The sequence below is a fragment of the Actinoplanes utahensis genome (genome assembly GCF_016862455.1).
Taxonomy (GTDB): domain Bacteria; phylum Actinomycetota; class Actinomycetes; order Mycobacteriales; family Micromonosporaceae; genus Actinoplanes; species Actinoplanes utahensis.
On record NZ_BOMZ01000048.1, the window covers coordinates 110310 to 161443 of the forward strand.

The following is a 51134-nucleotide window of genomic DNA, read 5'->3' on the forward strand; positions in this document are numbered from 1 at the left end:
CATCGGGCGCGCGCGGCGCTCACTTGCTCAGGACCTCGCTCTCGGCACGGTCCTGCGCCTCGGTGATGGCCGCGTCGATCGGTTTGCTGCCGGACATGATCGCGGTGTGCAGATCCTTGAGGACGTTCTGCAGCGGCGCGGTGTACTCCGACACCGGGTTCTCCGGCTTGGTGTCGTGCTTGGTGTACGCCAGCCGGGACACCTCGTCGTTCGGCGCGCCCTCGAGGGCGAGGATGGTGTCGACGGCGGACGCGTTGTCGGCCGGGGTGACCCCGATCCCGGCGAGGGCTTTCGCGGCGTCCGGGCCGGCCGCGTACGCCAGGAAGTCCTTGGCCGCCGCGATCTTCCGCTCGCTGCTCTTCGGGTTGATGCCGAACCCGGTCGGGTCGGCGAAGGTGACCGGGGTGGCCGACGTGGTCAGCTGCGGCGCCGGCGCGATGCCCCACGCGAAGCTGTCCGCGTCACCCTTGGCCTGCTGGCTGAGCAGCGTCGCGATGTACCAGGTGCCCATCGGCATCATCGCCGCCTGCTGTTTGCCGAACTGCGCCTGGTAGGTGAGGCTGTTCGTGGTCGCGTCGCCGAAGCTGACCTGCGCCCCGGCCGTCTGCAGGCCGAGCGCGGTCTCGTAATACGGTTTGAGGTACCCGAAGTTCCCGCTCGGCAGCTCGGCCCCGGCGGTCTGCGCGAGCGCGAAACCCTGCGCGGTCGACTGCCAGGTGTGCTGGTAGGTCCCCAGCGCCTTCGACCCGCTCGCCTTCAGCTTGGTGGTCAGCTCCTTGGCGGCGGCCGAGTACCGCTCCCACGTCCACGTGCCGTCCGGGTGCTCGACCCCGGCCTTGTCGAACAGCGCCTTGTTGTAGAACAGCACCCACGAGTCCGACCGGTACGGGATCGCCCACGTCTTGCCGTCCACCTGGTACGGGGCCAGCCCACCGACGGATGACCCGAGCTTGGCGGCCACGTCGGACACGTCGGCGAGCTGCTTGCCGTGCTGGTAGGTGTAGAAGTTCTTCAGGTTCTTCTGCACGTAGACGTCCGGCGCCTTGCCGGCGGCCAGGTCCGCGGTCATCTGCGTGTCGTAGTTGTTGGCGTCGTACTCCTTGAGCTCGATCGTGATGTCCGGGTGCGTGCCGCGGAAACCGTCGGCGAGCGTCTTGAACTCCGGCGTCGTCGCCAGACTCCACCCGGCCAGGGTGAGCGTGATCGGGCCGGAGTCCTCGGCGTCGCCGCCGCTGCCGCAACCGGTCACGGCGAGCAGGAACGCCGTGACAGCGGCGAGGGAGCGCTTCATTTCTACTCCTCTATGTCGATGCGGGTGTGTGTGCGAACCGCGTCCGGCCAGACCGCCCGGACCTGCCCACCGCGGATGTCGACGTGACACCGCGGTGGAATCTCGGAGGTGGTGAGTTCGGTGAGCACGGCAATCCACCCGTCGCCGATCGGGAAATCCAGCCAGGGCACCCGGACCGGACCGCCGAGCGGGCCCGCGTCGTCGTGCTCGCTGACGCCCGGGGTGCCGTCGCCGACGACCGGGATCAGCGCGGACACCAGCGTTCCGGTGACCGGCCAGCCGCCGATCCGGAGCCGGACCGCCTCCGCGGCGGCGTCCGCGACCCGGACCAGGCGGATCTCCCACGGGCCGCGGACCAGCGAGAACACGGTGATCCGCCCGGCCGGGCGAAGCTTTCCGGGGCGTCCCTGGCCGTGGTCGCGGGCGGGCGGGCCTGGTTCCAGCCAGTGCGCTTCGGTGATCGACCCGCCGACCCCGACACCCTCCTGCAGGTGTACGCCCAGCGCGCGCATGCCGGTGCGATGGGATCGGCGCCCGGCCGGGTCGACGAGGACCACCGACTGGTCGAGCGGGTCGGTCCAGCCGCTCTCGTCGAGGACGGGCGCGGTGGCCGTCGAGTAGCCGAGCCGGGCGTAGAGCGGCGAGTCCGCACCGGGCACGCCCTCCGTACCGTGGTCGGTGCCGTGGTTGATCACCCGGACGATGCCGTCAGCGCGGGTGCCGGAGATCAGCCAGCCCGGGGCGCGGACGGCGCGGAGCACGTCACCGGTCTCCACCGGCAGCGGCTCGGCGGGCGCCGCCCACACCGGATGATCAGCCGGGAGGGCCACGCCGAGCAGGCCCTTGCTCGCCCAGTACGGCGAACCGGGACCGGAGTAGGACTGGGCCAGCCGCGGCCACGGGCCGTGCCAGCCGAGCGTGAGCAGGTCGTCCCGCAGGGGGAAGTGGCCGACGATCCGGGCGGCGGCCTGCCGGAGCCGGCCGGGCGGATGCGACGGGACGTCGGCGAGGACACCGGCCCAGAACGGGGCCGCGGCGGCGAACCGGTAGATCAGGCTGCGGCCCTGGACCAGCGGGGACCCGTCGCCACCGGTGAGCGCGAGCGCGTCGAACAGGAACCGGTCGAGCGCCTCCCGGTCGGCGGGGCGCAGCGGCGGGGCGCCGGACATCCGCGACCACAGCACCGGGTAGAGGTGCAGGGCCCAGCCGGTGTAGTGGTCGTAGGCACGCGACGAGCCGTCGGACAGCCAGCCGTCGGCCCGCCGGAACGTGTCGTGGGTGGCCAGGTCCGCCGCCATCTCGGTGGTGGAGAAGGGGCCGCCGACCGAACGCAGGAACGTCTGCACGACCAGGCGGAACCAGACCCAGTTGATCCGCGGGTAGGTGTCGTCGCCGACGGCGGGGGACAGGTAGTCGACGACGTGCTCCCGCACGACGGGGTCCAGGCGGTCCCAGATCCAGGGGCGGGTCATGTCGAGGATCAGGGCGATCGAGGCCGCCTCCACTTTGGCTTGCGGGTGCTCGGTGAGGCGTACCCATCGCTCGGGGGAACCCGGATCGGTGCCCGCCGCAAGCCCCGCCGCATAGCGTTCCGCCAGGCTTTCCAGGTCTCTGCCCTGGTCACCGGCGAGCCGGAAGCCGGCCAGCAGGAAGGTCCGGGCGAAGCCCTCCAGGCCGTCGACCGCCCGGCCGTGGCCGCCCTCGGTGCCGGGCAGCGTGATCAGCGCGTGGCTGGGGGAGGCGTGCCGGTGGGCGGCGGCGAGCAGCCGGTCGGCGTAGGCGGTCCAGTCGGCGCGGCGGGAGAGGGCAGGGGAGGACGGCTGCACGTCACGCTCCGAAGTTGATCGGACGGGTACCGTGATCGGTTTCCGGGAAGTTAAACGCTCACAATCGAGCATGTCAATGCGTCGATCGCTCAGAGAGCGCCAAAACCGCTCGCTCAGCAACGCTGACCAGCCATTCTGATTGCCAGGCCCGGCCGTTGCGGGCCCTCGAAGCTTGTTGCAGGATGGCTAAAGTGATCTGATGCGATCGGGATCGATCACTGAGAAGGGGCATCGGTGAGTAGTTCTGACAAGCGGGGGCCGTTACAGGTCGCCCGCCGGGCACGCCTGCTCGAACAGCTGCAACGCGACGGGGTGCTGCGCGTCTCCGACCTGACCGACGCGCTCGGCGCCTCCACCGTCACCATTCGCCGCGACATCGCCCAACTCGCCTCCGAGGGCCTGGTCCGGCGGGTGCACGGCGGCGTCGCACTGCCCGACGGCGGCAGCGAACGCGACGACCCGGACACCAGCACGATCGGGATGCTGGTGCCGTCCCTCGACTACTACTGGCCACATGTGGCACGCGGCGCCGAGGAGGCCGCCCGCGAACTGGACCTGCGGATCGTGCTGCGCGGCTCGTCGTACGAGACCGAGGACGACCGGCCACAACTGGCCCGCCTCGTGGACCAGGGCGTCGACGCGCTGATCGCCGCGCCCCGGATGGACGTGCCGACCGCGCAGCGCACCATCGAATGGCTGGCCGGGCTCGGCATCCCCGTCGTACTGCTGGAACGCACCGCCACCGCCGGACCGCACCACGCCCACCTGGAATCCGTGGTCACCGACCATGCGCAGGGCGCCGGAATGGCCGTACGGCATCTGACCGGTCTCGGTCACACCAGGGTCGGCGTGGTCCTGGCCTCCGCCAGCCCGACCCGCCCGCACGTGCGCCGCGGCTGGCTGGAGGCCGCCACCGAGCTCGGCCTCGACGTCAGCGACACCGTCGACACGACAGTTCCCGACGCCAGGTCCCCCGACTGCCGTACCGCCGTCGACAAGGCCCTCGACCGCGCCCTGGCCACCGGGACGACAGCCCTGCTGGTGCACGCCGACGCGGAGGCGATCACGCTGGTGCAACGCTGCGAGGAACGGCGGATCGCGGTCCCCGGCGACCTGTCGGTGATCGCCTACGACGACGAGGTGGCCGGCCTGTTCAGCCCGGCCCTCACCGCGGTCCGGCCACCCCGCCGCTCGATCGGCCGCGCCGCCGTCCGCCTCACCGCCGACCGCCTCGCCGACCCCCGGCGCCCCACCCACCGGCTGGTGATAAGCCCGTCACTGCGCATCCGCGACTCGGTCGCCCGGCCTCGCTGAGGGCACGGCGACGCTGACATTCGAGAAGCCCTGACCCGATCCTGAGGTAGAGAGACAAACGCTCAGCGCGCAACGCCCGTCACTGCCCCGGGAGGAGCCGGTAGGTCGAGACATGCGAGGGCGACTCGGCGATCCCGGTGCCACGGGTGTCGTAGCGTCGCGCGGCGTCGTCATCCCAGATCTGGTCCAGTCGCATGGGGCAACCATCACTTCTCCGCCTTCCATCATCCAGTGAATTACCGCCGGCCGCCTCGCGAGGCGTGCCACGAGACGGCTGCGGAGGTCGTACGGCAGAGAAAAGCCTCGCTGCCGGAAGGGATGGTTCCGGCAGCGAGGCGGGCGGGGGTCGGTTATCGGAGGGCGGGTTCGGCGGGTTCCGAGTGGGTGGCGTGGTGGGCGCCGGGGTGGGCGCGTTCCAGGGCGGCGCCCTCGACGTCCACGTCCGGAAGGATGCGGTCCAGCCAGCGGGGGATCCACCAGGCGGAGCGGCCCAGCAGGTGCATGACCGCCGGGATGAGCAGCATGCGGACCAGGAACGCGTCGACCAGGACGCCGAACGCCAGGCCGAAGCCGAGCGACCGGATCATGGCGGTGTTGGAGAAGATGAAGCCGCCGAACACCGAGATCATGATGATCGCGGCGGCGGTGACGACCGTGCGGCCGGCGTGCACGCCGTGCCGGACGGCGATCCGGGCGGGGGCGCCGTGGGCGTACGCCTCACGCATGCCGGACACCAGGAACAGCTGATAGTCCATGGCCAGGCCGAACAGGATGCCGATCAGGATGGTCGGCAGGAAGCTCAGCACCGGGCCGGGGTCGTGGATGCCGAAGACCGCGCCGAGCCAGCCCCACTGGAAGATCGCGGTGACGCCGCCGAACGTGGCGAACAGCGACAGGATGAAGCCGAGCGTGGCGGTGACCGGGACCAGGATGGACCGGAACACCAGGATCATGATGATCAGCGAGATGCCGATGACGACGCCCAGGTAGAGCGGCAGGGCGTTGGCGAGCTTCTCCGAGATGTCGATGTTGCCGCTGGCGCTGCCGGCCACGCCGAGTTCGATGTCGCCGCCGAGCGGGGAGAGGCCGCGCAGGTCGTGGACCAGTTGTTCGGTCTCGGCGCTGGTCGGGCCCTCCTCCGGGATGATCTGGAAGGCGAGCGTGGTGTTGTCGGCGGAGGCGCCGATCGGGGCGACCGCGGCGACGTTGTTCTGCGACAGCAGGAGGTTGCCGAGGCGGGCCTGTTCGGCCTGCTGGGCGTCGCCGGTGACCGGGGCGGGCAGGTCGGCGACGACGACGAGGGAGCCGTTGACGCCGGCCCCGAACTGCTCCTCGATCATCTTGTACGCCTGGTACTGGCTGGAGGCCTGATCCTCCGACGAGCCGTCGGGCAGGCCGAGCCGCATCGACATCGCCGGGATCGCGACCGCGATCAGCGCGACCAGCAGCGCGAGCACGGTGACGACGGCCCGGCCGGTGCGCATCGGCTCGGTGGGGGGCGCGGTCTGGGCGTGTGCCTTGCGGTTGAGGACGCGGCGGCCGATCAGCGACAGCAGGGCGGGGGTCAGCGTGACCGCGAGGAGCACGGCCACGGCCACACAGATCGCCGCGACGGTGCCCATCAGCCCGAGGAACGGGATGCCTGTCACGTTCAAGGCCAGCAGCGCGACCAGCACGGTGGACCCGGCGAAGACGACCGCGTTGCCGGATGTGCCGTTGGCCAGGCCGATCGACTCGTGGAAGTCGACGCCGTCGACGAGTTGCCGCCGGTGCCGGTTGAGGATGAACAGGCTGTAGTCGATGCCGACGGCGAGGCCCAGCATGACACCCAGCACCGGGGTGATCGACAGCATCTCCACCACACCGGACAGCGCGAGGGACGCGGTGACGCCGATGCCGACGCCGGTCAGCGCGCTGAGGATCGGCAGGGCGGCGCCGATCAGCGTACGCAGCATCACCAGCAGGGTGATCGCCGCGATCACCAGGCCGATGATCTCGCCGACGCCGACGATCTCGGGCAGGCCCTGGGTGATCTCGTTGGAGTATTCGACCTCGACCCCGGCGGGCAGGCCCGCGTCGACGTGCTGGACCACCCGCTCCTTGGTCTCCGGGGTGACGTCGAGCTGCGGCACGGTGAACCGGAGCTGCGCGACGGCGGTGGCGCCGTCCGCGGACACGGTGCGGATCGGCGCGGACATGTTCAGCAGCTGCTGCCCGTACGCCAGTTTGGTGGCGCCCTCCTGCAACTCCTGACTCTTGTCGATCAGCTCGGTCTGCCCGGCCTCGACCTTGGCCCTGGTGGCCGCGTCGAGGTCGTCCCACAACCCCTTCGCCTGGTTGATCTCCTGCTGGGCGGCGTCGATCCGGGCGCGGCCCGCGTCGACCTCCTTGAGGCCGTCCTCGACCTGTTTCCGCCGGTCGGCGATCTGCTTCTCGATGGCGAACGGGTCGGTCGTGGAGGCGACCCCTTCCAGCTCACCGGTGGTCTTCAGCAGCTCGGTGATGCCGGCCCGCTGGGTGTCGCTGAGCGGGGCGCCGTCGGCGGTGTGGAAGACGAGTTTGCCGTTGCCGCCGGCCGCGACCGGCAGCCGTTCGGCCAACCGGTCGCTCACCTTGGCGGTCTCGGTGCCGGGGATGTCGACGACCGGCGACAGTTCGCCCCGGGCGACGAAGTACCCGGTCACGGAGAGGCCCAGAACGACGAGCCAGGTCGCCAGGACGACCCCGGCGCGCCGGGCGCAGAACCGGCCCAGGCGGTAGAGGAGCTCGGCCAATGTTTCGTTCCTTCTAGTAGCCGGTGCGGACGGTTGTGATGAGCTTTTCGAGCAGGTGGTGCCACAGGTCGCGGGCCGCGTCGTCGGTGGCCGCGGAGGTCCGGGTGAGCCAGTGGGTGGCGACGCAGACGGTCCCGTTCATCAGGGAGCTGACCAGGATCGCGGCGTCGAGCGGGTCGGCCTCGGGGTAGCGCTGGGACAGCTCGCGGGCCATCTCGTCGGAGGTCCGCGCGAAGGTGGCGTGGAAGATCTGGGTGGCCCGGGGATCGCCGGGACCGAAACCGCCGAGGGCGTGCCAGAGGAACGCGATGATGCCGGGCACGTCGGTGGCCCGCAGTGCCTCGGCGACGTCGTCGAACATGGAGGCTCGCTCACCGGCGGTGACGGTCGACCGGAAGCTGCCGATCACGCCGCGCAGCATCTCCGTGCAGACGGTGGTGACCACGTCGTCTATCGACGAGAAGTGGTTGAAGATGGTGCGCCGGGAGACGTCGGCCCGCTCGGCGAGCTGGTCGACGCTGAACCGGATGCCGTCGCTGACCAGCGCGTCGGCCGCGTCGAGGATGGCCCGCCGGTGGCGTGCCTTGAGCGCCGCCCGCCGGTCCAGGGAATCGGTCACAGTCTCTACACTAAGTGCATCGTTGCACTGGGTGCAAACGCGGACCGGCCCCCGCGAGATTCGCGGGGGCCGGTCTCTCCCGAGGAGTCAGAGCTTCTGGGTCTCCGTCGTCGAGGGGTGCAGCTCGGCGGTGGTCTGCTTGACGAACTTGCCGGTGCTCGTGCTGCGGTTGACCTCGCGGTCGCCGCGATCCTTGTCGCCACCCACGTGCTCGGTGGTGGTGGTGCGCGGGTTGCGCTCCGCGGTGCTTTCCTTGACGAAGCGTCCGGTCTTGGCGCTCCGGTTGACCTCGTGTTCGTTGCCGGCCATCGGGGGGCCTCCTCGTCCGGTGGGGATCCGTGTGTGCACCTCTATCACTGCCCGCTTATCGGCGCGGGAAACGTCAGAGCCCGATCCAGATCGGAGATCAGATCGTCGGGGTGCTCGATGCCGACCGCGATCCGGATGGTGCCGGGACCGATCGACGCGCTGCGCAGCTGGTCAGGGGACAGCTGCCGGTGCGACGAGCTGGCCGGGTGCAGGATCAGCGTCTGTGTGCCACCGAGGGACGGTGCGAGCCTGATCAGGCGTACCGATCTCTGGAAGTGAAGCCCTGCGTCGTAACCGCCGGCCAGGTCGAAGCAGAAGGGTGCGGCGAAGCCGCGCACATACTTCCTGGCCACCGCATTGCTCGGATGATCGGCGGAGCCGGTCCACAGCACCCGCTCGACCGCCGGATGCCCGGCGAGGAACTCCGCGATCCGGGTCACGTTCGCCGCGTGCCGTTCCACCCGCAGCGGCAGCGTCTGCAGGCCGCGCAACGTCAGCCAGGCCGCGAACGGGTCGGTCACCGCGCCGAACTCCACCGCGTGCCCCCACACCTCGCGGTGCAGCGCGTCGTCGGCGAAGACCGCGATCCCGCCGGTCACGTCACTGTGGCCGCTCAGGAACTTGGTCACCGAGTGGATCACCACGTCCGCGCCGTGCTCGATCGGCCGGCACAGGAGAGGGGTGGCGAACGTGTTGTCGACGATCGTGACGATCCCGGCCGCGCGGGCGATCGGGGCGAGCGCGGGCAGGTCGCTGACGTGGCCGGTCGGGTTGGCGACGGTCTCCAGATAGAGGATCCGGGTACGCGGGGTGATCGCCTGGCGTACCTCCTCCGGGTCGTGACCGGTCACGAACGTGACGGTGATGCCGTACCGGTCGGCCATGTCACGCAGGGTGGCGTGCGTGCCGCCGTAGAGGGTGTGCTGTGCGATCACATGGTCGCCAGTGCGGAGCAGGGCGTGCAGCAGCAGGCTGATCGCGCCCATGCCGGAGCCGGTCGCGATCCCGCTCGCCGCACCCTCCAGATCGGCGACGGCGTCCTCGAGCGCGCGCACGGTCGGGTTGGCGAAGCGGGAGTAGGCGTACGACCGATCGGGGTGGTTGAGGCCGTCGGCCAGCGGCTCCGGGTCCTCGAACGAGAACGAGGACGTCTGGTACAGCGGCGGGCTCAGCGGGGTGCTCTCCGGAACCGGTACGCGGATGTGGATCACTCTCGTGTCGGGATGCATACCCCGATCCTGTGTTCTCCTGCGCCGGCCCGCTCGACGCGCCGCCGGAATGCGGGCGGGGCGGCCGGCTCGACGCCTCCGGCGGCAGCGGGGACCGGTTGCGACTGCCCTTCGTGGCCTCCGAGAGAGAACTCTCCACTGCGGTCTCGGCGCTGGCCACAGCCTGGAAGGGGTACACCGGGGCCGCGGTCGCGCCGCCGCTGCCCGCGATCGCCGTCCGAAAATGTCAGGGGGTGCGGGCATAGTGCGGGCCATGTTCAACGGGCTGCACGATCCCTCCCTCCCGGGCCTTTTGACGGCGCTCCGGTCGGCCGACCCGAGCGAGCGTGACGAGGCGCTCACCCGGTTGCACCGTGCGGTTCACGTCCATCCCGACACCATCGCCGGCCTGCCGTTCCTGTTCACGATGGCCACCGACCCGGCCACCCCGGACCGGGCCGCGATCGTCGCCCTGCTGGTCGACATCGGGCGGGAGATCGACGACGCCGCCGCGGCCCTCCGGGAGCGGGCCGCCACCTTCGCCGCCCTGGCCGCCGACCCCGACGTGCGGGTCCGCCGGGCCGCGATCCCCGCGCTCGGCCTGTTCCGCGACGACGCCCAGCAGGCCGCCGTGCTGCTCCGCGAGCGCCTGCCGGCCGAGCCGGGCGCCGCCGAGCGGATCCTGATCGTCGAGGCGCTGGCCACCTTGGCGCTGCGGCTGCCGGCAGCCGCCGACGACATCCTGCTGTGGTTCGGCCGGCTCGCCGGCGATCCGGCCGCCGACCTGTCGACCCGTCTCGCCGCGGTGATCCACCGTGCCCGCTGCACCCCCGGCCGGATCAGCGACGACCTCGTCCCCGCCGTGATCAGCCTGCTGTGGACGATCACGTCCCTGACCCCGCCGGGCGCGCCCTCGCCCGGCGACGCCACCCTGGCCGGCCTCGATGACGGCGTGCCACCGGAGATCGCCGCCGCCTTCGCCGACCTGGAGCGGCTTCAGCGTGTGCACGCGCCGACCACCGGCCTGCTGCGCACCCTGCACGACCTCCTCGGCGGCCGGATCATCGAGCGGACCGCCGTTCTCGCCGAGCAGTTGCGCAGCCCTGACACGGGATGGCGGCTGGACGCGATCCGGATGAGCGGCGACCTGATGACCCGATGGCGCGGCGACCACGCCGACCTGATCCGTCTGCTGGCCCGGCAGGTCGCCGACGACGATCCGGAGGTGGCGGCCGCGGCGGCGGCCGTCCTCGGGAGCTGTCATCCGATCGCCTCACCCGCGCGGGAGGCCCTGGCCGCGCGGGTCGTCGCCCTCGGGCCGCGCGAGTGGGCGGCCCCGCAGCCCCGCCTTCGGCGAGCACACCAGGAGGCGGTCGTGGCCCTGGCCCGGCTCGGCGACGAGCGGGCCGCGCCGAGCCTGTTCACCGCCCTGACCGCCGACGTGGACGCCTGGCGTGCCGTCGAGGCCGCCCGGTTCCTGCCGGGAGCCTCCGACCTGCTGGCGCCGCTGGTCGCCGACCGGCTGTCCCGCGCCGACCACAGCCGCGACCGGGACGAGATGGGCATCCACGCGATGCTCACCACCCTGTCGATGCTGGGCGAGCCGGGGACGGTTCCGGCCATCGCCGCCGCTCTCACCGCCGCCGTGCGGCACGGCCGCGCCGGCACGATCACGGCGGTCCTGACGGCGCTGGCCTCGTTCGGCCCGCTGGCGGAGAGCGCACTCGCCGACATCCGCCCGCTGATCGACAGCACCGACGCCGAGGTGCGCCATGCCGCCCTGGCCGCCCTCTCGACCGTCAGCCGCGACCTCGACGAGATCCTGCCGCGCCTGCTCGCGCTCCTGGACCCGCCCACCTCTCCATCCGAGGCGCCCGTCTTCTCCGGTCCGCGATCGAGCGGTCCGGCGGCCGCGGCGGAGGGGCCGCCCGGGGACGCGGACATGGCGGCGGTGCGGGCGGCTGTCGACGTGCTCAAGGTGATCGGGCCACCGGCTGCGGCCGCCGTCCCGCGCCTGCGTGAGCTGGTGGGCGGTGGCCGGGAGTGGGTTCGGGTGCCCTGTGCGGCGGCGCTCTGGGAGATCGGCGGTGAACCCGAGGCACCGGTCGTGATCGAGGCGTTGCTGTCGGCCTGGCAGCGCAACGGCTGCGTCGCCGACCCGGTGGTCGCCTGCCTGCGCCGAATGGGCCCGTCCGCGCGGCCGGCCCTGCCCCATCTGATCGCCGAACTCGCGCAGAGCCGCCGCGGCGACGGCGGGATCACCGACATCGAGGCCGACGAGAGACTCCAGCGGGCCTGCCGCAACGTCATCGCTCATCTGGGACAGTGAGCGGGGTCGAAATATGTCGGCACGCTACGTATGGTCCTCGGCATGCGGGAGACCACCTACTTCATCCTGGCCGCACTCCAGGACGAGCCCCGGCACGGATACGCGATCATCCAGCAGGCGTCGGCGCTGTCCGGCGGGCGGATCCGGCTCGCCACCGGCACCCTCTACACCGCACTCGACCGGCTCACCGGTTCCGGGCACATCCGGGTCGTCGAGGAGCAGATCGTCAACGGCCGGGCCCGCCGCTCCTACGAGCTCACCCGGGCCGGCCGATCCGCCCTCGAGCAGCACGCCGAGCAGTTGGCCGCCGCCGCCCGCATCGTCACCGAGCGCCGCGTCATCCGGATGGCGGTGCGTCCCGCATGACGATCTACGCACGGCTGGTCCGTCTCTATCCCGCCGATTCCCCACGTGAGAAGATCCTGGACACCGTGATGCTCGGTTCCGGCCGGTTCTCGGTCCGCGAGGGCCTCGCTCTGATCATCGGCGCGCTGCGGGCCCGCACCGGCGCCGACGTGCGCCGCAATCCGGGTGAGTTCGCCCGTTCCGCCGTCCGGCTGTCCGCCCTGGTCCTGCTCGTCTACGCGGCCGCCGTCGACCTGACCGCCGCGCCGGCCCCCGGCGCGCCGGCCCTGTTCGGCAGCCTCGACTTCGTCCAGTACCCGATCGCCGCCCTCACCGCCCTGGTCCTGCACGTCGTCGCGATCGTCGCGCTGGCCCGCGGCGCCTATCTGACGGCCGCCACCGGCGCCGTCGCCGCCCTGATCGCCTCCGTCGTGTCCCAGTCGCGTTCCGGTTCGTCCTGGAGCTACGCCTGGTACTACGACGGGTTCTGGGCCGCCCCGCTGGCGGTGCTGCTGATCCTTGCGCTGCTCGGCGCGCGCCGCGAGCATTCGTCCCCGGCCGGCTGGCTGCTCGCGATCGTCCCGGCGATCAGTGTCCTCCCGACCGGCGCCGGTCATGTTCTCGGGCTTGACCTGTTCTACCGGCAGCAGGCCCTCGTCGCGGTGTTCGCGCTGGCTCTGGCGTGGTCGTTCATTGACGCCCGGGTTCCGCTGGCGGTCGCCGCGGTCGCCGCCGTCGGCATCCTCACCCGCCTGACTCTCGCCATGCTCGACGAGATCCCCGGCGGCGCCGACACCATCCTCTCCGGCATCGCGGTCACCGCGATCCCCGCGGTCGCCCTGATCATCGCCGCTGTCCTCAGCCGCCGCCGCGCCGTGATCTGATCGGGGGCCCGGATCCGACAACGACTGACCGTGCAGATCTGGGAACGCTGAGGAGGAGTGGTGGCGATAGCGTTCGAGCTGGTGGTGAACTTCGGTGCGAACCACGACGCCGCCGAGCGGGCGCGTGCGGCCGTCAGCGGTCATCCTCCGCTCCACGTCGGCGATCACCGGATCCCACTCCACGAGCCGCTGCTCATGACGGCTCGCTCCAGCAGCGGCCGCGAGTTCCTCGAGATGTCGGTCCTCCCGGTCGGTGTCGGGTCCGGCGTCGCGCCGGACCGCGGCCGGCGGTCGATCCCGCTCACCGGGGAGGAGTTCGGCCTACTGGGCCACGGCCTCTACGGCCTTCTGCGGCGGTTCACCGGTTACCGGGCGGCCCAGGTCGGATGGAACCCGGAGGACCGTGTCGACCTCGACGAGCTCCGATCCGACTGGATGGCGGAGCTGGCCACCGGCCGGATGCCCGGCCTGACGCTGGCGGACGACGTCCACCGGGACCTCCACCGGGACCTCCACGGCTCCGGCTTCACCCGGTTCGCGCCCGGTCACGTCTGGATCCCCTACCGGGGCGAACAGCCATCGGACCTCGCCTGACATCGTTACGGCGGTTGTCCGCCTCCGGTCCGCGGCGCTTCTCTCACCCCATGCTTCGGTACGGGCCACGCAGCGTCCCGTGCCTCGCGGCGGCCACGGCAGGCGTCCCCTTCCGACCGTCCCCGGGTGCGGGTCATGCATGCCCGCCCCGGTCACCCCCGGCCGTGACAGCCAGCCGGACAAAACCGAGTGGGGCCATATGGTCCGGCGGGCACCGCAGTCGTTGCGGCCGGCCCGCTACGATGCGGCGGTGGACCGGATCGAAGTCACCGAAGCGGGCATCACAGTGACGAGTGTCCAGGAACCGGTGTCTGGGTCTTCGGCAAGGAGATGAGGCCGGGATACACCCATGTCTCCGAGTTGCCGTGGGACGAGATCTCCTCGGTGTTCATCCAGGTGCTCGAGATGCCGGACGGTCGTCACTGGAGCACCCTCGTGGTGGATCTGACCTGGGGTGAGTTCTACGAGATCGCCGACGACTCCGAGGGATACGCGGACGTGGTCCGGGAGTTGTGCCGTCTGCCGGGTCGTCCCGTTCCCGAACCGGCGACCGAGGCGGAGATCTGGCCGGCCGACGAGTAAGCGGGCCGCCTGCTGGGAGGCTTCGCGGCTGCCGTGCCGACTCCCGCATCGCCGACGGGTCCCATCGTGCCGCGGGAGCGGAGTCGACGTCACGCCGTGGCCCGCCAGGCACTTCAACGGGCGGATCCACGACCTGCCGGTGACGCGCATCGACTGATCGGTTGACGAGGGTCCCGGCGGCGGTCGATTCGCCGCGGCCGGGCGGGCCACACGCTGGAACCATGACAGCCACCGGATCCATCAGCCTGCGGGACCGGGCGCTCGCCCCGGATCTGGCCCGCGGCCTGATGCTCGCCCTGATCGCCCTCGCCAACTCGGTCCTCTACCTCTACGGCCGGCCCTACGGGGTACGGCAGCACATCGTCGAGAACGGCCTGCCGGACCGGATCGTCAGCGTGCTCACCGTGACCCTCGTCGACGCCCGCGCGTACCCGCTGTTCGCCGCCCTCTACGCGTACGGCGTCTTCCAGATCCTGCAACGCCACCACGACAAGTCCGTGATCAAACGGCGCAGCCTCTGGCTGATCGTGTTCGGGTTCCTGCACGCCGTGCTGCTGTTCCCCGGCGACATCCTCGGCCTGTACGGGCTCGTCGGCTTCCTGCTGCTCGCCGTGACCCGGGCCGGTGACCGGCGGCTGCTCGTCCTCGCCGGAGCGTGGCTGGTCGTGGTGGCCGTGCTGCAGGGGGCGGCGTATTCGATGCCGTCCACCGGGGAGCGGACGTTCTTCTGGTCGTTCGAGACCGCCGAACCGATCGCCGCGTTGATCCTGCGCCCCGTCGAGTGGTTGATCACCCCGTTCGGTGTGGCGGGCGTGGGCAGCGCCGTCCTGGTCGGAACGTGGGCGGCCCGGCGCGGCATCCTCACGGACCCGGCGGCGCACCGGACGCTGCTGGTCCGTACCGCGGTGATCGGTCTCGCCGTCGCCGTCGCCGGTGGCCTGCCGATCGGGCTGGCCGTGGGGCACTTCTGGCACACGGACGCGCTCTGGGCTCTCAATTCCCTGCACGCGGTCACCGGGGTCGCCGGTGGGCTCGGCTACGCGGCGCTGATCGGCCTGATCGCGATCCGTTCGCGCCGCGGCCGGATCGTGCGGGCGCTGGCCACCGCCGGCCAGCGGTCGCTCAGCCTGTACCTGTTCCAATCGGTGGGTTTCGTGCTGGTGCTGACACCGTTGCCGTACAGCCTCGGGCTGGGGGACACCCTCGGCGCCGCCGGGGTCGCCGCGTTCGCCCTGCTCACCTGGCTGGTCTCGGTGCTGCTGGCACCCCTGACGCGGCGCGGTCCGGCGGAGGTGCTGCTGCGCCGGCTGACGTACCGTTCGACGAGTGACGTCCGTGGATGAGCAGCGGGAGCGGCGATGGAACCGGGCGTGGGCGCTGGCCCCGTACGGTCTCCTCGCCCTCGCCTGTCTGGTCTTCCTGGTCTCCGGCCGTGCCGACGCGCTGACCCTGGTCGTCGCCGGCGGCCTCGCGGTCCTGCACTGGTGGTTCATCGTCGCCCATCCGGGCTGGTGGGAGCGCCGCTCCTGGTGGAACGCCGGCTACTTCGCCGCCGTCCTCACCCTCACGGCCGTCCTCCTGCACCGCGACGCCGCGTTCCAGATCTTCGTCCCGGCCTGCTACCTGATCGCCTTCCTGGCACTGCCCGGCTGGTGGGCCTACCCGGGCGTGTTCGCCGCGAACCTGCCGACCCTGGCGGTGACCGGCCCGGACGCAGGCTCGCTACTGATCAGCTTCGGGGTGGCGACGCCGCTCGCGGCACTGTTCGGCGGCATGGTCCGCACCATGGAGCGGGAGGCGATCCGGCGGCGCGAGGTCAACAGCGAACTGGTCGCGATGACCGTCGAGAACGCCCGGCTGGCCCGGGAGGCCGGCGTCGCCGGGGAACGCGCCCGGCTGGCCCGCGAGATCCACGACACCGTCGCGCAGGGCCTCACCGGTATCGTCACCCAGCTCGAAGCCCTCGAGACGACACCCTCCGACTCCGACCGGCGGCGCCTGGACACCGCCCGTGCGCTGGCCCGGACCAGCCTTCAGGAGGTGCGGCGGTCCATCGACGCGCTGCGGCCGGGGCCGCTGCGCGATGTGCGGCTCGGCGAGGCGATCGGCCACACGGTCCAGACCTGGAGTGATCAGTACGGAGTGAGCGCCACCTTCACCGTCACCGGCACCCCGTCGCCGCTGCACTCCGCATGCGAGGTGACCCTGCTGCGTGCCGCGCAGGAAGCCCTGTCGAACGTGGGCCGGCACGCCTCCGCGGGACGGGTGCACGTCACCCTGTCGTACATGGAGGACGTGATCGCCCTGGACGTGCACGACGACGGCATCGGCTTCTCGCCGGCCGACGCCCGCGGCTTCGGCCTGACCGCGCTGCGGCAGCGGGCCGGCGCGCTCGCCGGTTCGGTGGAGATCGAGTCCAGGCCCGGTGCCGGGACCACGGTCAGTGTGACCGTGCCGCTGATCGAGGCGCGACGATGACACTGCGCCTGCTCGTCGTCGACGATCACCCGGTGGTGCGGGACGGGTTGCGGGGCATGCTCGGCACCCAGCCCGACTTCGAGGTGACCGGCGAGGCCGCCGGCGGCGCCGAGGCGCTGACCCTGGCCGAGGCGCTGCGCCCGGACGTGATCCTGACCGACCTGCGGATGCCCGAGCCCAGCGGCGGCACGCTGATCCGCCTGCTGCTGGAACGCGTCCCGGACACCCGGATCCTGGTGCTGACCACCCACGACACCGACTCCGACGTGCTGCCGGCGATCGAGGCTGGCGCGATCGGTTACCTGATCAAGGACGCCCCGCGCGAGGACCTGTTCCGGGCCGTCCGGGCCGCCGCCCGCGGCGAGACCGTGCTGTCCCCGTCGGTGGCCGCGCTGCTGCTGGCCCGGGTGCGCCCGCAGTGGTCCGCGCCGCGGGCGCTGCTCAGCGCCCGGGAACACGAGGTTCTCACCCTGATCGCCGAGGGCCGCACGAACCGGGAGGCGGCCGCCGCGCTGTTCCTCAGCGAGGCCACGGTCAAGACGCACCTGCTGCACATCTACGCCAAGCTGGAGGTCCCCGACCGGGCGTCGGCGGTCGCCGCCGCCCACCGCCGCGGCATCCTCTGAAATTTGTCGTACCCGGGCCATGCGATCGTCTGCTCGGCGGACTTCTACGGCGGCCCGGAGGACGACTACATCGAGGACGGCGAGGCCGTTGCCAACTGGATGGTTTGGCCCTTTTGTTGGCCCAACAGATCACCAGAGATTCCCCATGCTTGCGCACATCGACCCCTACGGAAAACGATCGTCAACCGGAGGCAGATGTCAGCGATGCTTGAGGAGCTGGCAACGATCCAGCCCGAACTTGACGACTTGGCGCAGAGTACCGCCCGCGCGTTGGGCGTCCTTATAGCGGCCTACGGCGATCGGCCTCATCGTCACCTCTGGTTCATCGGCGACTGAACAGCAATGGTCGAGACTTTTTCGTCTTGGTCCAGAAGGCGTCAAAGCGAACTCCCTTCGGCACGACCAGACGCCGGCCTGTCACCGCCGACCACCGGTCGGGACGGCGGCGGCCGGCCCGAGTGCGGACAGCGGCATTTGCGGATATTCGAGGCCATACGCTGACGGCCTTAGCCTGCGCCACCGGTAAGGCTGGCGGTGTGGGCGATGATCCATGCGGCGTCCCGCTGATAGAGGTCGACATGGCTGCGGAGGTCCTCGTGGCCGGCGTCGGCGCGGGCTTGAGTGAAATGGGCCAGGTCATACAGGCGCTGCACGGTGGCGGGAAGCACGGCTGCCGTGTCCAATTCCTGGCCGAGGTAGCGGCTGTAGGTGTCACAGAGCAGACGCAGGCGTCGGGCTCGCTCGTCCACCTCACTGTCCAGGCCGTCACCGTTTGCCGGATCGGTCAAGGGCACCAAACGGTAGGCGAGGTAGGCCAGATCCCACACTCGTGGGCCAGGAGAGGCGGTGTCCCAGTCGATGACCCCGGTGAGCCGTCCATCGGCGAAGACCATGTTGTAGGGGGCGAAGTCGTTGTGGCAGATGACCTCGACCGGTTGGTGCGCAGAGATCTGCCAGCTCGCGTTCGTGGTGTCGAAGCCGGTGCTGGCCGCGTGCAGCTGGGCCAGGTGCCGGGCTGCGTCGGTCAGAACGTCTTCGTTCCAGATCCAGTCCGGCAACGGGTACTGCGGCACTTCGCCGGCCAGGTAAGACACGCTGTCGCGTCCGTCCTGATCGCGCCCGAGGGGCTCGGGTACCCAGTCCAGGCCATGCTGTCTCAGGTGCCGCAGGAGTCGTTGAATCGTCGGGCTCCAGGCACCGGAACGGCGGCGGACGCTGACGCCTACGCGTACGGCTCCACCCATGCTGCCCCCTGGCAGTACTTCCTCCTGCTCGATCGCTGCACCGGCATCGTGATCACTCATGGACAGCATTCTGAGTGGAGTGACGGCGTACGGAACACCGACTTTTCCGTCCACGGCAACATCCTCGATTCGGCAAGAGAATGCTGTTGGAGGATCGCTATCCGTTTCGTTGGGTGTGGCTGTGCAATACGATGTGACGTCCGTCGGTCAGCGGGTACGGACGGTGCCGGGCGCGATCACACCTGCGGATGCAGTTGGCCTGGTGGCGAAATCGGTTGCCGCGTCGTCGATGTGTGGCACCGTGTGAATCTCCACTTCCTACCGCGAGGCCACGGTGACGATCTACTTCTACGGGGCCGACGAGGTTCCGTACGGCTGCTTCTCCAACTTCTCCTCGCACGGTTTCGACCTCGACGGGCGCTGGTGGCCGACGTCCGAGCACTACTTTCAGGCTCAGAAGTTCGCCGGCACCCGCCACGCCGAACTGATCCGCCGGGCGGCCGGCCCGCTGCGCGCCGCCGAACTGGGCCGTGACCGGTCCAAGCCGCTGCGCCGTGACTGGGAGCGGGTCAAGGACGATGTGATGCGCCGGGCCGTGGCGGCCAAGTTCGCCGCTCACGCCGACATCCGGGCCGTCCTGCTGGACACGGGCGACGCCGAGATCGTCGAGGACACCGGCGCCGACCACTACTGGGGTCGAGGCCGGACCGGCACCGGCAAGAACATGCTCGGCCGAATTCTGATGCGCACCCGCACCCTGCTGCGCGCCGACGTGGGGGGCGGTCACCCGTCTTCGCGCCGCTCGTGACCCGGCGGATCCGGCCTGAGAGCCGGCCCGCCGGATGGTGGCGGGCGGAATTCACCGCCACCATCGGTGGGACTCCGCGCTATCTGTTCGGGCTGTCGCAGCCGAGCGCGCCCTGGTAGCCGTTGTCCACGTCGCCGGACGCCACCTGTGCGGCGACCTCACGCAGAACCTTCGGCCAGGCCCCCTGAGCCTCCATCTCCTCGAGCACCCGCCACCGCGTGCTGCTGCGCAACGCCTCCGCCGCCCGGCCGGTCGCCGCCGCGTCGCCGGCCTTGTCCGCGCGGATCCACTCGCCGATCCACGCGCACGTCACCCGCCCGGTCACCTCGGCGCCGAACTGGTACGCGTCGTTGGCGCCGTCGACCCGCACGGCCGCGACGTCGAAGCCCGGCGGGATCGGCACGTCGGTGAGCACCTTCCGTACCTGCTCGCGTACCTCGCTCGGGGTGACGACCTCGGGCGGCATGGCGGCCAGGAACGCCGCCGCGTCGACCCGCTCGACCTTCTTCAGCAGTGCCTCCACGCCGGCCCGGGTCCAGCCGGAACCGGTGCGGATCTCGACGTACGCCCCGTCCCGCGGCTGGACCAGCACCCCGAACTCGCTCGCGCCGTACGACAGGATGTGCGCGGGCGTGCCGGCCACCGTGGTCGCCGACGGCTTCCCGTCACGGGCCCGCTTGTCGTAGAAGGAGCGGTACCGCTCCTCCGGATACCAGTTCATCTCGATCTGGCGGTTGCCGTCGACGAACTCGATGGTTCCGGTCTGCGCGGCGAACCCGTACACCGTGGTGATCTTCCAACCCGGCTCGCCGATCAGCAGCCGCGGCAGCTTCTCCGCCGCCATCAGGTCGAACTGGTAGTCGCCGGAGTGCGCGCTGGGCAGCGCCGTCGACGGAGCCGGGTTCTCCCGGCCGCGGTCACCGAGCAGGGTGGTGGCCCCGATGACCCCGGTGACGACAGCGGCCGCCGCGACGGCTCCGGCGAAACGACGGGCGAAACCCTTCTTCGGTACGGGTACGAGCACCGGCGTGGACATGATCTCCTCCAGGAGCGTCTGCTCCGCCCCGCCGAGGCGCTCGATCAGATCGGTCCGGTACGGGTCGGCGTCGTGAACCATCCGGTCCAGCTCTTCGTCACTCATCGCTCCTCCTTCGGGGCGGTGGTGGTCAGGACGTCACGTACATGTCCGTCCACGTACGGGTCGTCACCGATCAGTTCGCGCAGTCGCGCGCGGGCCCGCGACAGCCTGGTCCGGGCCGCGCCGGCGCTGATCCCGAGCACGTCGGCCGCCTCGCGGGGCTGCAGGCCCTCCCAAGTGGTCAGCATGATCAGTTCCCGGTCCGGTTCGTCGAGGCGAGCCAGCGCCGCCCGCACCGCCAGCCGTTGCGGCACCTCGCTGGCCGGGTCGCGGGACACCACCGCGGTGATTCGCTGGCGTAACCGTTCGCCCAGCCGTTCCCGGCGGGTTCCGCCCCGGTGGTGGTTGGCCAGGACGCGACGTGCCACCCCGTACAGCCACAGTCGTATCTCGTCGTCGGGTGGCAGGTCACCGCTGCGGCGCCAGGCCACCAGGAACGTCTCGGCGACCACATCCGAGGCGTCCGCGTGCTGGTCGACGCGGCGTGACGCGTACGCCAGCAGTGCCGGGAAGTTGCTCGCGTAGACATGCCGGAAACGCTGCTCGTGCTCGGTCCCAGAACTCACGTCACATCCATGTCCGGACCATCGGTTAGCGTTACGCCGATGACATCGACGGACTTCTACCGTATCGGCGGGGACCTTCCGGTGCGGCGACTCGGTTTCGGCGCCATGCACCTCACCGCCCAGGACCGCCGGATCGCGCTCGCGGTGCTCCGCCGGGCCGTCGCCCTGGGCGTCACCCTGATCGACACCGCTCATCTGTACGGCGGTGGCGTCAACGAGGAGATCGTCGCCGAAGCCCTGCACCCCTACCCGGACGACGTGCTGATCACGACGAAGGTCGGCGTCGCCCGTACCGGTCCGGAGGGGGAGTGGCGGCTGGACGGCCGGCCGGAGGTGCTGCGCGAGCAGGTCGACCGGGCGCTGACCCGGCTGCGGGTGGACCGGATCGAACTGCTCCAGCTGCACCGGATCGATCCGGAGACGCCACTCGCCGACCAGGTCGGCACCCTGCGCGAACTGCGGGACGCCGGCAAGATCGGCCGGATCGGCCTGTCCGAGGTGACCGTGGACCAGCTCGGCGAGGCCCGGCGGATCGTCGACATCGTCAGCGTGCAGAACCGCTACAACCTCCTCGACCGTGAGCACGAGCCGGTTCTCGCCGCCTGCGAGACTGCCGGCATCGCCTTCCTGCCGTGGCGGCCGACCGCCGCGGGCGGTTCCGGGGCGCGGGCGGCCGTCGCCGACGTGGCCGCCGAACTGGGCGTCACGGCCACCCAGGTGGCGCTGGCCTGGCTGCTCGCCCGTTCGCCGGTGATGCTGCCGATCCCCGGCACCGCCAGTCTCGCCCATCTCGAGGAGAACGTCGCCGCCGCCGATGTCCGGCTGTCGGCCGCCCACCGCGCGCTCCTGGACGACCTCGAACCGGCGTGACCGGGGCGCGACACCGCTGATGTCGTGGATCGTCGAGGTGCGGATACCGTACAGCCGGAGCAGTAGGACACGTCACCGGCGCGGGGGTACGACGCGACCCGCACCAGCATGCCCGCCCGGTGACGCGGCGCACGAGGGAGCACGGCGTGAAGTCGACGGAGGCACGTGACCTGGCCGCCGGCCTGATGAAGAAGCACGGCCTCACCGGTTGGCGGCTGACCTTCGACGACGCGAAGACCCGCGCCGGGGTGTGCCGTCCCGACCGGAGAGAGATCGGCCTGTCCCGCCCGCTGACCCGCCTCCACACCCCCGAGCAGGTCACCGAGACCGTCCTGCACGAGATCGCCCACGCCCTCGCCGGCCCCGGCCACGGCCACGACGACGTGTGGCGAACGATCGCCCGGCGGATCGGCTGCTCCGGCACCCGCTGCGTCCCCGAGGACGTCCCCCGCGTCGACGGCGACTGGCAGGGCACCTGCCCCGCCGGCCACCGCACCACCGCCCACCGCCGCCCCACCCGGGTCCGCTCGTGCGGCCGGTGCTCCCCACGTTTCGACCGCTCCGCCGTGTACGAGTGGACCTACCGCGGCCGTCCCGCCCCGATGCTCCCCGCTTACACCGCCGAACTGAACGGCCTCCGATCCACCACGGACGCCACGCCACCGCTGCCCCGCGTCGGCGACCACGTCCGCCTGAAGGGCGCGGGAAAGTACGGCGGCCTGACCGGAACCATCGTCAAACAGGGCCGTACCCGCTTCCACGTGCAAACCGAAGCGGGCCTCCTCCAAGCCTCCTTCACCATGGTCGAACCCACCGCACCCTGACCGCCGCACACCCACCCTCAGCGCCCCGCCCGGGCCCAGCGACACACCGGGCAGGCGCACCGATCCGCCTTCCGAAACTCGATCCCACTCGGAGGAACCGGCAATCATCCACCCCCACCGAAAGCCCTCGCCAGCGACAATTCGTGGAGCCGAAAAACAAAGACCTGAACAACCAATCACCACCGCACGGTGACCACAGCGAACCGTTCCACGCCGGAAAACAATGAGTGTCACCGCAACCGCCATCCCGCAATGGCCACACTCATTCAATAAGGTCTCGCCGCCGGATAACCCGGGGACCCGTGACTCCCGCCACCACGAATGCGCGTCGAATCGCCTCTGCTTGACCCCCGGCGAACCCTCTGCCACCGAAGAGGCTGCCGCCCACGTAACCGTCCCATGGCAGACCCGCTTCGTCGCGGTCTCGCGACCCGGGATGGCTTGGTGCCACACCCTCGCCGCGGGTCGCGCTGCCGGTCCTGTCACCTGCTTCACCGACGTCTCCGACTGGCTCGTCTTCGCCGTGGCCGGCGTCTCCGACTGGCTCGTCTTCGCCGTGGCCGAAGTTTGGGACCGGCTCCTCTTTGCCGTGGCCGACGTTTGCGACTGCGCCGCTGTCTCCGTTGCTCGAGGCCCTGCGCCGTCCTCTTCCACAACTGATTCGGCTCGCTGGACTGTCACCTCTGCCGCCGCTGAAGAGGACAGCCGTGCGCGCGACTGCACCTGTGCCGCTGAGGTGATTCGTGGTGGCGGCGCCGCCGGCCGTGCGGCCCTCGGCGCGACCTCCGCCGGAATGCTCCCAGCGGCAGGCGGCAGCAGCGACACGGCACCGCTCTCCCGCAGTCGCCGGAGTTTCTCGGCATGGCGTCGCTTCAGGCCCCAATCACGACGAATCTTGTGCTCACGCCGAAACTCCTCGCGCTCGGGATCGTAATTCCGGGCCTTGGTTCGATCCCGCAGAGCCGCAGTCTCCGCCCGACTGAACAATGACATCTGCCCCACCCGTATATTGTCCCAGGCCGGAGTCCGAAAGTGTAAGCAGTGGATCAACCATAATCATTTTCCAAGCATTCCCGGAATCGCTTGACCTCCCTTCAGGGCAGGATCGTCCGCGCAATGGCAGATCGTGCTCGGCTGTCTCTGGCCGCTTCGGAGACGGCTCTGATTGTGTGGCTGGTGTCGGCTCGCTGGGGATGAGCCGGCGGCAGTGACGGTGACTGTTGACCTCAACTCGGCACCTTGAAGGTATTTGTCCGTCTGCCGCTGCCGCTGCCGCTGCCGCTGCCGCCGGCCAGGGCCGGGCCGGGTCCGGCCAGGGCCGGGCCGGGTCCGGCCAGGTTCGGGCCGGGTCCGGCCAGGTTCGGGCCGGGTCCGGCCAGGTTCGGGCCGGGTCCGGCCAGGTCCGGGCCGGGTCGGCCCGGAGACAGTGGCTTGATCAGGAGCCCGACCGCCGTTCAGGTCCGCCGTCTCCGGGCGAGCCTCGCCGCCTCCACACCGGGCAAGGAAGAACGCATGCCCATGCCGGCGGACCTCGCCGACGTGCTCATCGGCGTCGACACTCACGAAGAGGCCCATAACGCCGCGATACCGCTACCGGCGGTGTCCCGGCCGCGACACCGTGACCACCGATCCGACGGCGACGCCGAGCCGGCCGCTCCGGGAGCCGGACCGCGCGCCGGTGTCCGTCCCGGTCGACGCCGTGTTCGGCCTGGTGGTGATGGTGGCGGGATCGGAGCGGTGACCGGACGCGGTGACCGGACGCGGTGGCCAGACGCGGTGACCGGTGTCGGTCACCGCGCCGGGCCAGTTTCAAGGCAGGGTGTAGAACCGGCTCGGGTCCTCGGCCAGCGAGGCCTTCACCATGGCGCTCCACTTGTCGACGACCACCTCCATCAGGTCCTGCTCGACGCCGTCCAGCGCGGCCCGTACGACATCTGCCGGATCGGCTTTCTCGATGTCGAAGCCGGCCATCATGTCGGTGTCCGCGGCACCCAGGTGCACCCCCGTGACCAGGGTTTTCTGCCCTGCCAGTTCCAGGCGGACACCGTTGGTCAGGTTCCATGCGGCGGCCTTCGCGGCGCCGTAGGCGGTGGCGCCGTCGGTGTTGAACCAGGACAGCGCGGACAGCACGTTGAGGATGGCGCCGCCGGCCAGGCGCGGTGCGAACGCCCGGATCATTCCCAGCGTGCCCCAGAAGTGGGTGTCCATCTCGAGGCGGATCTTGTCGAGGTCGCCGGTGACCAGATTCGTGTACGTGGACACACCCGCGTTGTTGATGAGCAGGTTGACGTCGGTGGCGACCTCGGCGGCCGCGGCGATGCTGGACTGGTCGGTGATGTCCAGGCGCAACGGTTCCACGCCCGGGATGTCGATCAGCTCGGGACGGCGGGCGGTGGCGTACACCTTGGCCGCGCCGCGTTCGAGCAACTGCTGGGTGAACTGCCGTCCGAGACCGCGATTTGCGCCCGTGACCAGGGCGATCGCTCCGTTGATCTGCATGTGGCTACGCTAGGACCTGACGTTGACGTCAGAGGCAAGTCGTGGGATGGAGGTCACCATGCGGATCGGCGAACTCGCGGAGCGGGCCGGGGTCAGCGTGCGCGCGCTGCGGTACTACGAGGAGCAGGGTCTCCTGCACGCCGAGCGCAGCGGGAGCGGCCAGCGCCGGTACGCGGCGCCGGCCGTCGAGCGGGTGCGGCTCATCCAGATGCTGTACGCGGCCGGTCTGACCAGCCGCACCATCGCGGAGCTGCTGCCCTGCGTGGACGCCGGGGTGAGCACCCCGGAGTCGCGGGCCCGGCTGGCCTCCGAGCGCGACCGCATCGACGGGCAGATCGCCGAGCTGACCCGGACCCGGGATCGGCTCGACGAGGTGATCCGGTCCACGTACCGCACCGACAACGGCTGCGTGCACCGGGCCGCATAGGCGCCACCCCTCCTACGGTTTCATGGTGTGCAGGAAGTCGGCGGCTCGGGTGACGTAAGGCTCGACGTCGTACAGGTCGATGTGCCGGGCGGCGTCCAGCCACACCATCGACTTCGGCCCGGCGGCCGCGGCATAGGTGGCCTCGGCCAGTTCCGGCGGGCAGTAGTCGTCGACCCGGCCGTGCACCAGCAGCAGCGGGGCGACCGCCGGTACCCTTCCGGGTCGCCGGCGGCGAACCGGGCGGGGCTGTTGTACGCGCCGGCGATCCCGATGACCGCGCGCAACCGGGGATCGGCGGGGCCGCTCGCCGCGATCTGTCAGTGGGCGACCGAGAACGGACAGCGGTAACGTCGGATCGATGTTCGACGTTTTTCAGCTCGACCGGCTCGACCTCGATGACGTCTCGCTGCGGTTCCGGCACGGTGGCTCCGGTGTGCCGGTGGTCCTGTTGCACGGGCATCCGCGGACCCACACCACCTGGCATGCGGTCGCGCCGTTGCTGGCCGCCGACCACTTCGTGGTCACACCCGACCTGCGGGGGTACGGAAGGTCCACCGTCCCGCCGGATCGTCCCGATCACGCCCAGTCGTCCAAGCGGGAGATGGCCCGCGACGTGGTCCGGCTGATGGCGCACCTGGGTCACGACCGGTTCGCGGTCGCCGGGCACGACCGTGGCGCCCTCGCCGCGTTCCGCACCGCGATGGATCACCCGCGGGCGGTGACCCATCTGGTGGTCATGGACGGCCTGCCGGTGGTCGAGCACCTGGAACGCACCGATGCCACCTTCGCTCGGGTGTGGTGGCACTGGTGGTTCCTCGGGCAGACCGAGAAACCGGCCGAGCCGCTGATCAACGCCGACCCGGACGGCTGGTATCGGACGCCCGGTCCGGAAGTGATCGGCGAGGGCAACCATGCGGACGTGTGGGCGGCGTTGCGCGACCCGGACGTGGTGCACGGCATGTGCGAGGACTACCGGGCCGGTCTCGGCATCGACCGTGGGCACGACGAGGCCGACCGGGCCGCGGGCCGGCAGGTCCGGTGTCCCACGATGCTGCTCGAATCGGTGCACGACGACATCGACATCCACGGCGATCCGGCGGCGATCTGGGCGCCGTGGCTGGCGCGGCCGTTGCGGCACCGGCGGATCGACAGCGGGCACCACCAGGCCGAGGAGGCGCCCGAGCAGGTGGCCGGTGAGCTGCGGGAGTTCCTCAGGAGCGCAGCGCGGTGAGGACGGCGCTGATCTCCGGGCGCGGGGTGGGGGAGCGGCGGACCGCGGCGATGATCCGGCGGGTCACCGGCGGGGTGAGCGGGCGGGTCGCGACCTGGTAACGCGGGTCTACGGCGAGGCTCGGCAGCAGCGTGATCGACGCGCCCTTCTCCACGTGCCGCAGCGCCAGCATGTAGTTGTTGAACCGGCAGATCACCGCCGGTTCGAAACCGGACTCCCGGCACAGGCGGGTGGCCAGCGCCGACATGTAGGAGCCGGCCACGTCGAAGGTCCACCGCTGGTCCGCGCAGGCGTGCAGGGCGACCGCCTCGTGCCCGGTCAGCGGATGCCCGTCGGGCAGCACCAGGACGATCTCGTCGGCGGCGATCGGGACCAGGTCGATGGCGGGGTCGAGTTCGGCGCCCGCGAAGTCGGCGGTCGTGATGATCACGTCGACCTCGCCGCGGCGCAGCGCCGGCATGCTGTCGTGCGGTTCCGATTCGAGCAGCACCACCGTCACGTCGGGATGCCGGGCGGCCAGGGCGGCGACCGCCGGTTCGGCGAGGGCGTGGACGGCGCTCTGGAACGCGGCGAGGGTGACCGTCCCGGCGGGCTCGTCGGCGAGCCCGCGCAGTTCCGCCTCGGCGGCGTCCATGGCGGCCAGGATCTCCCGGGCCCGGCTGGCCAGCAGCACCCCGGCGGCGGTCAGCCGGACCCGGCGGCCGGTGCGTTCCAGCAGCGCGGTACGCGTCTCCCGCTCCAGGGTCGCGAGCTGCTGGGACACCGCCGACGGGCTGAGGTTGCCGCGCTGGGCGACGGCGCGGACGGTCCCGTACGTCGCCAGGTCGGCCAGCAGCCGCAGCCGCCACGGATTCAGCGTCACGCCCGCACTGTACGGCTCCGCTTAACAGCCACGGTGAGAATGTGAGATGGACCTGCCCAACACCGGACTTCTAGCGTCGGGGCATGGCTGATTCGTTCTGGTCCGACGCCGACCGTCACCTGATCCGTTACTCCGGCGCGGGCAGCTTCGTGCCGGAGATCATCGAGCGCGCCGAGGGCAGCTTCGTCTGGACCGCCGACGGCCGCCGCCTGCTGGACTTCACGTCCGGGCAGATGAGCGCGATCCTCGGCCACTCCCATCCGGCCGTCGTCGAGACGATCCAGCGGCAGGCCGCTACCCTCGACCACCTGTTCAGCGGCATGCTCAGCCGGCCGGTCGTGGATCTGGCCCGGCGGCTCGCCGCGTCGCTTCCGGATCCCTTGGAGAAGGTGCAGCTGCTCACCACCGGCGCCGAGTCGAACGAGGCGGCGATCCGGATGGCGAAGCTCGTCACCGGCGGCCACGAGGTCATCTCGTTCGCCCGGTCGTGGCACGGGATGACGCAGGCGGCGGCGGGCGCCACCTACAGCTCGGGACGCAAGGGGTACGGTCCGGCGGCACCCGGCAACTTCGCCATCCCGACGCCGAACGCGTACCGGCCGGACTTCACCACCCCGAACGGCGAATTGGACTGGCGGCGGCACCTGGACTTCGCGTTCGAGCTGTTCGACGCCCAGTCGGTGGGCAGCCTGGCGGCCTGCATCGTCGAGCCGATCCTCAGCTCCGGCGGGGTGATCGACCTGCCGCCGGGTTATCTGGCGGCGCTGCGGGACCGGGTCCACGAGCGGGGCGGGCTGCTGATCCTGGACGAGGCGCAGACCGGGCTGTGCCGGACCGGGGACTGGTACGCCTTCCAGCGCGACGACGTCGTCCCGGACATCCTGACCCTGTCCAAGACGCTCGGCGCGGGCCTGCCGCTGGCCGCCGTGGTGACCAGCGCCGCGATCGAGCAGGCCGCCCACGACCGGGGTTTCCTGTTCTTCACCACGCACGTCTCCGACCCGCTCGTCGCCGCGGTCGGCAACACCGTCCTCGACGTGCTCACCGCCGACCGGCTGGACGAGCAGGCCGCGGAGCTCGGCGCGTACCTCCGCAAGGGTCTGCTGGAATTGGCCGAACGGCATCCGGCCATCGGGGACGTGCGGGGCCGCGGTCTGCTCGTCGGCCTGGAGCTGGTGCTCGACCGGGACACCCGGCAGCCGGCGAACGAGCTCGGCGCCGCGGTCACCCGGCGTTGCCTGGAGCTGGGCCTGCACATGAACGTGGTCCAGCTCCCGGCGATGGGCGGCGTCTTCCGGATCGCCCCGGCCCTGACCTCGACGCACGCCGAACTGGATCTGGGCCTGGAGATCCTGGACCAGGCGATCACCGACTGTTCCCAGCGTGGGGAGTTCCGCCGCGCATGACGCCTGACGTCGACAGGGTTGTCGCGGGCGGCCCGCGTACGACGGCCGTCCTCCACCGGCAGGAGCTACCGTCGCCCTACGGGTGTCGTCGCGCGGCACGGCGGCGTTCAATGGTGAGCCATGAGATGGTTCCGGCGAACGCCCCCGCGCCCGGGCTACGCGGTGGACGGTGTCGAGCCTTACCGGGGTGACGACGGCGTCGACTACTACACCGGGGAGCAACTGGCCGGGCGGCCTGTGGTGGCCGAAGCGGTGGCGCGGCTGCCGTACCAGGAGCCGTACCTCGTCGAGCTTCCCCTCTATCTGTCCGTCTCCACAGCCGACGGCAGGAAGTGGACCTTCGCGGTCGACGAGTCGGTGCGCTGCCTCTTCGACCTGTCGTACGGGGGCAGCGACATCGTCGAGGAGCACCTTTCGGCGCAGCCGTGGATCACCGCGGTCGAGCGGGTCGATCGTGACGTGTTCGAGTGCACCGTCTCGGAGGACCTCACGGCCGACGTCGTGCTGGCACGCTGCATCGACATCTGCGGCGAGGTCTATCGCCGCCTCGACCCCTGACCCGCACGACACCGTCAGTGCCGGTGGAGTCGCCCTCGGTCGCGCGCCGATCGGTCACCGGCCGCGACGTCCGGGTTTCCCGTGCGCCGGCCGGAGGCGCCGCGGAGGTCAGGCGAGGACCTCTTTCCACTCGCGGATCTCGAAGGCGGCGACGACGCCGTGGCGGACGAAGGGGTCGTCGGCGGTGAACCTCTCGACGGACTCGCGGGTGGGGAAGAGCCCATGATCACTGTGAGGAGTCCTATCGGATACGGGATGTTGACATCGGAACCGAGGTCGCGTTCACTTCGTGACGACGCGGGTCACTATGTGTCTCGAGCTGCGTCGATGGACGTCCTGACGGATCATCGGAGGCGTGTGTGCCCGCGGTGGCACGACCGCACGGCTGAGCGATCGAGCCGGTGCCACCCCCGGTCGTCCGCTGGCGTGCGCGCGTCGGTGCGGGATCGTGCACTGTCCCGCCCCGCACCCGTACAGGTCAGGAAAAGCAAGGAGCAACCCGTGTCGATCACCCCCGCTGACGTCGACGGCATCGCTTTCCGGGCGCCGGCGTCGGGCGCGCGTGGCTATCACGAGGACGAGGTCGACGCATTCCTGGAGGGCGTGGCCGAGGAGATGCGCCGGCTCGCCGCGGAGAACGAGGCGCTCGCGCTGCGCCTGCAGCACGAGGACCTGGCCGGGCATCTGGAGCGGCTGCGGCGTGAGTACGAGCAGGCGCAGGCCCGGGTCGAGCGACTACGGGCGGAACTGGCGCAGGCGCGGGCCGGGACGCCGGGATCCGAGGAGACGGGGCTTCTGCGGCTCGCCCGGCGTACCGCTGAGGAGCACCTGGACGACGCCCGCCGTGAGGCGGCGGACCACCTCAGGAAGGCGGCCACCGAAGCCGGCAAGGTGGTCAGTGACGCGGAGTTGCGGGCGTCGACGATCGTCGCCGACGCCCGGCACTCCCACGCGGAGCAGATCGCCGGACTGGCCGCGAAACGTGCGGCGGCCCTGTCCCGCATCCAGGAGCTCACCGTGACGGCCGACTTCCACCGCAAGGCGGTGGCCGCCGAGCTGACCCACCGACTGCGGGCCATGGACGGCGGCGCGCCGGCTAAGCCTCCGGGTGCTCCGTGACGTTCTGCAGGTACAACGCCTCGCCGAGCTTCTCGATCAGGGCGAGCTGCGTCTCCAGATAGTCGACGTGGTGCTCCTCGTCGGTCAGGATGTCCTCGAAGATGCGGGCCGAGGTGACGTCACCGACGGAGCGCATGTGCTCCAGGCCGCGGCGCAGCCGGTCGACGGCCTCCACCTCGATCTTCATGTCGCACTCGAACTGCTCCTTGACCGACTCGCCGATCCGCAGCACGGACAGCTTCTGGTAATTGGGCAGTCCCTCGAGGAACAGGATCCGGTCGGTGAGGACCTCGGCGTGCCGCATCTCGTCGATGGATTCGTGCTTGGTGTGTTTCGCGAGCACGGTGTAACCCCAGTTCTCCTGCATCTTGGCATGCAGGAAGTACTGGTTGATAGCGGTCAGTTCCGCGGTGAGCTGTTCGTTCAGAAACTCGATGACACGGGCGTCGCCTTGCATGCCAAATACCCCCAGTTATGGCTTAACTGAGGTTCAGCGTAACGGCTCGGTGACGCTAAGCGACTAGTGGTAGGCGCGTGTCGGCGGTCTCCTCCTCGATCAGGTCACAGATACGTTCCAGGCAGCTTCCGCAGCCGGTGCCGGCGCCGCAGGCGTCGCCGACGGCCTCTTCGGTGTGCGCACCGGAGCGGATGATGGAGCGGACTTCACGCTCGCGAACGTGGTAACAAATGCATACGAACATCGAGCGCGGGTCTCCAATAGCTTAGCCTTACCTTCGTTAGGTTTCCCTAAAAACCCAGCTCACGCAAGCCCCGGATCTGTGACGAGGCTCCGCTCATCGAGATTTCTCGATAAGGGTGCGCCGGGCCGGATTCGCGTGAGTCATCTGTGCGAGGACTGTGCGTCCACTAGGATCAGCATGTGCGATTAGCGCGGGCCGTCGCTATTTCTTGACACTGCTCCGGCGACTTTCCTAATGTCAGGAAAGCGATTCCCCGATGCCTTTTCCCGGTGGGCTGTCACGTTTTGGAGAGGTCCATGTCTGCTGCCGTCCGCCACGCTCTGGAATCCTTCGGAGCTCGCGTCTCCCATGCCCGCTGGACCGCTGCTCAGGTGATGTCCGAGCTCCGGCAGCCGGAGCAGGAGGGCGGCCTGGACCACGATCCGGATCCTCGCGTGGAGAACGTCGAGGACGTCGACGATCTGCACCGCCACTTCCCGCGCCCGTGATTAGCCGAATCGCACATGAGAACAGCCTGTGCGGCACCTAGGAATTGCGTGTGGTGAGGGCTTCGGCGATCGCGTGAATACGGTTCCGGCCCTCGTTCTTGGCGGTGTAGAGCGCCTCGTCGGCCCGCTGGAGCAGCTGCTCGACGGTCTCCGTGCCGTTCCAGGTGGCCACCCCGATGCTGCAGGTCTGGCCGTCCGGCGTCGCGGCCCGCAGCCGGTCCAGCACCTCGACCGCCGGTGACGTTCCGGTCGCCGGCAACGCGACGACGAACTCCTCACCACCCCAGCGCGCGAGGAAATCGTCCGCGCGCAACTCGCTCGCGAACGCCGCAGCGGCCTGCCGCAGCAGCTCGTCGCCCGCGGCGTGCCCCCGGGTGTCGTTGTAGCGCTTGAAGTGGTCCAGATCGGCGATGGCCACGGTCAGCGGCGCGCCGTCCTGCCCGGCCCGGGCGATCATCCGGTCCATGGTCTCCTGCCACGCCCGCCGGTTCGGCAGCGCGGTCAGCATGTCGGTGAACGCCATCGCCTCCAGCCGGCGCAGCAGCTTCTCGTGCTCCAGGGCGAGCGCGGTCTCGTCGGCGAGCAGGCCGACGGCGCGCGTGCGGTAATCGCTGACCGAGTCGACCCGGCGCTTCCAGCCCACGGCGAGCACCGCGATGACCCGGCCCTCGGCGATGACCGGCTGCCACAGCATCGACCGGCTCTGCACCAGGCGCAGCAGCGCCGCCGAGACGCGCGGGTCACCGTCGGCGTCGGCGATGAAGACCGGCTCGGCGCTGCGGTAGGTGTGCGCGATCATCGACGGCCCGTCCAGCGGAACCCGGGTGCCGAGAACGTCGGCGCCGGTGGCGATGGTGGCGACCAGTTCCCGGGGTGGCCCGGTGGGTGGCGGCTCCAGCAGCGTGACGTTGTCGGCGGCGGCCAGATCCTGGATCGCGGCGACGATCGTGGTGCGGGCGTCCTCACCGGTACGGATCCGCCGTGCCGCGGCGGCCACCGCCGCCAGCAGCCGGTCGGAGTCGCGGACCGCCTCCTCGGCCAGATGCCGGTCGGTGATGTCCTGCAACTGCACCAGCGTCCACGGCTGCCCGCCGACCTCGCTGTTGCCGACCGTCAGGTACGCCCACCGCACCGACCCGTCCGGCCGGATCACCTCCCGGGTGCCGTCCTCGCTGCCGTCCGCGGCCAGGTACGGCCCGAGGTCCGCGCCCAGCACGTCGTCCCGGCCCACCAGCGCGCAGAACGCCGGGTTCGCGGACACCACGCATCCGGTCCCGTCGGCGATCGCGACCCCGGTCGGCGAGGCCTTGAACAGCTCCTCGAACCGGTGCGCCACGGTCCGGGCCTGCTCGTGGACGGCCCGGAGCTGTCGCTGGCGGCGGCGGAGCGCCTCGTGCAGCAGCACGCCCAGCGCCGCCGCGAACGCCATCTGCACGCTGTAGTAGCCGAGCTCGGGAACCCGCAGGTGATCCAGGGACGTCACGGTGGCGATCCAGCCGACGCAGCCGGCCAGGGCGGCCGACGCGGCGATCAGCCGCGAGGTGACCGCGGCGCCGATCGCCAGCAGGGTCAGCATCAGCGTGATGCTGTAGTGCAGCTGCCCGGTCACGGCCACCTGGGCCACGCTGTCGGCGACCGGCAGGAACGCCAGCCACTCGCCGCGGCTGCGGCCGGGCCCGGCCAGGCGCGGGCGCAGGGTGGCGAGCGCCATCAGCGCCGCGGTGGCGACGTCCAGCAGGGTCATCACCGTGCGGGCGGTGCCGGTCAGGGTGAGGAAGTTGGTGACGGCGAGGGCGCAGTAGACGGCGGCGACGGCGCCGCGGATCCATCGGGTGGCGGCGTCACGGCGCTGGATCGTGTCCGTCATGGCTGCACCCGCCTCCCCTCGGCCCTTGCGGGTCTGTCGGCAGGCGGGTGCGCCATCTGAAGGAAAGCGACGGCTACGCGTGCTTGTCGTGACCGCGCCAGCTGGCGACGGCCAGGGCGATCACGACGAGACCCATGGCGATGTCGTTCGCGGTGGCGAGCGGCGACAGCTCCTGGTAACCGCGAACGAACGGCGCGGCCAGCAGCCACGCTCCGAGGCCGGCGCTGATCAGTGCGAGCGCCGCGGTGTGCCGGATGTGCAGCACCCGGATCAGAGCGAGCGCGACGATCGAGAGCCCCACCGCCACGTCGTTCAGGCCGGGGTAAGCGAGACCGGCCTTGGCGTGGTCGAGTACGAGCGGGGCGGACGTGAGCCACAACCCGGCGAGAACCAGCAGTTCGCCGGGGGTGTGCGCCATCTCGTCAACAAGACGGCGGGCGGAGGGGTGGATGTGGACGTTCATCGGAGGCGTTCCTCCCGTCGGAGCCTGATGACCTGCGGAAAGTCTGGCATCACGGCGGGGTGGATTTCGGCGGATTCGCACTCATGGACTAACGCCCACGACCCGGACAAAACACCCTGCTCGGCCTTCGGGTCCGGGCGGCGGGGAAGCGGCCTGATCGACGTGGTCGAATGAGCGGATGTCGGATGCGGAGAAGGCCGTCGCCGAGCGGGACGCGCGGGAACTGGCCGAGATGTGCGACCTGCCCACCCTGGAGTTGCGGCGGCACGGCGGGCTGACGGTTCCGCGGGACGGGGACGTGCTGCTGGCGCTGTCGGTCGGCCCTGCCGGGGAGGCGGTCACGCTGTGGTGCGCCGAGGCCGACCGGGACGGCGTGAACTCGGTGACGGTCCAGCCCGGCTGGGCGACGTTCCCCGACGCGCGGTCGGCCCGCCCGGCCGGCGCGCGGATCGCGGTGCACTCGCCGGACGCGGTCACCACCGTCGTCGACGTCGCGGCGCTGGCGGTGGCGCATGCGACGGTGCAGCCGCTGCCCGGCGGCCGTTTCCTGGTGGTGGGGGCGCGCTGCCGGTGGCGGCCGGAGGGCCCGGACCGCAACGCGATCGTCTACGGCCCGGACGGCGGCCGGCTCAGCGAACACACCCTCGGTGACGGCATCGAGCACCTCCTCACCACGCCGTCCGGGCAGATCTGGGCCGGGTACTTCGACGAGGGCGTGTACGGCAACTGCGGCTGGGGCGGTCCCGGCCCGGAGCCACTGGGCGAGTCCGGCCTGGTCCGCTTCGGTCCCGGCGGCGAGCCGGCCTGGGAGTTCCCCGGTGACAAGGCGATCGACGACTGTTACGCCCTCAACGTCAGCGGTGAGACGGCCTGGGCCTGCTATTACACCGACTTCCCCGTGGTACGGGTGAGCGACGGCGCCGTGACCACCTGGGCCAACGGACTGGCCACCGGTGTGAAGGGCCTGATCGCGGACGGCAGCCGGGTCGGGCTGATCGGTGGCTACCGTGCCTACCTGGACCGGGTGGTCGTCGCGTCCCTCGGTGACGGGGTCCTGCACGAGACCGGCCGCTACCGCCTCGTGCTGCCCGGCGGTGACCTGTTGCCCGATCGTTTCCGCACCGTCGCCCGCGGTCCCGACCTGCACCTATTCGTCGGCGCCGACTGGTACCGGCTCACCCTCGACGATCTGCCCTGATCCTGCCGCGGTGGCCGCAAGGGGCATGCATGAGTGGCACCGGGGGACGGTGGTGAGGGGACGCCTGCCGCAGCCGCGGGGAGTCACGGGCGCGGTGCGTGGCCCGTACCGCGGAAAGGGTGAGAGAGAAGTCCGGTAGACCGCAAGTGATCAGGCGGTGCAGGTCGGCGGCGTGGCCGCTGATCGTGGCATCACCGTTTATGCTCATGAAACTGTGCAAAACGGTCCCTTTCGCGTGCTGGGAACCGGACCGCGAGCGGCGGCCCGGCAAGCCGCCGTGCTCTTCGCCGTCGCCGGGCTGCTCGGGCTGCTCGGCATCCTGAACACACCCCACCTCGCCGGACGGCTACTCACCGTCACCGCGTGTGACCTCGTGCTCACCCTCGCCGGCCTGTTCCTGCCGTGGGACCGCTTCGGCGCGAACTCGCCGGCGCTGCTCGGCCTGGCCGGCTTCGCCGTCCTCGGCCTCTCCACCTGGTCCTTCGGCGGCGTCGCGGCCGGCACCGGGCCCTTCCTCGTTCTCCTGTACGCCTGGTCGGCCCTGCACTTCCGGCGATGGATCCTGGCCGCCTTCACGGTGCCGGCCACCCTCGCCTACCTCGTGCCGCTGATCCTGACCGGCCAGCCGCCGCTCGTGGTCAGCAGCGCCGTCGTCTTCCTGCCGGCCGCCGTGTCGGTCGCGTTCCTGATCGAATCGCAAGCCCGCCACCTGCGCGACGACCGGATGCGGCTGGCCCGCATCGAGCAATGGCGGGCCGCCATGATCAGTTCGCTGGCCCACGACGTCCGGGCGCCGCTCAGCACCGTACACCTGGTCCTCGAGGATCTGCGGGAGACCGCGACCGGACAGACCGCCCGAATGCTCGACGCCGCCATGCGGCAGACCGCCCGGATCGCCCGGCTCGCCGACGGGCTCCTCGACATCCAGCGCATCGACAGCTCCGGCCAGCTGAAACTCGACAGAGCCCGGCACTCCGCCGCGGTGCTGGTCAAGGACGCCCTCTCCTATGTGCGCGAGGACGCCGACGTGAGCGCCGACATCGACCCGGACCTCACCGTCTACGTCGACAAGCAGCGCTTCGAACAGATCCTGCTCAACCTGGTGACCAACGCGCTCCGGTACGGCAAACCACCGGTGCTGGTGACGTTCCGCCGCGACGGCGCGATCGATCGCCTGGAAGTGCGCGACCACGGCGCCGGGATCCCGGAGGCCCTGCGGCCACGGCTGTTCGGGCAGTTCGCGGGGGAGGGGCCGGAGTCGGTCGGGCTCGGACTGTGGATCGTGCGGCAACTCGCGGCCGCCCACGGGGGTCAGGCGTTCGCGGAGGCCCGCGAACCCGGCGTCGCCATGGTGATCACATTCCCGGCGGCTGCTCTCTCCGGTTGACCCCTCTCTGCTCCGGCGGCACCTCCTCAGGTTCTCTTCCGGCTGCTCCTCATCGGCTTCTCGTCCGGTGCCTTTCTAGCTGCCTCTCGTCGGGTGGTTTCCTCAGTTGTCTCTCGTCCGGTGGTTTTCTCGGCTGCCCCTTGTCGGGTGGCTCCTCAGTTGCCTCTTATTCGGTAGCCGAGGCCGGTCTGCTTCACGGCGGTGAGGTCGGCAGGTGTCAGGCCGCGGCCGGTGAAACGCTCGACCGCCACCAGGCCCTTGCCGATGCGGTCACCCGGCTCTCCTTTGCCGAAGTCCAGGCCGGCGACGGCGGGCGTCACCACCGGCGGCCAGATCTCACTGCCGAACGGCTCATGGGAGGCCAGCAGCCGGCCGAACTCGGCGAAGGAGAGCCGGGTGAGGGCGTTGACGTTCCAGAACATGCTCGCCGCCCGGCCGCCTGCCGACGCCGCCTGCAGCACCTCCGGGTCCGCGCCGCGGTAGCCGTTGTCCTCGACCACCAGGATCGCGTCGCCGGTCTCCAGGATGGTGACCCACTGCTCGTAGGTGCGGCGCAACGCCTGCTCCCGCGCGATGACCTGGGCCTGCTCAGGAAGATCCGGGTCGGCGCCGAACGCCGGCAACACCTGCCGCGCCGTCGAACCGGTGACGACCGTGACGGTCGCCGCCACCGAGAGGCTGCTGTTCTGCACCCAGCGGTAGGCGTGCTCAGGCGGCAGGTTCGGCTCGGGCTCGCCGCGCAGCCGATGACCGAGCCGGTCGGTGCGTTTCAGCACGGTCTCGGGCGCCTCCGGAGCGGCCCACATCGTCAGCCGGTAACTCTCCACGCCCTCGTCCCGGCCCCGCGCGTGCACCCGGATCCGGTAGTGGCCCGGCCACGGAGGAGTCTCCCGGAGCAGGCCCCGCTGCTCGAGCCGTCCGGGGCGGTCACCGACGCCCGGCCCTCGGCTGCCCGCCAGCTGACCTCGACGACGTCGTCCCAGCCCGGGTCCAGTGCTGGGCTCGGCTCTTCCACGGACCCGTTCTCCGAGGCCGCCTTCTCCGGTGCTTTGTTTCCTGGGTCTGGGTCTTCCGGAGAGCCCTTCTCCGCGGCCGCGTTCTCTGGGGCCGTGTTTCCCGGGTCCGGGTCTTCCGGGGAGCCTTTCTCCGGAGCCGTGTCCTTCGAGGGCGCGTCGATGATCTGCAGGTCGACCCGTGCGCTGCCGTCGGCGATTCCGGTTCGTACCACCACGCCGCCGTCGCCCACAGCGACCAGCCCGTTCCGCGAGAAGTCCGAGATGCGGGGGAACGCGCCTTCGGTGAGACCGAACTGGTGCCCGATGATCTTGAGGTGCCCCGACGAATGGCGTGGCATCAGATAGCTCTCCCGGATCTTGGTGAGCAGCGCCTCCTGGTACCCGGCCGGCAGGGGCGCCTCCTGCAGCAGGAGTGCCGCGATGCCCGTGCCCAGCCCTACGGTGGCAGCGACCGGGTCGACGACCGGCACCGGATGCGCCTGGTGGATCACGGCGCCGGCGACCGTGACGGCCAGCGCCAGATACACCGCGCCGTGCGCCGCGGCGATCGCCGGTTCGTCACCGCACACCCGCACGGCCATTAGCGGCGCGACGCCCGGATCGGCCGCGAGTTCCCGGGTCAGGGTCATGGCCCGCTCGGTCAGGCCCGGGCGCAGCCGGTCCAGCAGCCTCGGCGTCTCCGTCGCCTCGCTCTGATAGCCGCCCATCACCGACCCCCAGCCGAACCTGCCGGAGAACGCCGCCGGCAGACCTGCCACCAGTTCCGGAGCGGTGCTCCAGGCGTGCCGGGCGACCGGTCGTTCCAGCGCGCCGAGCAGGCGCTCCGCCAGCGGTTCGCCGACCGACCGCAGCGCCGCCAGGCACTCCGGCTCGCCGTTGTCCGGTTTCCGGAACCGGCGGCCGGTCAACGTCATCGGATCGGCCTCCTCCGGCGCGGCCGACCGGCCCAGATAACGCGCCGGCGCCGCCGGGATCCGCTCCGCCGGCACGGGCACGGTAGTGGCGGCGAAAGCGGCCAGTGCGGTCAGCTCGGTCACCGGCTGCTCCGGGGCCGGTCCCAGCCCTCGGGCAGCTCGGCCGGCGGCGCCGGCCAGCCGGGGTCCGGACGGAAGTCGCACCACGTGCCGTCGAACGGGAACGCGCCGGCCTCGGCCAGCGCGATCACGTCCTTGCCGGCCTGGCGGACCCGATCCTCGTCGTCCACCCAATACGACTCCGGCATGGAGAGCCGCTCCGCGAACTCCTCCTCGTCCTTCCACTCCCAGGCCCGGTCGGCGTGGATCACCACGTCCAGGTCCCAGTCGGACGTGTCGACACCGGCCAGGCCGGAGCCACGCCAGGCGACCGACGGGGCCTCCAGATTCGCGTACCACCTGGTGAAGCGGCCGCCGGCGGTGAAGACCCAACGGATCGAATAGTCCCGGTCACGCCAATGCCGGCACAGCAGACCCTCGTCGATCGTGTGCGGCGCCGGCGACTTCCGGGAAACGGACCACTCCGGCAGCGGAGTCTGCGGCATGGTCCGGCCGTCCGGCATCCGGAAGTGCCACCCGCGGCTCCCGGCGGGCACCCACAGCAGGACACTGTCACCGTCGTCCTCGATCACCCGGAGCGGCACCACCAAGGCGATGTGGTCGCGTTGCCAGTGCCGGAGAAGAATCGTCTCGCCAGGCTCGAACGTGACAGACATGCCGTGAAGATATCGGTCGGCGGCTGATCTCACGGCGCATGGAGCGTCGTGGACGAACGGCGCCTCACCGCCATCGCCTTCAGCCTCGACGGACAAGTGCTGGCCAAGCACCCGTTGGCGGGCCTGATGGTGTTGCCGGGGCGGTGGGGCAGACTAGATCCAGCCCTGCTGCCAGGCATGGTGTGCGGCGGCATGGCGGGTGTCGGCACCCAGTTTGGTCATCGCTGCGGACAGGTAATTGCGGACCGTGCCGGGTGCCAGGTGCACCGCTGCGGCCACCTCGTTGATCGGTGCGCCGCCCCGGACGGCGGCCAGGATCTCCAGCTCACGGGCGGTGAGCGGGCAGTCGTCCTCGCTCAGGGCGCTCGCAGCGATCTCCGGATCGACGTAGCGCCTGCCGGCGTGCACGGAGCGAATGATCGCTGCGAGCCGGGTCGCCGGCGTCGTCTTGGGGACGAAACCGCCGACCCCGGCGGCCAAGGCGCGCCGCAGAACCGCAGGACGGGCGTGCCGCGTGACCAGGATGATCGGGATCCCGAGGCGGACCCGAATCTCCGCGGCCGCCTGCAGCCCGTCGCCCGGCGGCATCTCCAGGTCCAGAACAGCGAGGTCGGGCCGAGTGTGAACGGCGGTCTGGACGGCAGCCGCACTGTCCGCAGCCTCGCCCACGACGGTCAGGTCGGTTTCCAGCCCGAGCAGGGCGGCCAGTGCTCCCCGGATCAGGTCCTCATCGTCGGCGAGCAACAGCCTGATCATCGGACGGCCGGCAGTGGCAGAGTCGCGCTGACCTCGAACGCGTCGGTTGTCGGGGCGGTCCGCAGGCAACCACCGGCGGCGGTCAGGCGGTCGGAGAGACCAGCGAGGCCACCTGCGGGGCCGGTCGGCCCGGCGATCGGCGCGTCGTTGACGAACCGCAGCACCACAGCGCCGGGCTCGGCAGCCAGGGAGATCTCGCACCGGCTGGCCGAACTGTGCCGCAACACATTCGTCGTGCACTCCCGAACGACGAGGCCGAGCAGTTTCTCCACCGCCGGTGGCAGGGGCGGCAGCCCGGCGGACGGCTCGATCGACGGCGTGACACCAGCCGCGGCGAGGACCCGAGCCGCATTGGTCACCTCGGTCCCTAGTGACACCGCTCGGTAGCCCTGGACGATGTCGCGGGTGTCGCCCAGAGCCTGCCGGGCCAGCGCCTGAACCTCACGCATCTGCATGGCTGCCTGGACCGGATCGGTTTCGGCGAGGCGCTCGGCCAGCTCGCTCTTGAGCGCGATGACCTGCAGGTTGTGGCCCTGGATGTCGTGCAGTTCGGCGGCGAACCGCTGGCGCTCGCCGGTGACCGCGGCGGACCGCTCCACATGCCGAGCGTGGTCGAGTCGCTCGGCGACCTCACAGATCCAGATCTGCGCATAGAGCGAGGCCGCGCACAGCACGGTCATGCCGCTGTCGGTCAGGGCCGCCTGAAGTGTGGCCTCACCGGCCGGCCACGACGCCGCGAAGGCCAGCCCGGCGCCGACCGGCCAGACGAGGCGGGCGGGGCGTTGGGCGCCGGCGTGGGTAGCCGCGAGCACCGCGGCCAACGGCAGAACCCATGGGAAGCCGCCGCTGCCGAGCACATGGCCGTAGGCGAGAATGCCGGTCGCGCCCGCCGCGGCCGCCACGATCACCGTTGCCGGTGGGGGAGGCCCACCGGCCAGTGGGACGGCGAAGAGGAAGCCGGCGACCGCACAGACCGGCAGCATCACGGCGAACACCACGGCGCGGGCCGGGACGTCCGGCAACTCGGTGGCGACCAGCAGCACCATGCCGGCCAGGCAACCGATCATGATCCACCAGGTGAGCCGGCGCAGCGCGGCGAGGCCGTTGGTTGGTTCGGTCGCTGCGTTCACGCCACCATGATGCTGGGCCGTGGTCGATGATCGGGAACATTGATGACATCTGTCATGAAGGCCGGTGCAGATACGGCACTACGCCGCCGCGGCGGCCGGGTCAAGACTCGATGGCATGGATCCGGTTACCTGTGCGGGGCTCCGTTTCGCCTACGGCGCGTCCCCAGTGGTGTGTGAAGTGGACTTGACGGTCCGGGAGAGCGAGATGTTCGCACTGCTCGGGACGAACGGGGCCGGCAAGACGACGGTCATGGAGCTGGTCCTGGGACACCGGCGGCCTTCCGGGGGGACGGTCCGGTTGTTCGGCCGCGACCCGTTCCGGGATCGGCGGCGTCTGGCTTCCGAGGTCGGTGTCGTGCTTCAGGACAGTGGTTGTGCCCTCGATCTGACCGTGGCCGAGACCATCCGGCTCTGGCTGCGCCTGTACCGGCGAGGAGAGGTGGCGCGGGCGGCCGCCGGGCTGCTCGCCGATGTCGACTTGGAACATCGTGCCGCGCTGCGGGTCCGCCAGCTCTCCGGTGGGGAGCGCCGGCGTCTCGATCTCGCCGTCGCCCTCTGCGGGCGGCCCCGGCTGCTACTCCTCGACGAACCGACCTCCGGTCTCGATCCGCAGGCGCGCGAGCGCACCTGGGATCTGCTGCGTGACCGTCGGCGCGAGGGCACGACGATCGTGTTCACCACCCACTACCTCGAGGAAGCGGAGCAGACCGCCGACCGCATCGCGATCATGGACCGTGGGCGGGTGGCGCTCACCGGTCCCGTCGACCTCGCCGCCTCGTTCCGCCGGATCATCGAGGAGAGGATCGGATGAGGTCGGCGATGCTGATCGCGGGCGCGGAATTCACGCTGTTGTATCGACATCGGATGACCCTGGCCATGGGGGCGATCCTGCCTGTCGCGCTCGGACTGTTGATTCTGTGGGCGGAGGCCGACAGCGGACGGGCGGGTTCCGGCACCGCTGCCGGTCTGGTGCTGGTCACCCTGATAACTCTGACGGCCTATGTCTCCGGCACCACGATTCTCGCCGGTCGCCGGCAACAGTCGGTCCTGCGCAGGTTGCGGACCAGTGGCGCCTCGGACACTGCGATCCTGGTCGGCAGCCTCGCGCCATCCGCGCTGCTCACCGTGGTGCAGGCGGGTTTCCTTCTGGGGCTGGTCATGGCAAGCGGCGGTTCGCTGCCGGTGGACCTCGCCCCGCTGCTGCTCGCGGTGGTGACCGGTGTCGTCGCCGGGTGTGGGCTGGCGGCGCTGACCGCGGCCTTCACCTCGGCACCCGAGCTCGCGCAGTTGACAACCACGCCGATCGGGGTGGCATTTCTGGGTGGTGCGATGTGGGTGATGCGGACTCCACCCGATGAAGTGACCTGGTCGATGCTGGCGCTGCCGGGTGGAGCCGTGACCCAACTCGCCCGGATGGCATGGCAGGTTCCCGGCGCGACCGGGCTGGTCCCGGCCGCGACCTCGCTGGTGATCACAGCAGTCCTGGCCGTCGTTGTGGCGGTCCGTGTGTTCGTCTGGGATCTACGGCGGTGAGCGCCGCGGAGTGGCCCGTATGCGCGTCCGGAATCTACGGCGGTGAGCGCGGCGGAGTGGTCCGCGCGTTCGTCTGGGGCCTACGGCAGCGACCGTGGCGGAGTGGTCCGCGCGTTCGTCTGGGGCCTACGGCGGCGACCGCGTTGGCTGTTGGGAGTGCGGTGGTGAGCGTTACTGGCTATCCGGAATTGGCCGGGTCCGTGCGGGTTTCGCGGAGCGGTTTCGGGCCGGCGTCCTCGCCGTCCGCACCCGAACTCACCAATGCGCCCAGGTCGTCCTCTGGGCCACCCTCGGCGGGTCGCTCGTGCGTGATCGCGGTGGCGGCAGTTCGGGCCTTCCGCGGGATCACGGTGGTGATGTGCCGTGTGATCTTGGCTTCTACCTGGGATTCAAGGCGATGAGTGTGAGCTTCGAGGGTTCATTTCCTGTCGTACCCGGGCGATAACCTTCGGGACACTTCGGCGGTCAGGGATCGCGGTGGTGGTGTGGCTACTTCGGGTGAGGGTTGGCGATATGCGGCATTCTGAGGACTCGTTCGTGATGCCGGAGGGCTGGCTGAAGCATCGCTGCCCGCGGCGCGGGAGTGCGGGCGTGCTGCCGTTCGAGCCCGACCCCGAGGCCCGTGCCGTCATCAAGGGCATGGTCGTGGAGCAGGCCGGCGGCATCCGAGGAGTGCTTGACGCGATCAGCACCGACGAGGGGATCGCGGCGGCAGCGTCGTCGTGGCGGGCCGGGGCTCGTGAGGCGCCGCCGGTCGGGGCGGCGGCCATCGCGGTGATCAAAGCGGTGTGCTCGCGGGACGGCTACGACCAGGTGGACCGGTTCGCTGATCTGTGGATCGGTGAGCGTGGCCTGGTGTTCGCCGTGATCGCGGCCGTCGAGATGGCGTCGCTGACGGTCGTCGACGACACCGTGCCGCCGCGGCAGCGGTATTACAGCACCACGCACCGCGGGGTGCGTCACCTGCGGGACGGGGAGCAGCGCGACAGCTGGTCCGGTGACCCGGCGCTGCAGGTCCTGCTGCGGGTTCGGGCGGCGGTCGCGGCTGCTCCGGAGGAGCAGTTCGAGCAGGTCGTGGCCGCGCTTGAGCCTTTCCGGGCGGGCCTGCCCTATACGCGCGTCGCGTGTTCCGTGCTGGTGCCCCGGGCTGACTGGGTCGAGCAGGATGTGGCCGACGCGGTGGCGGACAGCGACAGCCAGCGGGCCGGCATGCTGCTCTACGCCGCCGGCACCGCTGAGCAGGCCGGCACGCTGGCCGCGCTCGCCGATACCTGGTCGGCGCTGCGCCGCCAGTCGTCGATGGTCACCCTTCTCGACGGGGTGGGTGCGGGCGCCGCGGCCGCGCTGTTCCACTGGTGCGACGCCGACGTCTCGATCTCGCACGGTGTTGGCGGCGAGCGCTGGCTGCTGTCCGGGCTGGCCGTCCTGCCCGGCGACGACGTGATGCAGGGCCTGATCGATCGGGTCACCGCGCGCAACGTCAAACCTGCCCTGCTGGAGGCGGCCGAGCGGTTCCCGGCGCGAGCGATGCGGCTGCTCGCAGAGAGCTCGCGGCGACCGGTTGTTGCCGGGAACGGGGGGCGACCGGCTGTTGCCGAGGGCACGATGCGATCGGCCGTCGCCGAGCTGCTGCGGAGGCACGTGCTGACCCACCTCGAGCTCGTCGACGAGGTCATCCCGCTGTTGAGTACGGAGGCTGCCGCCCATGTGCGGGCGATCGCGGATACCGTCGGCGCGGTGGTTGCCGCCCCGTTGTCGGCGGTCCCGGGCGTGCTCGCGGACCCGCCCTGGCGGCACCGGGTCAAAGCTGTCAAACCGCCGGTGATCGCTGGTCTCGCCTGCACCGATGCGGCGGCGATGAGCTGGAGCCCCGGCGAGCACGACGAGTGGGCACGGACCTCGGTGCGGTTCTACCAGGACGGGCCGGTCAACTGGGCGGCGCTCGCCCGGAAGGTCGCGGCCGGCAAGGCTGGCGGGGAGGACCCGGGCCGGCTGTTCGTGAGAGGGCCGGTCGAGATCGCCCGGCCGGTGCTGGCGCAATGGCAGCCCGGATATCTCTGGGATGCGACGCCGTGGCTGCGGGCGACCGCGGTGCGTTTCGGCGCCGACGCGCTGCCGACCATGCTGGCCGCCGCCCGGACCGCTCCCGCGGAGTACGGACCGTTGCTCCTCCCGTTCACGTCCCCCGAGTTGGCCGTGCACATGGCCGACTGGCTGGCGCGCCTCAAATCGGTGCGGCGGATCGCGCACGCCTGGCTGCTGCGGCACCCCGCCGAGGCCGCCCGGGCGCTTGTTCCGCCGGCGCTCAGTAAGCCCGGCGTGGCCCGGCGGCAGGCTGAGCGGGCACTGCTCCTGCTGCACACCAACGGCCACACCGAGCAGGTGCAAGCGGCTGCCGCCGGCTACGGCCCGGAGGCGGCCGACGCGCTGGAGGAGCTGCTCGCCACCGATCCGCTGATCGTTCTGCCGGCCCGGATGCCGGTGGCGCCGGCGTGGGCCGCAGCCGCGCTGCTGCCACCGGTGCGGCTGCGGGACGGCTCCGGCGCCCTGCCGGGCGAGGCCGCCGCCAACCTGGTCACCATGCTGGCGATCGCGAAGCCCGACGACCCGTACCCCGGGGTGGAGATCGTCCGGCAAGCCTGCGAGCCGGCCGACCTCGCCGAGTTCGGCTGGGCTCTGTTCTCGGGCTGGCAGGCCGTCGGTGCTCCCGTGAAGGAGAGCTGGGCGCTCGACGCGCTCGGCTTGATCGGTGATGACGAGACGGTGCGCCGGCTCAGCCCGCTGATTCTCGCCTGGCCCGGGGAGGGCGGGCACGCCAAAGCAGTCACCGGGATCAACGTCCTGGCCGGGATCGGCACCGACCTCGCGCTCACCCACCTGCACCGGATCTCTCAGCGGGCCCGGTTCAAGGGCTTGAAAGCGGCTGCGGTCGCCCGGATGGACGAGGTCGCTGAAGGGCTGGGCCTGACCGCTGAGCAGTTGGCCGATCGGCTCGTCCCGGACTTCGGGCTCGACGCCGACGGCAGTCTGCGCCTGGACTACGGGCCGCGGCAGTTCGTGGTCGGGTTCGACGAGCAGCTCCACCCGTTCGTCACCGACGGCGACGGCAGACGGCTCAAGACGCTGCCGAAGCCCGGCACCCGGGATGATGCCGCATTCGCGACGGCCGCCTACCAGCGGTTCACCACGTTGAAGAAGGACGTCCGCGGAGTCGCTGCCGACCAGGTCCGCCGACTGGAACACGCCATGGTCAGCGGTCGCCGTTGGACCGGCACCGAGTTCCAGGAGTTCTTCGTCGGCCATCCCCTGGTGTGGCACGTCGCGCGGCGTCTGGTCTGGGCACGTTTCGATGCGGACGGGACACCCATCGGGACGTTGCGGATCGCCGAGGACCGGACGTTCGCGATGGTGGACGACGAGCCCACCACGGTGGCCGACGACGAGGTCGTCGGGATCGCGCATCCGCTGCACCTCGGCGTGGAGGGGACGGGATGGGCGGAGGTTTTCGCCGACTACGAGATTCTGCAGCCGTTCCCGCAGCTCGGACGGCAGACGTTCGCGCTGACCGAGGAGGAGGGTGCGGGCAGCACGCTGGGGCGGTTCGAGGGGCTCAAGGTCGCGACGACCAGTCTGCTCGGCCTCGAGCGACGCGGCTGGCGGCGGGAGGATCCGCAGGACGCGGGCATGCAGAGCATCGTCGAGCGGGAACTCGGCACCGGCCTGGTGCTGTCCGTCGAGATCGAGCCGGGCATCGCGGTCGGTGACCTGAGTTTCGCCGTCGACCAGAAGCTGACCTCGGTGTTCCTGCACGACGGCACCGGTCACCGGTGGGACGACAGCATCGGTCACGTGCCGCTGAACAGCCTGGACCCGGTGACCGCCTCGGAGGTGCTGTGTGACCTCACCGAAGTCACCGGTTGACCGTGCCGCCGCGCCGCCGTGCCGCTGCGCCGCACGGTGCCGCGCCGCGCCGCTGTGCCGCCGCGCCGCACGGTGCCGCGCCGCACGGTGCCGTGCCGCACGGTGCCGCGCCGCACGGTGCCGCCGTGCCGCACGGTGCCGCGCCGCACGGTGCCGCGGGCGGCGGTGCTCGGCGACGTTTCGGGCGCCGATTGTGGTGCTGGTCAGTCAGTGTCGAGGAGTTGACGGGTGATGTCGGCAGCTTTGAAGTGGGCCGGGTCGAAGTCGGCGGGGGAGTTCAGGCCCAGCCATTCGAGGCTGTCGGCGTGGTCGGGATGAGCGGGGTCGGCGACGACCTCGATCAGGTCGTGGTAACCCCAGATGCCGCCGCAATCGTCGGGGGGAGCGGCGCGGCGGCCACCGGTGCAGCGGGGATAGGCGGCACCCTCCTCGCGGTCGAGGACCTTCTCCACCAGGATCTCGTGTTCCCAGTCGTCCCCGAAGTCGTAGATGTAGGTGATCTTGTCGGAGGCGGACGGGGCCACCTGCTCCAATGTCACCGAGGCTGCCGAGCGGTGGCCGAGATCCGGGTCCGCCACACCGAACAGGCCGTAGGGGGTTTCGAAGACATGCAGGTGACTGTCTTCCCAGTCGAAGGCGATCTGGATGGTGCCGTGCAGCGCCGCGAGACTGGTGTCGGCGGGGACCTGCAACCGGCGCCAGATCGGTGGTCTCGCGCCGCGCAGGCTCACCTTGATCTGATAGATCGGAGCCGGTCCGCTGGACTTCTTCCGCTTCGCCGGGAGTTTCCGGTCGGCAGCGGGCCGCCGCCGCGACGGCGAGCCGTCCGTGGCGATCCGGCGGAAGATCTCGATCTCGGACAGGTCGCCGCCGTGCTCGGCGGGCGGCCGCGATGCTTCCGGCAGAGTCCACATCCGGGCCCTGAGCAGCGCGGCCACCAGGTGGTAACCGGGACCGTCCTCGTCCAGGTTCTCCTCGGGATCCACGAGGTCGGCGTCGTGGTCGGCGCGGGCGTCCAAGGCCCGCTCGACCTGCCATCGGAACTCGCCGGGATCGAGCGTCTCCCGAGCGATCTTGAGACCGCGGGCACCCCGGTTGTCCTGGATCGCGTCGACCACCTGGTCGAGCAGATCACCGGGAAACAGGACGATGCCGGCGGCTGCGAAACAGTCGCCGTGGTCGACGTTGACGGCGAAGCCGTGCACGGTTCCGCCCCGCTCGAACGTGCAGACCAGCACGGACAGCAGGTCATCACGGTCAGCGAACCGCAGGAAGGCGCCGGCTGTCATCGGCGCGCGCAAGGCGGCGGCCCAGCCCGGCTCCGGAACTCCGGACTTGATGAGGCGCCGGGCCGCGTCCGAGGCAGCCCCGACATCGTCGACGGCGCCGATCGCCAGCAGCACCGCGAGCGCTTCGCGGGTCTTCTCCTCCTCGATGGCGGGCACGATCGCAGTCGCCACAGCCTCGGCGAAACCCTCGCCGGCGAGGTCCCCGGCGGACAGGAAGTTGGCGCCGAACATCTCGGCCTCGAGCGGATCCTCGCAGTCCAGCAGCACGCTGCCGCCGTTGAGCAGGTCACCGACGAGCGTTGCCGCGTCGAGTCCGCCGCCGGAACACTCCGGGCAGTCGCACTGCTCCGGCACAGGGGCGACGGTGCGCAGCACCCGCTCGCCGCCGGAACGGCGAGATTTCGACTTCTTGCGGCCTCGGCTCACGGGACTCACGAACCACATCCTTCACCATGATCCGAACGCTTGCCACGTCGGTGCCACGAACGTGGACGTGGCCACCGGGGCGGCGACGACAGTGGGCATCGGCTCCACGCGGCCCAAACGAAGCGAAGCGTTTCAGGGAGCACTGCGCTCTTGAGCGCGGGTGCGATCAGGGCAGGACCATATCGGATGGGAGGGGGAACCGGAGTGGAGGGAAGATCAACGACGCTTGCGGGGCCCTGTGAGAATCCGCGGATGCGAGAGAGCGTTCGGGCATGACGGGTACGGCGGTGGCGCTGCACGCCACGGTTGCGGGATCTGTGCTCGTCGGCGTGCCGGCGACCTGGCGGGCGATGCGGACGACAGCGGCCGAGAGGAGTGGGCCGGCCCGTTGGTGGTGCCGGCCGGGCTGGTGGCTGGCCGTGGTGACGGTGGTCCTTTTCGTCAATCAGGTGCTGTTCACGATCTACGCGCTGCGGGTCCGCGACGGTGACATGTCCTACCTGGCAATATATGTGCCGGACGGTTGGTTCGAGCTGGCCGACGGGCCGGTGATGACGTGGCTGGCCGAGCACACCCCGGCGCCGGAGTTGCTGGCGGTGTGCGCGCTGCGGGTGCCGTCGCTGTTCGAGCTGCCGCTCGGCATGCTGGCGTACCTGACGGTGCTGAACTGGCTGGACCCGAGCCTGTACCGGCGGCTGACCAGCACCACGGTGATCGCCCTGATGAGTGCCTCCTATTCGATCACCTTCGGTCTGATCGAGTGGGAGTTGCACACTCCGTACACGGTGCAGAACCTGGCGCTTCGCCTCCTCTCCGGAATCGTGACGGTGTTCGCGCTGCGGAGGCTCGGCCGGCTGCCGTCGGCGCCGCAGGGCAGCGGCGCGCCACGGACCGCGGCGGAGCTGCTGGCGTTCGCGGCGTCCACGGCGGCGCTCGGCTATCTGGTGCTGGCCTTGTACGACACCGTGCTGCTGTACAGCATGGGCCGGGTCGGCGAACACGTGCCCGGTGCGGTCGCGGCCGGAACGGTGCTGGTGGCGGCACGGTTCGCGGCGGCCCGCCTGCGCCGGAGACCTGCCGAGCCGGTTCCCCGCGGCAGCACACCGGTGACGGCTGGTAGTGCGGTGATGCTCGGGACGGTCGGTTCAGGTGCCGGTGCATCGGCGGCTGGTGGTGGTGCGGTGGTCCTCGGGACGGTCGGTTCAGGCGCCGGTACACCGGTGACCGTTGGTGGCCCGGTGACCGCCGGGTCGACGGGTTCGGATGGCGGCCTGCTCACCACCAGGGCGGATGCCGGCAAAGTGACCGCCGGGCCGGGTGTCGGGACGTTGACTGCTGGGATGTCCTGGTGGCTGGCGCTGTTTCTGGTTCCGGCGCTGGCCATTCGCTACGAGCTGGGCTTCGGCTCGTGGCTTCTCGCGGCGAGTGCGGGGCTGCTGATCATCGGGGCGGCGACGGCGTTCGCGATCTTCGAGGTGTACGGCAGTCTGCCGCGGGACGGACGGGCCGCAGCGGCCCGCCGCTGGCTGCTCGGCCTGGTGGCGGCCGGTCTTTCCGCGACGGCTGCCGCCGCTGTCGGGCTTGCGGTCCCGGCGGTCCATCCGGAGATGCGCCTGCTGTCGGCAGCCGCCCTGTTCGTGCTCACTGCCACCGTGGTGTGCGCCGCCTGGGATCGCCATCACGCGGGAGAGCCGGCCCGCTGAACTCCTCCGCCAGCCGCGAGTGTCACGGTCGGCGCTACTTGCCACCGGGCTCCGGACTGCCGGGCCGCCGGGTCCGCGCCAGCTGCTGCGCTGCTGGATCGTCGGTCTGGTGAGCTGCTGAGCTGCTGAGCTGCTGAGCTGCGGGGCCGGCCGCCGAGCCGTCGGCCCGGTCGTCGGTCTGCTGGGTCGCCGGGCTGTTGGGTCGTCGGCCCGGTCGCCGGTCTGCTGGACTGTTGGGTCGTCGAGCCGGTCGTCGGTCTGTGGAACTTCTGGATGCTGATTCGCCCAGCGACCACCTGACCACCTGACCACCCGGCCACCCGGCCACCCGGCCACCCGGCCACCCAGCTGCCCCGGCCACCCGACTGCCCGGCCACCCGGCGACTGGGGCGGCCGCGGGGTCGGGGCTGTCGGTCGCTGGGGTGTGAAGCCGGAAAGGCCATGCCCACCACGGTCACCAGCCGCCCCATGATCGTCAAGAAGCGGACTCCCGCATGGAGCGGTCAACCGACCCCCGGTGGGGAGGCCGGCCCGGCTGTGCCGGCGGCCCGCGGCGACGAGGGTTACCGCATGGACATCGCGGTGGAACCGGACGGGGTGTCGCGCCGGTACGGCAAGCGCGGCACTCTGGCTCTCGCAACGTCTCGCTCGCCGTGCCGGCGGGCACCTTCGTCGCGGTGATGGGCGCGACCAGCTCCGGCAAGAGCACCTTGATGCAGTGCGCCGCCGGCCTGGACCGGCCGGCCGACCGGCGGCACCGGCCGACCGGCGGCACCGGCCGACCGGCGGCACCGGCCGACCGGCGGCACCGGCCGACCGGCGGCACCGGCCGACC

The 51134-nt window shown here is 70.9% G+C and carries 49 protein-coding genes and 1 pseudogene (1 of these 50 only partly in view); 27 read left to right on the top strand and 23 right to left on the bottom strand.

Translation table 11 applies throughout. The features are described 5' to 3' along the window. The 3 genes in view from Aut01nite_RS18490 to Aut01nite_RS18500 are tightly spaced (at most 2 nt apart) and all read right to left on the bottom strand, a layout consistent with a single transcriptional unit that may run on beyond the window. Positions 1-23, bottom strand: the 5' end (the start) of a protein-coding gene (locus Aut01nite_RS18490; protein ID WP_043523301.1) for a carbohydrate ABC transporter permease. The gene continues 859 nt to the left of window position 1, outside the view; the window shows 23 of its 882 coding nt (coding positions 1-23); it begins with the start codon at positions 21-23; its stop codon lies off the left edge, out of view. Beyond that, a complete protein-coding gene (locus Aut01nite_RS18495) occupies positions 20-1291 on the bottom strand; it encodes an ABC transporter substrate-binding protein (protein ID WP_043523302.1) in 1272 nt (423 codons plus the stop codon). The genes Aut01nite_RS18490 and Aut01nite_RS18495 overlap by 4 nt, the downstream gene beginning before the upstream one ends. 2 nt (positions 1292-1293) lie before the next feature. After that, positions 1294-3117, bottom strand: coding sequence for a DUF2264 domain-containing protein (locus Aut01nite_RS18500; protein WP_043523303.1), 1824 nt, complete (start codon positions 3115-3117; stop codon positions 1294-1296). Between the two features lie 234 nt (positions 3118-3351). Between Aut01nite_RS18500 and Aut01nite_RS18505 the strand changes: the two genes are divergently transcribed. Further along, positions 3352-4431 carry a substrate-binding domain-containing protein gene (locus Aut01nite_RS18505; protein WP_052163330.1) on the top strand — a complete coding sequence of 360 codons (1080 nt, stop codon included), beginning with the start codon at positions 3352-3354 and terminating at the stop codon, positions 4429-4431. Between the two features lie 350 nt (positions 4432-4781). Here the strand turns inward: Aut01nite_RS18505 and Aut01nite_RS18510 are convergent, their stop codons facing one another. From Aut01nite_RS18510 to Aut01nite_RS18525, 4 genes are all read right to left on the bottom strand, one after another. Continuing rightward, positions 4782-7205: an MMPL family transporter gene (locus Aut01nite_RS18510; protein WP_043523304.1), complete on the bottom strand. Its 2424-nt coding sequence runs from the start codon at positions 7203-7205 to the stop codon at positions 4782-4784. A 13-nt stretch (positions 7206-7218) separates the two neighbouring features. Further along, entirely contained in the window at positions 7219-7824 is a 606-nt protein-coding gene (locus tag Aut01nite_RS18515) for a TetR/AcrR family transcriptional regulator (protein WP_043523305.1), read from the bottom strand. Between the two features lie 87 nt (positions 7825-7911). Then, positions 7912-8133, bottom strand: a complete 222-nt coding sequence (locus Aut01nite_RS18520; protein WP_043523307.1) for a hypothetical protein — start codon at positions 8131-8133, stop codon at positions 7912-7914. Positions 8134-8177: 44 nt separating this feature from the next. After that, positions 8178-9362, bottom strand: a complete 1185-nt coding sequence (locus tag Aut01nite_RS18525) for a trans-sulfuration enzyme family protein (protein WP_043523308.1) — start codon at positions 9360-9362, stop codon at positions 8178-8180. An 11-nt stretch (positions 9363-9373) separates the two neighbouring features. Between Aut01nite_RS18525 and Aut01nite_RS18530 the strand changes: the two genes are divergently transcribed. The 9 genes from Aut01nite_RS18530 to Aut01nite_RS18570 all read left to right on the top strand — a co-directional run bounded on the left by Aut01nite_RS18530 (position 9374) and on the right by Aut01nite_RS18570 (position 17179). Next, the gene (locus tag Aut01nite_RS18530; RefSeq protein WP_043523309.1) at positions 9374-9607 is read left to right on the top strand and encodes a hypothetical protein; all 234 of its coding nucleotides are present in this window, start codon (positions 9374-9376) and stop codon (positions 9605-9607) included. 8 nt (positions 9608-9615) lie between these two features. Continuing rightward, positions 9616-11670, top strand: a complete 2055-nt coding sequence (locus tag Aut01nite_RS18535; RefSeq protein ID WP_152628530.1) for a HEAT repeat domain-containing protein — start codon at positions 9616-9618, stop codon at positions 11668-11670. Positions 11671-11712: 42 nt separating this feature from the next. After that, positions 11713-12036 carry a PadR family transcriptional regulator gene (locus Aut01nite_RS18540; protein WP_043523392.1) on the top strand — a complete coding sequence of 108 codons (324 nt, stop codon included), beginning with the start codon at positions 11713-11715 and terminating at the stop codon, positions 12034-12036. Further along, positions 12033-12899: a hypothetical protein gene (locus Aut01nite_RS18545; RefSeq protein WP_043523311.1), complete on the top strand. Its 867-nt coding sequence runs from the start codon at positions 12033-12035 to the stop codon at positions 12897-12899. The genes Aut01nite_RS18540 and Aut01nite_RS18545 overlap by 4 nt, the downstream gene beginning before the upstream one ends. Before the next feature lie 60 nt (positions 12900-12959). Continuing rightward, entirely contained in the window at positions 12960-13493 is a 534-nt protein-coding gene (locus Aut01nite_RS18550; RefSeq protein WP_152628531.1) for a hypothetical protein, read from the top strand. Positions 13494-13823: 330 nt separating this feature from the next. Further along, positions 13824-14075, top strand: a complete 252-nt coding sequence (locus Aut01nite_RS18555; protein ID WP_043523313.1) for a hypothetical protein — start codon at positions 13824-13826, stop codon at positions 14073-14075. 221 nt (positions 14076-14296) lie between these two features. Beyond that, positions 14297-15418: a DUF418 domain-containing protein gene (locus Aut01nite_RS18560; RefSeq protein WP_043523314.1), complete on the top strand. Its 1122-nt coding sequence runs from the start codon at positions 14297-14299 to the stop codon at positions 15416-15418. Further along, positions 15402-16553: a sensor histidine kinase gene (locus Aut01nite_RS18565; RefSeq protein WP_043523316.1), complete on the top strand. Its 1152-nt coding sequence runs from the start codon at positions 15402-15404 to the stop codon at positions 16551-16553. The genes Aut01nite_RS18560 and Aut01nite_RS18565 overlap by 17 nt, the downstream gene beginning before the upstream one ends. Next, the gene (locus Aut01nite_RS18570) at positions 16550-17179 is read left to right on the top strand and encodes a response regulator (RefSeq protein WP_043523317.1); all 630 of its coding nucleotides are present in this window, start codon (positions 16550-16552) and stop codon (positions 17177-17179) included. Before Aut01nite_RS18565 ends, Aut01nite_RS18570 begins: the two co-directional genes overlap by 4 nt. Positions 17180-17685: 506 nt before the next feature. On the opposite strand, the gene Aut01nite_RS18575 is transcribed toward Aut01nite_RS18570, so the two are convergent. Then, positions 17686-18483: a phosphotransferase enzyme family protein gene (locus tag Aut01nite_RS18575; protein ID WP_052163340.1), complete on the bottom strand. Its 798-nt coding sequence runs from the start codon at positions 18481-18483 to the stop codon at positions 17686-17688. Positions 18484-18757: 274 nt separating this feature from the next. On the opposite strand from Aut01nite_RS18575, the gene ybiA reads away from it, so the two are divergent. Continuing rightward, entirely contained in the window at positions 18758-19231 is a 474-nt protein-coding gene (gene ybiA, locus Aut01nite_RS18580) for a riboflavin biosynthesis intermediates N-glycosidase (protein WP_043523319.1), read from the top strand. 79 nt (positions 19232-19310) lie between these two features. On the opposite strand, the gene Aut01nite_RS18585 is transcribed toward ybiA, so the two are convergent. Then, on the bottom strand, positions 19311-20372 hold the full coding sequence (locus tag Aut01nite_RS18585) for a hypothetical protein (protein WP_043523320.1): 1062 nt from the start codon (positions 20370-20372) through the stop codon (positions 19311-19313). Continuing rightward, positions 20369-20935, bottom strand: a complete 567-nt coding sequence (locus Aut01nite_RS18590) for an RNA polymerase sigma factor (RefSeq protein ID WP_043523322.1) — start codon at positions 20933-20935, stop codon at positions 20369-20371. The genes Aut01nite_RS18585 and Aut01nite_RS18590 overlap by 4 nt, the downstream gene beginning before the upstream one ends. 39 nt (positions 20936-20974) lie before the next feature. Between Aut01nite_RS18590 and Aut01nite_RS18595 the strand changes: the two genes are divergently transcribed. The 3 genes from Aut01nite_RS18595 (at position 20975) to Aut01nite_RS44835 (ending at position 24206) form a co-directional block, all read left to right on the top strand. After that, on the top strand, positions 20975-21805 hold the full coding sequence (locus Aut01nite_RS18595; RefSeq protein WP_043523323.1) for an aldo/keto reductase: 831 nt from the start codon (positions 20975-20977) through the stop codon (positions 21803-21805). 146 nt (positions 21806-21951) lie between these two features. After that, positions 21952-22629, top strand: coding sequence for a SprT-like domain-containing protein (locus Aut01nite_RS18600; RefSeq protein WP_043523324.1), 678 nt, complete (start codon positions 21952-21954; stop codon positions 22627-22629). A 1220-nt stretch (positions 22630-23849) separates the two neighbouring features. After that, positions 23850-24206: a hypothetical protein gene (locus Aut01nite_RS44835; RefSeq protein WP_204037576.1), complete on the top strand. Its 357-nt coding sequence runs from the start codon at positions 23850-23852 to the stop codon at positions 24204-24206. Positions 24207-24438: 232 nt separating this feature from the next. Here the strand turns inward: Aut01nite_RS44835 and Aut01nite_RS18610 are convergent, their stop codons facing one another. Continuing rightward, positions 24439-25128, bottom strand: a complete 690-nt coding sequence (locus Aut01nite_RS18610; protein WP_043528713.1) for an SDR family oxidoreductase — start codon at positions 25126-25128, stop codon at positions 24439-24441. 58 nt (positions 25129-25186) lie between these two features. Between Aut01nite_RS18610 and Aut01nite_RS18615 the strand changes: the two genes are divergently transcribed. Then, positions 25187-25555, top strand: a complete 369-nt coding sequence (locus tag Aut01nite_RS18615; RefSeq protein WP_043528749.1) for a MerR family transcriptional regulator — start codon at positions 25187-25189, stop codon at positions 25553-25555. 12 nt (positions 25556-25567) lie between these two features. Here the strand turns inward: Aut01nite_RS18615 and Aut01nite_RS18620 are convergent, their stop codons facing one another. Further along, positions 25568-25741: an alpha/beta hydrolase family protein gene (locus Aut01nite_RS18620; protein ID WP_161790691.1), complete on the bottom strand. Its 174-nt coding sequence runs from the start codon at positions 25739-25741 to the stop codon at positions 25568-25570. Between the two features lie 172 nt (positions 25742-25913). Here Aut01nite_RS18620 and Aut01nite_RS18625 point away from each other — a divergent pair, with 172 nt between their 5' ends. Then, positions 25914-26786, top strand: a complete 873-nt coding sequence (locus Aut01nite_RS18625; protein ID WP_043528712.1) for an alpha/beta fold hydrolase — start codon at positions 25914-25916, stop codon at positions 26784-26786. Here Aut01nite_RS18625 and Aut01nite_RS18630 read toward each other — a convergent pair. Continuing rightward, complete coding sequence (locus tag Aut01nite_RS18630; protein WP_043528710.1) at positions 26767-27648, bottom strand: LysR family transcriptional regulator; 882 nt, start codon at positions 27646-27648, stop codon at positions 26767-26769. The genes Aut01nite_RS18625 and Aut01nite_RS18630 overlap by 20 nt on opposite strands. Before the next feature lie 83 nt (positions 27649-27731). Here Aut01nite_RS18630 and Aut01nite_RS18635 point away from each other — a divergent pair, with 83 nt between their 5' ends. From Aut01nite_RS18635 to Aut01nite_RS18645, 3 genes are all read left to right on the top strand, one after another. Continuing rightward, entirely contained in the window at positions 27732-29054 is a 1323-nt protein-coding gene (locus Aut01nite_RS18635; RefSeq protein WP_043528708.1) for an aspartate aminotransferase family protein, read from the top strand. 120 nt (positions 29055-29174) lie between these two features. Further along, positions 29175-29612, top strand: coding sequence for a hypothetical protein (locus Aut01nite_RS18640; RefSeq protein ID WP_152628907.1), 438 nt, complete (start codon positions 29175-29177; stop codon positions 29610-29612). A 501-nt stretch (positions 29613-30113) separates the two neighbouring features. After that, positions 30114-30731 carry a DivIVA domain-containing protein gene (locus Aut01nite_RS18645; protein ID WP_043528705.1) on the top strand — a complete coding sequence of 206 codons (618 nt, stop codon included), beginning with the start codon at positions 30114-30116 and terminating at the stop codon, positions 30729-30731. On the opposite strand, the gene bfr is transcribed toward Aut01nite_RS18645, so the two are convergent. Both bfr and Aut01nite_RS18655 read right to left on the bottom strand, forming a co-directional pair. Then, positions 30709-31188 (bottom strand): bacterioferritin, encoded by a 480-nt coding sequence (gene bfr, locus Aut01nite_RS18650; protein ID WP_043528703.1) that lies wholly within the window; start codon positions 31186-31188, stop codon positions 30709-30711. The genes Aut01nite_RS18645 and bfr overlap by 23 nt on opposite strands. Positions 31189-31243: 55 nt before the next feature. After that, on the bottom strand, positions 31244-31432 hold the full coding sequence (locus Aut01nite_RS18655; RefSeq protein WP_043528701.1) for a (2Fe-2S)-binding protein: 189 nt from the start codon (positions 31430-31432) through the stop codon (positions 31244-31246). 296 nt (positions 31433-31728) lie between these two features. Between Aut01nite_RS18655 and Aut01nite_RS18660 the strand changes: the two genes are divergently transcribed. Then, positions 31729-31920, top strand: a complete 192-nt coding sequence (locus Aut01nite_RS18660) for a hypothetical protein (protein ID WP_152628906.1) — start codon at positions 31729-31731, stop codon at positions 31918-31920. A gap of 37 nt (positions 31921-31957) precedes the next feature. Here the strand turns inward: Aut01nite_RS18660 and Aut01nite_RS18665 are convergent, their stop codons facing one another. Then, positions 31958-33787, bottom strand: a complete 1830-nt coding sequence (locus Aut01nite_RS18665; protein ID WP_043528700.1) for a sensor domain-containing diguanylate cyclase — start codon at positions 33785-33787, stop codon at positions 31958-31960. Positions 33788-33860: 73 nt separating this feature from the next. After that, positions 33861-34250, bottom strand: a complete 390-nt coding sequence (locus Aut01nite_RS18670; protein ID WP_152628905.1) for an SPW repeat domain-containing protein — start codon at positions 34248-34250, stop codon at positions 33861-33863. A gap of 178 nt (positions 34251-34428) precedes the next feature. Here Aut01nite_RS18670 and Aut01nite_RS18675 point away from each other — a divergent pair, with 178 nt between their 5' ends. Beyond that, the gene (locus Aut01nite_RS18675) at positions 34429-35448 is read left to right on the top strand and encodes a YxiH-YxzG fusion protein (protein ID WP_052164160.1); all 1020 of its coding nucleotides are present in this window, start codon (positions 34429-34431) and stop codon (positions 35446-35448) included. 235 nt (positions 35449-35683) lie between these two features. Then, complete coding sequence (locus tag Aut01nite_RS18680; RefSeq protein ID WP_236642916.1) at positions 35684-36835, top strand: sensor histidine kinase; 1152 nt, start codon at positions 35684-35686, stop codon at positions 36833-36835. A gap of 155 nt (positions 36836-36990) precedes the next feature. Here Aut01nite_RS18680 and Aut01nite_RS18685 read toward each other — a convergent pair whose 3' ends face one another. From Aut01nite_RS18685 to Aut01nite_RS18705, 5 genes are all read right to left on the bottom strand, one after another. Then, positions 36991-37689, bottom strand: coding sequence for a DUF6461 domain-containing protein (locus Aut01nite_RS18685; RefSeq protein ID WP_052164159.1), 699 nt, complete (start codon positions 37687-37689; stop codon positions 36991-36993). Next, positions 37644-38888: a hypothetical protein gene (locus Aut01nite_RS18690; RefSeq protein WP_152628904.1), complete on the bottom strand. Its 1245-nt coding sequence runs from the start codon at positions 38886-38888 to the stop codon at positions 37644-37646. The genes Aut01nite_RS18685 and Aut01nite_RS18690 overlap by 46 nt, the downstream gene beginning before the upstream one ends. Then, positions 38885-39541, bottom strand: a complete 657-nt coding sequence (locus Aut01nite_RS18695; protein WP_043528695.1) for a ribonuclease FAU-1 family protein — start codon at positions 39539-39541, stop codon at positions 38885-38887. Before Aut01nite_RS18695 ends, Aut01nite_RS18690 begins: the two co-directional genes overlap by 4 nt. Before the next feature lie 153 nt (positions 39542-39694). Then, a complete protein-coding gene (locus Aut01nite_RS18700; protein ID WP_425551444.1) occupies positions 39695-40285 on the bottom strand; it encodes a response regulator transcription factor in 591 nt (196 codons plus the stop codon). An 8-nt stretch (positions 40286-40293) separates the two neighbouring features. Beyond that, positions 40294-41427 carry a sensor histidine kinase gene (locus Aut01nite_RS18705; protein ID WP_043528691.1) on the bottom strand — a complete coding sequence of 378 codons (1134 nt, stop codon included), beginning with the start codon at positions 41425-41427 and terminating at the stop codon, positions 40294-40296. Between the two features lie 178 nt (positions 41428-41605). On the opposite strand from Aut01nite_RS18705, the gene Aut01nite_RS18710 reads away from it, so the two are divergent. The 3 genes from Aut01nite_RS18710 to Aut01nite_RS18720 all read left to right on the top strand — a co-directional run bounded on the left by Aut01nite_RS18710 (position 41606) and on the right by Aut01nite_RS18720 (position 46881). Continuing rightward, the gene (locus Aut01nite_RS18710; RefSeq protein ID WP_052164158.1) at positions 41606-42238 is read left to right on the top strand and encodes an ABC transporter ATP-binding protein; all 633 of its coding nucleotides are present in this window, start codon (positions 41606-41608) and stop codon (positions 42236-42238) included. 8 nt (positions 42239-42246) lie between these two features. Further along, positions 42247-42960 (top strand): ABC transporter permease, encoded by a 714-nt coding sequence (locus tag Aut01nite_RS18715; protein WP_043528689.1) that lies wholly within the window; start codon positions 42247-42249, stop codon positions 42958-42960. Positions 42961-43473: 513 nt separating this feature from the next. Next, positions 43474-46881: a DUF4132 domain-containing protein gene (locus Aut01nite_RS18720; protein ID WP_063958819.1), complete on the top strand. Its 3408-nt coding sequence runs from the start codon at positions 43474-43476 to the stop codon at positions 46879-46881. Positions 46882-47084: 203 nt separating this feature from the next. Here Aut01nite_RS18720 and Aut01nite_RS18725 read toward each other — a convergent pair whose 3' ends face one another. Beyond that, on the bottom strand, positions 47085-48605 hold the full coding sequence (locus Aut01nite_RS18725; RefSeq protein WP_043528739.1) for a plasmid pRiA4b ORF-3 family protein: 1521 nt from the start codon (positions 48603-48605) through the stop codon (positions 47085-47087). 263 nt (positions 48606-48868) lie between these two features. Here Aut01nite_RS18725 and Aut01nite_RS18730 point away from each other — a divergent pair, with 263 nt between their 5' ends. Together Aut01nite_RS18730 and Aut01nite_RS44840 are read left to right on the top strand one after the other, a co-directional pair. Then, a complete protein-coding gene (locus tag Aut01nite_RS18730) occupies positions 48869-50299 on the top strand; it encodes a hypothetical protein (protein WP_204037577.1) in 1431 nt (476 codons plus the stop codon). A 653-nt stretch (positions 50300-50952) separates the two neighbouring features. Then, positions 50953-51134 (top strand): annotated as a pseudogene (locus tag Aut01nite_RS44840) (hypothetical protein); the annotation flags it as partial.

Bases quoted from the DNA above. Each gene is read 5' to 3' on its own strand.
- Aut01nite_RS18595 (WP_043523323.1), top strand. From the start codon at position 20,975: ATGACATCGACGGACTTCTACCGTATCGGCGGGGACCTTCCGGTGCGG.
- bfr (WP_043528703.1), bottom strand. From the start codon at position 31,188: ATGCAAGGCGACGCCCGTGTCATCGAGTTTCTGAACGAACAGCTCACC.
- Aut01nite_RS18660 (WP_152628906.1), top strand. From the start codon at position 31,729: ATGTCTGCTGCCGTCCGCCACGCTCTGGAATCCTTCGGAGCTCGCGTC.
- Aut01nite_RS18695 (WP_043528695.1), bottom strand. From the start codon at position 39,541: ATGTCTGTCACGTTCGAGCCTGGCGAGACGATTCTTCTCCGGCACTGG.
- Aut01nite_RS18635 (WP_043528708.1), top strand. From the start codon at position 27,732: ATGGCTGATTCGTTCTGGTCCGACGCCGACCGTCACCTGATCCGTTAC.
- Aut01nite_RS18655 (WP_043528701.1), bottom strand. From the start codon at position 31,432: ATGTTCGTATGCATTTGTTACCACGTTCGCGAGCGTGAAGTCCGCTCC.
- Aut01nite_RS18720 (WP_063958819.1), top strand. From the start codon at position 43,474: ATGCGGCATTCTGAGGACTCGTTCGTGATGCCGGAGGGCTGGCTGAAG.
- Aut01nite_RS18730 (WP_204037577.1), top strand. From the start codon at position 48,869: ATGACGGGTACGGCGGTGGCGCTGCACGCCACGGTTGCGGGATCTGTG.
- Aut01nite_RS18615 (WP_043528749.1), top strand. From the start codon at position 25,187: ATGCGGATCGGCGAACTCGCGGAGCGGGCCGGGGTCAGCGTGCGCGCG.
- Aut01nite_RS18640 (WP_152628907.1), top strand. From the start codon at position 29,175: ATGAGATGGTTCCGGCGAACGCCCCCGCGCCCGGGCTACGCGGTGGAC.
- Aut01nite_RS18585 (WP_043523320.1), bottom strand. From the start codon at position 20,372: ATGAGTGACGAAGAGCTGGACCGGATGGTTCACGACGCCGACCCGTAC.
- Aut01nite_RS18525 (WP_043523308.1), bottom strand. From the start codon at position 9,362: ATGCATCCCGACACGAGAGTGATCCACATCCGCGTACCGGTTCCGGAG.
- Aut01nite_RS18545 (WP_043523311.1), top strand. From the start codon at position 12,033: ATGACGATCTACGCACGGCTGGTCCGTCTCTATCCCGCCGATTCCCCA.
- Aut01nite_RS18560 (WP_043523314.1), top strand. From the start codon at position 14,297: ATGACAGCCACCGGATCCATCAGCCTGCGGGACCGGGCGCTCGCCCCG.
- Aut01nite_RS18570 (WP_043523317.1), top strand. From the start codon at position 16,550: ATGACACTGCGCCTGCTCGTCGTCGACGATCACCCGGTGGTGCGGGAC.
- Aut01nite_RS18520 (WP_043523307.1), bottom strand. From the start codon at position 8,133: ATGGCCGGCAACGAACACGAGGTCAACCGGAGCGCCAAGACCGGACGC.
- Aut01nite_RS18575 (WP_052163340.1), bottom strand. From the start codon at position 18,483: ATGAGTGATCACGATGCCGGTGCAGCGATCGAGCAGGAGGAAGTACTG.
- Aut01nite_RS18495 (WP_043523302.1), bottom strand. From the start codon at position 1,291: ATGAAGCGCTCCCTCGCCGCTGTCACGGCGTTCCTGCTCGCCGTGACC.
- Aut01nite_RS18535 (WP_152628530.1), top strand. From the start codon at position 9,616: ATGTTCAACGGGCTGCACGATCCCTCCCTCCCGGGCCTTTTGACGGCG.
- Aut01nite_RS18670 (WP_152628905.1), bottom strand. From the start codon at position 34,250: ATGAACGTCCACATCCACCCCTCCGCCCGCCGTCTTGTTGACGAGATG.
- Aut01nite_RS18555 (WP_043523313.1), top strand. From the start codon at position 13,824: ATGAGGCCGGGATACACCCATGTCTCCGAGTTGCCGTGGGACGAGATC.
- Aut01nite_RS18715 (WP_043528689.1), top strand. From the start codon at position 42,247: ATGCTGATCGCGGGCGCGGAATTCACGCTGTTGTATCGACATCGGATG.
- Aut01nite_RS18610 (WP_043528713.1), bottom strand. From the start codon at position 25,128: ATGCAGATCAACGGAGCGATCGCCCTGGTCACGGGCGCAAATCGCGGT.
- Aut01nite_RS18625 (WP_043528712.1), top strand. From the start codon at position 25,914: ATGTTCGACGTTTTTCAGCTCGACCGGCTCGACCTCGATGACGTCTCG.
- Aut01nite_RS18540 (WP_043523392.1), top strand. From the start codon at position 11,713: ATGCGGGAGACCACCTACTTCATCCTGGCCGCACTCCAGGACGAGCCC.
- Aut01nite_RS18675 (WP_052164160.1), top strand. From the start codon at position 34,429: ATGTCGGATGCGGAGAAGGCCGTCGCCGAGCGGGACGCGCGGGAACTG.
- Aut01nite_RS18665 (WP_043528700.1), bottom strand. From the start codon at position 33,787: ATGACGGACACGATCCAGCGCCGTGACGCCGCCACCCGATGGATCCGC.